Genomic DNA, 57671 nt, shown 5'->3' with positions numbered 1-57671 from the left:
CCGACCTGGGGATCCCGGCACTGGCGCTGTTCCCGGTGATCGATACCGCCTTGAAGAGCGAATTCGCCGAGGAAGCCTACAACGCCAGCGGCCTGGTCCAGCGCAGCGTGCGCGCGATCAAGGACGCCTGCCCGGAGCTGGGCATCATCACCGACGTGGCACTCGACCCCTACACCAGCCACGGCCAGGACGGCATCCTCGACGCGCAGGGCTACGTGCAGAACGACCGCACCGTCGAGACCCTGCTCAAGCAGGCGCTGTCCCACGCCGAGGCCGGTGCCGACGTGGTCGCGCCCTCGGACATGATGGACGGGCGGATCGGCGCGATCCGCGCGGTACTCGAACAGGAAGCGCTGCACAACGCACGGATCATGGCCTACTCCGCCAAGTACGCCTCGCGTTACTACGGGCCTTTCCGCGATGCAGTGGGGTCGGCGGGCAACCTGGGCAAGGCCGACAAGACCACCTATCAGATGGACCCGGCCAACAGCGACGAGGCCCTGCACGAGACCGCGCTGGACATCGCCGAGGGTGCCGACATGGTGATGATCAAGCCGGGCATGCCCTATCTCGACGTCCTGCACCGCATCAAGCAGGAACTCCGGGTGCCGACCTTCGCCTATCAGGTCAGCGGCGAGTACGCCATGCACATGGCGGCCTTCGAGAACGGCTGGCTCGATGCCGACGGCGTGATGCTCGAGTCGCTGATGTGCTTCAAACGGGCCGGCGCCGACGGCGTGCTGACCTACTTCGCCAAACGCGCCGCCCAGCTTCTCAATTCATGATCGAGGGGGCCGCGCGCCCTCTCGTCGCCAAGGAGTCTTGCGATGGAAGAGTCGCGCAGCCAACCGGTATCCGCCGCGCTGGACAGCCCCCAGGACACCTCCGCCAGCGAGGCGTCGGGCGAGGCGCCGCCGCTGCGGGTCAATCGCACCCGCACCGGCATCCACGCCAAGCCCACGCCCTCGCCGGAGGCCGACCTCGACGACCCGTCGCTGTACTTCAACCGCGAACTCTCCAACCTGCAGTTCAACATCCGGGTGCTCGAGCAGGCCCTCGACACCTCGCATCCGCTGCTCAACCGGATGATGTTCCTGCTGATCTTCTCGTCGAACCTCGACGAGTTCTTCGAGATCCGCGTCGCCGGCCTCAAGCATCAACTGATGCTCGGCAGCGAGGAGACCGGCGGCGACGGGCTCTCGCCGCGCCGCGTCCTGACCGAGATATCGCGCATCGCCCACGAGCAGGTCGAGCGCCAGTACCGCATCCTCAACGAGATACTGATCCCCGCGCTCGAGGAGCAGCGCATCCGCTACCGGCGCCGCGCGCAGTGGACGCAGCAACAGCGCGACTGGGTTCGCGAATACTTCGACGAAGAGATCATGCCGGTGATCAGCCCCATCGGGCTGGACCCGTCGCACCCCTTCCCGCGGCTGGTCAACAAGAGCCTCAACTTCATCGTCGAGCTCGAGGGCAAGGATGCCTTCGGCCGCGAGGGCGGCCTGGCGATCCTGCCCGCACCGCGTTCGCTGCCGCGGGTGATCCGCCTGCCGGAACACCTGGCCGAGGAGGGCTACACCGACTATGTGTTCCTGTCCTCGATGATCCATGCCCATGCCCAGGAGGTGTTCCCGGGCATGGAGGTGCGCGGCTGTTATCAGTTCCGCCTGACCCGCAACGCCGACCTGTCGGTGGACCCCGAGGAGGTCTCCGACCTGGCCTCGGCACTGCGCGGCGAGCTGCTCGCCCGGCGCTACGGCGACGGGGTACGCCTGGAGGTCGCCGACAACTGCCCCGATACGCTGTCGACGTTCCTGCTCAAGCAGTTCGAGCTCGACGAGCAGGATCTCTACCGGGTCAACGGCCCGGTCAACCTGACGCGCATGATGTCGGTGCTCGGCGATATCGACCGCCCCGATCTGCTCTACCGGTCGTTCACCCCGGGCCTGCCCAAGAACCTCAAGCCGGAGGGCAGTCTGTTCGAGGTGATCGACCAGGGCGACGTGCTGCTCCACCACCCCTTCCAGTCGTTCGCTCCGATCGAGGATCTGCTGCGCGAGGCGGCCCGGGACACCGCGGTGCTGGCGATCAAGCAGACCCTCTATCGCACCGGGGCCGACTCACCGATCGTCAGCGCGCTGGTCGAGGCGGCACGCAACGGCAAGGAAGTGACCGTGGTCATCGAACTGCGGGCACGCTTCGACGAGGCCGACAACCTGGCGCTGGCCTCACGGCTGCAGGAAGCCGGGGCGATCGTCATCTACGGCGTGATGGCCTACAAGACCCACGCCAAGATGCTGCACATCGTGCGCCGCGAGAAGGGCGAGCTGCGCTACTACGCCCATCTGGGCACCGGCAACTACCATTCCAAGACCGCCAAGCTCTACACCGACTACAGCCTGCTGACCGCCAACGAGACGCTCTGCGAGGACGTCCACATGGTCTTCCAGCAGCTCTCCGGCATGGGCAAGCCACGCAATATCCACACCCTGCTGCACGCGCCTTTCGTGCTCCACGATCGGCTGGTGGCGATGATCGACCGCGAGGCGAAGTTCGCCGAGAAGGGCAAGAAGGCGCACCTGATCATCAAGTGCAACTCGCTCACCGAGCCGCAACTGATTCGCGCGCTGTACCGCGCCTCGCGCGCCGGCGTGCAGTGCGACCTGATCATTCGCGGCATGTGCTGCCTGCGTCCCGGCGTGCCGGGCATCTCCGAGAACATCCGGGTCCGCTCGATCATCGGCCGCTTCCTCGAGCACACCCGGGTCTTCCATTTCCACAACGACGGCAAGAGCGAGATCTGGGCCTCGAGCGCCGACTTCATGGAACGCAACATGTTCCACCGCGTCGAGACCTGCTTCCCGATCCTCGACAAGAAGCTCGCCCAGCGCGTGCGCAAGGACCTGGAGACCTACCTGGTCGACAACTGTCAGAGCTGGGTGCTGCAGGAGGACGGCAGCTACCGCAAGCAGGAGCCCGGCGACGCGGCCCCGATCAGCGCCCAGGAGACGCTGCTCTACGCCTATGCCGCCAAGGCCTGAGAACCGCCTCGGCCCGTACCACCATTTGAGCCGGCGCCGAACATCCACTACGTTTTCTGAGTGTGGTAACACCATGTGACCCGCTAACCATCCGACCAGGGAATGGTCGGAATGACGTCATCGACCCCGGCAGAGCCTTCCGAAGGCTCGTGGTGTCGGATCGATGAAGGTGACATCCCCTCCAAACCGACAGGGACGTAGGGAGTCAGATCGTGACAGGAGGATCGTGCAACGCCGTGCAGCCGCGCAATGTGGGCCCCTTGGCACGTGCGTTTCTGGGACTGCTCGCCCTGCTTGTCGTGACCGGCTGCAGTCAGAACAACCTGAGCTTTCTCGACCCGCACGGACCGGTCGCCGCCGCCCAGCGCACCCACTTCTGGATCGTCGTCGCGCTGACGCTGGTGGTGGTGCTGCCGGTCATCGTGCTCACCCCGGTACTCGTCTGGAAATACCGCTACGGTGGCGAGTCGACCTATCGGCCGCGCTGGAGCTTCTCGAAGCGTCTGGAATACCTCATCTGGGGCGTGCCTTTCCTGATCGTGGCGATCCTGGGCTATTTCCTCTGGCAGCAGACCTACTCGCTGGACCCCTACAAGCCGCTGCCGTCGGATCAAAAGCCGCTGCACGTGCAGGTCGTGGGCTACGACTGGAAATGGCTGTTCATCTACCCCGAGCAGAACATCGCTACCGTCAATGAACTGGTCTTCCCCGCCGAACGTCCGCTCGAACTCGAGCTGACCTCCGATACCGTGATGCAGTCGTTCTTCGTCCCCGCGCTGGGCAGCCAGATCTACGCCATGCACGGCATGGTCACGCGCCTGCATCTTCTGGCCGATCACCCCGGAACCTATCGCGGCGAGAACACCCAGTACAACGGCGAGCGCTTTCACGAGCAGCACTTCACGGCCAAGGCGGTGACCGAGGCCGCGTTCGACGACTTCATCGCGGGCGCCCGCCGGCACGGCCATGCCCTCGACCGCCCGACCTATCAGGTGCTCGACGGCCGCAATACCGTCCGCGAACTGGCCAGGGCGCTGGGCGAGGACGGGCAGACCGAGGCGCTGCGCTTCTCGGCCACGCCGGACGACCTGTTCTCGGCGATCGTGGCGGGCACCCCGGGCGAGGCCCTCGCTCCCGGCCCGGTTTCCATAGCGGCGCAGCAGACACCGCTCGCGTTTCAACGCGTCACGACCGGCGTAGATGGCCCGGTCGCGGCCGCCGCCGCCCTGACACCGCTCCACGCAGCCGACGACGCCATGGTTTCCCTGCCACCGGCAGGATCACCGCGCCATCACCAGCAGGGGGAAACGCCGTGACGCTGACTCACTTCCTGGACATCGCGCTGGGACGCCTCGACTGGAATGCCCTGCCCTTCTGGGATGCGATCCAGACGCCCGACACCCTGCACATCGTCAACGCCGCCATCGTCACGGCCGCCGCCTCCCTGGTGGTGCTCGGGGCGCTGGCCGTGGTGGTACTGCTGACCCGGCACGGCAAGTGGAAGGTGCTGTGGTCGGAATGGCTGACCAGCGTCGACCACAAGCGCATCGGTATCATGTTCATCGTCATCGCCCTGGTCATGCTGGCTCGCGCGATCATCGAGGCGGTGTTCATGCGTACCCAGCAGGCATTCGGCCTGGACGGCGGCTTCCTGCTGGCCGAGCACTTCGGCGAGTTCTTCACCACCCACGGCACGATCATGATCTTCTTCATGGCGATGCCGTTCCTCACCGGGGTGATCAACTACGTGATGCCGCTGCAGATCGGCGCCCGGGACCTGTCCTTCCCGGTGATGAACTCGGTGAGCCTGGGCCTGACCGCGGCCGGCGCGGCCATCGTCATGGTCTCGCTGGTGCTCACGCCCTTTTCCACCGGCGGCTGGAGCGGCTATCCGCCCTTCACGGAGAGCTCCTTCAATCCCGGCGCCGGGGTCGACTACTGGATCTGGGCGGTGACCCTGTCGTCGATCGGCTCGACGATGACCGGCATCAACTTCGCGGTGACGATCTACAAGGAGCGGGCCCCGGGCATGCACCTGTTCCGCATGCCGCTGTTCTGCTGGACCGCGCTGTGCACCTCGATTCTGATGATCTTCGCCATGCCGCCGCTGACCGTGGCCACGGCCCTGCTGGCACTCGATCGCTACCTGGATTTCCATTTCTTCACCCAGGATCTCGGTGGCGACATGATGAACTACGTCAACATGTTCTGGCTGTTCGGCCACCCCGAGGTCTACATCCTGATCCTGCCCGCCTTCGGGGTGTTCTCGGAAGTGTTCTCGACCTTCTCGGGCAAGCGCCTGTACGGCTACACCGGTCTGGTGATCGCGACCATGGTCATCGCCGTGCTGTCGTTCACGGTCTGGCTGCATCACTTCTTCACCATGGGTCAGTCGCCCAACGTCAACGTGGTGTTCGGCATCGCCACCATGCTGATCGGCGTGCCCACCGGGGTGAAGGTCTACGACTGGATGCTGACCATGTTCCGCGGGCGGGTACGCGTGACGATCCCCATGGTCTATGCGCTGGGTTTCATCACCCTGTTCGTCCTCGGCGGACTGACGGGCATCCTGCTGGCCAACCCGTCGATCGACTACCAGGTCCACAACACGCTGTTCCTGGTCGCGCACTTTCACAACATGCTGGTGCCGGGGCTGCTGTTCGGCATGCTGGCCGCCTACAACATGTGGTTTCCCAAGGCCTTCGGCTTCCGTCTCGAGGAGCGCTGGGGCTACCGCGCCGCCTACGCCTGGATCGTCGGTTTCATCCTGGCCTTCTTCCCGCTCTACGCCCTGGGGCTGCTGGGCATGCCACGGCGCACCGTGAGCTTCGTCGAGCCGGCCTACCTGCCGTGGACGATCATCGCGGGCTTCGGCGCGCTGGTGATCCTCTTCGCCCTGTTCAGCCTGGCCATGCAACTCTGGCTGAGCCTGCGCCAGCGTCACGCCAACCGGGTGCCCGTGGGCGACCCCTGGGATGGCCGCAGCCTGGAGTGGGCCACTCCGGCCCCGGTGCCGGAATACAATTTCCCGGTGATCCCCGAGGTCTTCAGTCGCGACGCCTTCATGCGCGAGAAGGACCTCGGCCAGGCCTACCAGCGGCCTGCCGAATACCGCGATATCACGATGCCGGCCAACAGCGCCCTGGGGCCGATCCTCACCGCCACCGGCTTTCTGATGGCCTTCGGTCTGGTGTGGTACCTGTGGTGGCTGGTGCTCCTCGCCGGCGGCGTCTCGATCGCGGCGCTGATCGCGCGCAGCTTCGTGCGCAAGACCACCAGGATCATCAGCGCCGCGGAAGTCCGCGAGACCCACGAGGCCTGGCTGCGCCAGGTCGCCGAAACGCGGGCCGTCAAGCGTGACCAGGAACGAGACACCAGCAACCGGGGGCTGCCCGCCGCCCCCGTGTCGGGAGCCGTGCAATGACGACGCCATCCAGGCACCCGGGCCTCAACCTCGGTCGCGCGCATCCGGAAGCCCACCACGCCTGCGAAGGGCTGGTGTTCGGGTTCTGGGTCTTCATGATGAGCGACCTGATCATCTTCGGGCTGCTCTTCGCCAACTACGTAACCCAGCTCGATGCCCTGGCCGGCGGCCCCGGCCCCAAGGACCTCTTCGAGATGAAGAGCGCCTTCATCGAGACGATGCTGCTGCTGACCAGCAGTTTCACCTACGGCATGGCCGCCTACTGCCTCAAGTACCGCAACGGTCGGGGCGCCCTGCTGTTCTGGCTGGTGGTCACGCTGGCGCTGGGGCTGTCGTTCATCGGCTTCGAGCTGCACGACTTCCGGGTGACGATCGACAAGGGCGGTGCGCCGAGCCAAAGCGGTTTCGCGTCCGCCTTCTTCGGGCTGGTCCCGCTGCACGGGCTGCACGTCGCCACCGCCTGCCTCTGGATGATCGTGCTGATCGTCCAGATGCTGGTCTACGGGCTGGATACCGGCGTCAAGACGGGGCTGGTTCGCCTGGGGCTGTTGTGGCACTTCCTGGACATCGTCTGGATCGGCATCTTCTCCCTGGTCTATCTCGGAGGCTTGGCATGAGCGAGACGCAACGGCAATCCGGCGTGGTCGACGACAAGGAGCGCAGGCGCGAGCTGGGCAGCTACCTGTGGGGTTACGGCCTGGCGCTGGCCCTGACCCTGCCCCCCTTCGCGCTGGTGGCCTGGAGCGACTGGCCGCGGGTCACCCTGCTGTGGGCGATCGGTCTCTGCGCCCTGGTCCAGGTCGTGGTGCATTTCCGCTTCTTCCTGCACATCTCCCTGGCCAGGCAGAAGCGCGAGGACCTGCACTTGATCCTCTTTTCGACGCTGATCCTGATCCTCATGGCCGGCGGCACGCTGTGGATCATCTTCAACCTGTATGGGCGCATGGCACCGGCGATGCTGCCCTAGGTTTTGCCCGAAAAGTCGGCGAACGCGGGCAATCTTCGTATCAAGCCTAGAAAGAACCGCGCCTCCCATCCGGGAGGCGCAGTTTCCTCTGTCGGCCGTTCAGACGCGTGTCACACGCCGATCTCACCGCCGTCGCGCTTGCGGATCACCACGGTGGAGGCTCGCGGGCGAACCTCGCCCGAGGCGGCAACCGTGGCATCCTGCTCGTTGGCACCGGGGTCGGCCGGCCAGTTGCCCGGATGCTGGATATTGATGAACAGCGAGGTCTTGTCCGGCGTGGCGAAGATACCGGTCACCTCGCAGCCGTTGGGGCCGACGGCGAAACGCTTGAGCTGGGCCTGGTCGGCGGCATCGATCACCGCCTTGTCACCCGGGCCGCGGCTGACGTTGCCCGGCACCACCGCCAGCACCTGATCGTTGGTGTAATCGGTGACATTGTCGTAGCCGTTGTCGGTCTCGATCCACAGGATACCCTGGCCGTCGCCGCGGTCGTCATACCACAGGCCGTCGGGGCTGGCGAACTGGTTGAGTTCGGTGAGCCCCGAGAAGTTGTCGGCATCGCTCTCGGCGGCGCCGAACACGAACACTTCCCACTCGAAATCGGTGGCTGCCGGTGACGGCTCGCGCCAGCGAATGACCTGACCGCCCTCGTTGTCGGGCCGCGGGTTGGCGGCGTTGACCGGGGCCGTGGCGTAACCCGCGCCCAGCGCCTCGACGTCGCTGCCACCATTGGTGTAAGTGGCGGCGGTGCCCTCGGCGGTGCGCTTGGAGTTGTTGGTCAGGGTCATGTAGACCTCGCCCGAGGAGGGGTCGACGGTGCCCCACTCGGGACGATCCATCGGCGTCGCGCCCATGAAGTCGGCGGCGTCACAGGTGTTGATGATCACCCCGGCGAGATCGCGCGCGTTGGCCAGATTGAGCGCCTGCCACAGCGGCCGGCCGTCCTGGGTGGTGGCGTCCGGCGTCAGCGGCAGCCACTCGCCACTGCCATCGGCGTTGAAGCGCGCCACATAGAGGGTGCCTTCGTCCAGGTACTTGGAACCGATCGCCAGGCGATCGTAGTCCTGGCCCGGGCGATTGGCGTCCTTGGGATCCCACTTGGCCTTGGAGACGAACTTGTAGATGTACTCGTTGCGCGAGTCGTGGCCGGAGTAGAGCACCACCGGCTCGCCCTCGATCACCTTGCCCGGCCAGCAGCCCTCGTGGCGGAAGCGGCCGATATGGGTGCGCTTGAGCGCGGCGGTCTCGGTGCCCACGCTGGCGGTGTTGCCGTAGGGGTCGATCTCCACCACGTAGCCGAAGGTACGCGGCTCGTTGCGGTAGTCGCCGGACGCCGAGGCCGCGCTCGGCGTGGCATCGAAGCGCGCGAACTCGCCGTTCGACCCGCCCTGGGCGGTCTCCCAGCCATAGCGGGCACGGCCCGTGGGCACCCCGAGGCGGTCGTCGTCACGATAGCGATCGCTCGCCTTGGTGAAGACGTTGGGCCAGTTCTCCTCACAGGTGAGGTAGGTGCCCCACGGCGTAAAGCCGTTGGCGCAATTGTTGTTGGTGCCGCGGGTGCGGGTGCCGTTGGTGGAGTAGGCGGTGACCACGTAGTCGCTGCCGCGCACCGGGCCGGCGAGCTCGATCGGCGTGGCCGAGGTGATACGGCGGTTGTAGCGCGAGCCGCGCTCTTCACGCCACTGACCATCGCTGCCGAGCGACAACTTGACCAGGGTCACGCCATGGGCATTGATCTCGGTGCGCGCTTCGTCGGCCGGGCGGGCGCCGCTGTCGGCATTGGTCGGGCCGCCCTGGGGCGCCCACAGCGCGCCCTGATCGATGTACTCGTTGTTGAGCGCCATGATGAATTCGCGCGAGGCACTCTCGTCGCTCAGCGCGAAGTTGTGCATGCCGTCGTGGTTCATGCCCACGCTGGCCGCCTGGTAGTCGGGCGTCACGCTACGGTCCGCAGACCAGGCGCCAACGCTGTTGTCGAGCGGCGTCCCCCAGGGGATCAGCACCTGGGCGACGTAACCCTCGGGCACCACCACCGCATCGGTGCGCGAGCCGCGGATCGCGGCGAACGCCAGCGCCAGCGGGGTGGCTTCCGGCTTGTCGCCACCGGCGGAACCATTGTCGTCGTCGTCACCGTCACTGCTGCAGCCGGCCAGACCGAAACCGCCGAGCAGGCTCATGGCGGCCAGTCCGGCGCCCCCCTGCATGATGCCGCGGCGCGACAGCCGGCGAGACAGCACGGCCGAGAATGGCTCGTTGACGCTCTGGTTGAGAATGCGCTGATCCTCGATTTCCTTGCTCATGGGGTCCCCTCTCTGTTCTGTGAGTGATCCACTAATGACGGTCTGCCAGTCCACGGCGCCCGGGCCGGCGATGCGCGCCGCCGGCCACTCGGCGTCCCGGTGACTGCGGCCACCGGGCTGCGTTACCCGGAGGTAACCTAGAGCAGCAAAGTGACAACCCCATGACGACTTGGCGGCAGCGCCGCGCCCGCCGCGCGGTCACGAAACCGTCATCGCCCAGTCATTAGGATGACGAATCCGGCGGCGGCGAAGACCGTCCGCCGCGTTGGATCATTCGCGGGAGCCTCATGACGCCACCTCTTTCCACCGACGCCCGCGCCGCCACCGAGCGACGCTGCGATCCCACCCGCCGTCGCCTCGTCGGCGCCCTGGGTGGTGCGCTGCTCAGTACCGGCATGGGCGGCTGCGCCACGTCCTCGATCTCGACGCGCACTGCACGCGCACCGACCCCGGGACGCCAGGTCGATCTGCTCTATGTCGCCGATACCCTGGAGTGTCTCGGCCCCACGCGGATCGTCGCCCCCGCCACCTATCTCGGCCCGGCGGAGCTGCTCGGTGGCGCGCCCTGGGCCACCGCGGACGGCGTGACCACGCTGGCCGGCAGCGCTGGCGCCGAATGGGCCGACCTGTATACCCCACGCCGCGCCGCGCGGCGCCATACCGCCGGCTATGGCGGCCTGGCCGCCCAGCTCGCGCGGCTGCGCCGTGAACTCGGTGCCGAGCGCACCCTGACGCTGGAGAACGGCCAGTGCTGGAGCGGCAGCGGCCTGGGGCATCTCGCCAACGGCAGCGTCGGCGTCGCCGCCAGCCGTCTGCTCGCCAGCGATGCCCGGGTCAGCAGCGACGAGCGCGTGCTCTGGCCGCAGCGTGCCGCAGCACTCTACCGAGACTACGCGCGCCCGGTGCTGGGCAATCTGGCCGCGCCGCCCACCGGCGTCAGCACGGCGACCCGCTTCGAGCGCGACGGCGTACGGGTGGCGGTGGTCGGCGCCAGCGATCCCAACGCTCTGGATGAAACTCGTCCCCTCGACCAGTGGTACCAGGCCCTGGCCGAGAGCGTGGCCAAGGCCGCCGAGGACGCCGAGCTGGTGGTGCTATTGGCCGATACCGGCAGCGCCACCGCGCGCTGGCTGGCCGGACGCCTGCCGCGGGTCGACCTGGTGCTGGGCGCCCGCGGCCAGGATTTCTGGCCCACGCTGATCGCGGTGGACAACCCCCACGGCGCCCCGGTGCCGCTGTGTCTGCCCGGCAGCCACGCCAGCGGCTTCTTCCATCTCAGCTGTCGCAGCACCCGGAGCGGCTGGCAGATCCACGCCGAGTTCCAGCGCAACGACGTCACGCCGGACGCCGCGGCTGGCGAACTGCAGGCACGCTTCGACGCCCTGCGCGCCCCCTACGCCGGCTGGCTCGACCGCCCGCTGGGCAGTGCCCCCGGCTGGCTGTGGCGGCGCGACAGTGTCGGCGGCAGCTGGGATGGCCTGATCGCCGCCGCCCTCAGCGCGGATAGCGACGCCACCCGCGCGCTGCTCCCGGGGCTACGCCACGACACCCTGCTGGCCCCCGGCGAAACGATCACCCGCGACCATCTGTGGCGCCTGAGCGGCGGCCATCCGGCGCGGGTCGTCGACCTCACGCCGGACCCCGACGCGCTGAAGCGCCTGCTCGAACGCGCGCTGGACAGCAGTCTGGGCCTGCCGCTGATCCTCAATGACAGCCGCGACCTGCCGCGCCTCTCGGCAACCCGCTGGACGCTCGACTACGGCGCCGCCGCGGGGGCACGTGCGCATCTCGACACGCTGCCGGCAGGGCTCACCTGGCGCAGCTTCAGCGCCCGCCCCCAGGCCGGCGGCGAGCCGCTGTGGCAACGCCTGGAGCGCTATCTCGGCGACCACGACGGCACCCCGCCGGCTCCCACGCCGCCGAGCGTCGAGGCGCGCTACGTCGAGGGCCATCCCGGCTGGCATCCACAGGCGCGCCTGAGCGTATGACGCCCCCGGCCTGGCTGAGCGCCCCGGCACGGTGGCTGGCGCTGTGTCTGCTGGCGTGGCTGGCGGCCCAGGCGCTGAGCGGCACGGCGCGTCTGCTGGCCCCCGCCGCCCCCGTCGCGGCACCGACAACCTTCATCCTCGACCCCGCCGCGCTGCCACCGCTGCCCGCCGCATGGCAGCCGCAGGCCACCATGGCGGACCGGCGCATCCCGCTCACCGATCTGCCCTACCAAGTGGTCGGCCGGGCGCTGAGCCGGGGCGCGAACTCGCTGGTGGTGCTGGCGACCCCCGACGGCCAGAGCGCGCTGATGCCGGGGGATCGCATCGCCCCGGGCATCACCCTGGCGCGTATCGATGGCGAGGGCGTGGTGCTCTCGCGCGACGGACGTCTGGAGCGCCTGGCCTGGCCGGAGCCTGACGCCACGCCCCGCGGGGCCATCGTCCGCGTCGAGCCGGGCACGCCTGCCGCCGCTTCATCCACGCTTTCGGAGTCATCCCCATGAGGCCCCTGCCGTATCGACTGGTGGTCACACTGCTACTGGCCCTGCTGCTCCCGACCCCGGCCCTGGCCCAGTCACAGACCCAGCCCCCCGCGGATGACACCAGCGCCACGGCGGCGGACGCCACCCCGCGCTACGACGTCGACTTCCAGCAGACCAGCCTGCGCGAATTCATCGACAGCGTCGGTCGGATCACCGGCCACGCCTTCATCGTCGACCCGCGGGTGCAGGGCAACATCTCGTTGACCAGCCAGCGTCGGCTGAGCGCCGACGAGCTTTACCGTCTGTTCCAGAACGAACTGCAGATCAACGGCTACGCCACGGTACCGCTCGCCGACGGCCAGGTGCGCATCGTGCCGGCCCAGGCCTCGCGCACCCAGCCGCTGCCGCTCGGCGACGCCGCCCAGGGGGCCAATGTCGCCACCAGCGTGATCGCCACACGCAACCTCGACGCCGCCACCCTGGCCGGCGTGCTGCAACCGCTGGTCGACAGCCAGGTGGGTACGGTCACGCCGTGGCCGGAGAGCCACCTGGTGGTGGTCACCGACTGGCGCGACAATCTCCGCCGGCTGACCCAGCTGGCCGAACGCCTGGACCGCCAGCGCGATCTCCAGGCCGCGGTACTGCCGCTAAAGCACGCCTCCGCCGACGAGCTCGCCGGCACCCTGGACACGCTGATGCAGCGCGAGGGTGGCGGTCAGGTGAAGGTGGTGGCCAACCCCCGCGCCAACGCCCTGGTGGCCTACGGCGACCCTGCCGGGCTGGCCCGGGTGCGCCAGCTCGCCGCCTCGCTGGACAAGCCCCAGGCCGAGGCGCAGCAGCGCAACACCCGGGTGATCTATCTCGACAACGTCAGCGCCGAATCGGTGGTCTCGGTGCTCGGCGGGCTGACCGGCGAACGCCCGCAGAACGCGGGCGGTGCCAATCCCCAGAGTCAGGTGGAGCAGCTACTGCAGCGCGCCGGCGGCGGCGATAGCGCGCTGCAGGGCGGCAGCTTCGCCAGCGCGAGCAGCGGCATGGGTAGCCGCGGCGGGCTGCCTGCGCTACCGGACGCCACCAGCCGCAATGCCGCGCTCGCCGGCACCCTCGGCAGCGGCGACGACGCGGTCGGCTTCGCCGTCCACCCCTCGACCAACGCCCTGGTACTGATCGGCCCGCCGGCGCGGCTCGACGCCTACGCCAGCATCATCAAGAAGCTCGATATCCGCCGCGCCCAGGTAGCGGTGGAGGCGATCATCGCCGAGATCACCGAGTCGCGCGCCAAGCGCCTGGGCGTGCAGTGGCTGTTCGGCGATCTCTCCGGCAGCGGCACGGTGCCGGTGGGCGGCTTCAACTACGCCGCCGACGGCCAGCCGGGGATCAACGCCATCGCCGGCGCCGCCGCGCGCAACGACACCAGCCAGCTGGCGCGGCTGCTCGGCAGCATCACCGGGGCCAGCGCCGGGGTGGGCCGGATCAGCGACAGCGGGGTGAGCTTCGCCGCCCTGCTCGGCGCGCTGCAGAGCGACAGCGAGACCAATCTGCTGTCGACGCCCTCGCTGACCACCCTCGACAACGCCCAGGCCTATATCCTGGTGGGCCAGGAGGTGCCCTTCGTCACCGGCTCCACCACCTTCAACGAGAACCCCTACCAGATCATCCAGCGCGAGGACATCGGGGTCAGCCTGCGCATCCGCCCCTCGATCAGTTCCGACAACACCATCCGCATGGATATCGTTCAGGAGGTGTCGTCGATCGACCCCAACGTCCAGGCCTCCGACGTGGTCACCAACAAGCGCGAGATCGAGACCTCGGTGATCACCCGCGACGGCGGCATCGTGGTGCTCGGCGGGCTGATCAGCAACGCCGGCAACTCGACCTCGGCGCAGGTGCCGCTGCTGGGCGATATTCCGCTGCTCGGCAAGCTGTTCCAGTACAACCGCGACGAGCAGGAGAAGCGCAACCTGATGGTGTTCATCCGCGCCCGGGTGCTGCGCGACGCCACTCAGATGGACAGCGCCACCGCCGACAAGTACCGCTATATGCGCGCCCAGCAGCTGCTCGCCGGCTTCGACGACGACCAGGCGCTGGCGCCCTGGGAAGCGGCCACCACCGTAGCCGGCGGCACGGCGGCGTCCGGACCGGGGATGGCGATTGCAGCGCCGAGCGCACTGGGCCAGCCGCGCTGGAGCACCCTCTTCCCCGACCAGCGCAGCCGCCTGGGGAGCCTGGCGCCATGACCGCGACCGCCGCCTTCAGCGCCGGCGACGATCTCGCGCCGCTGCCCTACCGGCTGGCCAAGCGCGCCGGGGTGGCGCTGGCGCCGGGCAAGCACGGCTACCGCCTGCTGTGTCGCGACACGCCGTCGCCGCTGCAGCTCGAGGTACTCCAGGACATCCAGCGCCGCCTGGGCCGCGCCGAGGGCTGCGAGTGGCTCGACGGCGATACCTTCGAGGCGCGTCTGGCCGCACTGCACGACGGCGAGCGTGCCGACAACGCGGCGCTGCTGGAGGGGCTGGCCGAGCACGTCGACCTCGACAGCCTGATGCAGGAGCTTCCACGGGCCGAGGATCTGCTCGAAAGCGAGAACGAAGCGCCGGTGATCCGGCTGATCAACGGCGTCTTCTCCGAGGCCCTGCGCCTGGCCGCCTCGGACATCCACGTCGAGCCGTTCGAGCGCGAGCTGGTGATCCGCCTGCGGGTGGATGGCGCCATGCGCGAGGCGCTGCGGCCGCCGCGGGTGCTGGCGCCGGTGCTGATCTCGCGGATCAAGGTGATGGCGCGGCTCGACATCGCCGAGAAGCGCCAGCCCCAGGATGGCCGCATCACCGTGCGCGCCGCCGGGCGTGACGTCGACATCCGCGTCTCCACCCTGCCCGGCATCCACGGCGAGCGGGTGGTGATGCGTCTGCTCGACAAGCACGCCGCGCTGCTCGACCTCGACCGGCTGGGCATGCCGCCGGCGGTGCTCGAACGCTATCGCCGGGTGCTCCAGCAGCCCAACGGTATCCTGCTCAACACCGGGCCCACCGGTTCGGGCAAGACCACCACGCTCTACGCCAGCCTCAACGCGCTCAACGACCGCAGCCGCAATATCCTCACCGTCGAGGACCCGGTGGAGTACGCCATCCCGGGTATCGGCCAGACCCCGGTCAACCCCCACGCCGGGCTCACCTTCGCCCGCGGCCTGCGCGCCATTCTGCGCCAGGACCCGGACGTGATCATGATCGGTGAGATCCGCGACCTGGAGACCGCCGCCACCGCGGTGCAGTCTAGCCTGACCGGCCACCTGGTGCTCTCGACCTTGCACACCAACAGCGCGCTGGGGGCGATCGCGCGGCTGCGCGACATGGGCATCGAGCCGTTCCTGCTGGCGACCAGCCTCAAGGGGGTGATGGCGCAGCGTCTGGTGCGCCGGCTGTGCCCGGCGTGCAGTGAGTGGCGCCCGCGCCGTGCCGACGATGCCCAGTGGCTGCCCGGCCTCGAGACTTTACCGCGGCTGGCCGAGCCCCAGGGCTGCGAAAGCTGCGACCACAGCGGCTATCGCGGGCGCCTGGGCCTTTACGAGTTCATCCCTATCGACGCCCATCTGGCCGGCCTGATCCACGAACGCGCCCCCGAGGCGGCGCTGGCCGAGTACGCCTTCGGCCAGGCCGGCGCCCAGAGCCTGGCGCAGGCGGCGCTGGCGCGGCTGGCGGCGGGCGAGACCGCCCTCGACGAGGTACTGCGTGCGATCCACCGCTGAGCTTGCCCCCCGCGCTGACCTCAAACTGCCATCGTCCGGGCTGCAGACTATGGCGCCATCGATGCCCGTCATGACCGTCGCGATGCGTGACGGGCGCCATATCGACATCGCTACTGGGGAGAGTCGATGCCCACCTATCGCTATGTGGCCCTGAGCCCCGACGGCCGCCGCCAGCGCGACGTGCTGCAGGCCGAGAGCGAGCGCCAGGCGCGCCAGCTACTGCACGAACGCGGTCTGTTCCCGCGCCGCCTGGCGCTGGTGCGTGCCGCCGAGGCCCCGGGCCGCGGGCGCCTCGATACCACCAGCCTGGCGCTGCTCACGCGCCAACTGGCGACCCTGATCGATGCCGGCATTCCGCTCAGCGACGCCCTCGACGCCCTCACCCGCCAGGCCGAGCGCCAGCGCGAGCGCGCGGTGCTGCTGGCGGTGGGCAACCGGGTACGCGAGGGCCACTCGCTGGCCGACAGCCTGAAGCCCCACGCGAGCTTCGATCTGCTCTACCGCTCGCTGGTCGCCGCCGGCGAGCGCGCCGGGCGCCTGGCGCTGGTACTCGAACGCCTGGCCGACCACCTCGAACGGGTCCAGGCGCAGCGCCAGAAGGCGCGCACCGCGCTGGTCTATCCGCTGGTGCTGGCGGGAGTGTCGCTGGCGGTGGTGAGCGGGCTGATGACCTGGGTGGTGCCGCGCCTGGCGCAACAGTTCGAGCGCTCCGACATGGCGCTGCCGTGGCTGACCCGGCTGATGATCGGCCTCTCCCACCTGATGCTGAGCCTGGGTCCGTGGCTGCTCGCGCTGTTGCTGCTGGGCGTGCCGCTGGCGGCGCGGATACTGCGCCGCCCGGCGCCGCGGGCGCGGCTCGACGCCCTGCTGCTCGGCCTGCCGCGCCTGGGCGAGCTGATCCGGCTGCTCGATACCGGTCGCCTGACCCGCACCCTGGCGATCCTCACGCGCAGCGGTATCGCCCTGCTGGAAGCGCTGCGGGTGAGCCGCGACACCCTGGGCAACCACGGCATGCGCGAGGCGGTGGCGCTGATCGAGCAGCGCGTCGAGAGCGGGATCAGCCTGCACCGGGCGATGCAGGAGTCGGGGCGCTTCTCGCCCTCGCTGCTGCACATGGTCGCCAGCGGCGAGGCCAGCGGCACCCTGGACCGCATGCTCGAACGCATCGCCGACGCCCAGGAGAGCGCCTTCAACCGCCGCGTCGACATGGCCCTGGCGCTGTTCGAACCGCTGATGATCCTGGTCATGGGCGCGGTGGTGCTGACCGTGGTGCTGGCCATCCTGCTGCCGATCATGCAGCTCAACAGCAGCGTGGCGCTGTAGCGCCCCGGCAGGCCCGCAAGCCATGACGCAAACGACTGATACGACAACGACGAGAGAGGCAACGGCATGACACGCGCTCCCCGCCCCGGCCACCAGTCCGGTTTCACCCTGCTCGAGATCATGGTGGTGATCTTCATCATCGGTCTGCTGGTGGCGATCGTCGCCCCCAACGTGCTCAGCAACCAGGACGACGCCATGCAGCAGAAGGCGCGCGCCGATCTCTCGACCCTCGAGCAGGCGCTCGACATGTACCGTCTCGACAACTACCGCTACCCCACCACCCAGCAGGGGCTGGCGGCACTGGTCAGCCCCCCCAGCAGCGACCCGCAGCCGGACAACTACCGCGAAGGCGGCTATATCCGGCGCCTGCCCGAGGACCCCTGGGGCCACCCCTACCACTACGCCAGCCCCGGCCAGCACGGCCGGGTCGATCTCTACAGCCTGGGCGCCGACGACCAGCCCGGCGGCGAGGGCATCGATGCCGACATCGGCAACTGGATGCTGTGAGCGCGCGCGCTACCCGGGGCTTCTCGCTGATCGAGCTGCTGGTGGTGATCGTGATCATCGCCCTCGGCGCGAGCCTCGCCGTGGCCTGGCTGGCGGGCACCCGCCCCGGCGAGCGGCTCGACCGCGAGGCGCGCGACCTGGCCGGCGCCTTCCGCCTGGCCGCGGACGTCGCCCGCGCGCGCCAGCGGGTGATCGGCTGGCAGCCGCAGGGCGACGGCTATCGCTTCGTCAGCTGGCAGCCCGGCCACGGCTGGCAGGTCTTCGGCGAGCGCCTGGGGCTGGCGGCGCAGCGCTGGGACCCGCCGCTGCAGCCCAGCCGTCAGCCGCCGGCCGCCGACACCACCACGCCCTGGCTGGTGTGGCTGCCCGATGGCGAGGTGGTGGGTGCGCATATCCAACTGGCCAGCGACGGCGCCCGCCGCACCCTGGCGGTGGACGCGCTCGGAGTCAGCGTGACAGGCCGTGGGCGATGAGTGCCAGGCCCGGCTACCACGAGGCCCCATGCCAGCGCGGTTTCACCCTGCTCGAGGTGATGGTGGCGCTGTTCATCCTGGCGCTGATCGCGGCGATCGTCGCCCAGGGCGTGCAGCAGCGCGTACGCATCGCCGAGAGTGCGGCGCGCCGCGCGCCCATGCTGCTGTGCGCGCGGGAGTTCGAAAGCCGTGCGGCGCTCGACCACTACTGGCCGCGCCTGGGCACCCAGCAGGGCGAGCTGAGCCAGGCGGGGCACACCTGCTGGTGGCGGCTGACGGTGGGCGCCACGCCGATCCAGCGGCTGCGTCAGGGCCGCCTGGCGCTCTACGACACCCCGGCCCGCGCACATCCGGTGCTCACCTTCACGCTCTATCTGGCACCGCCATGAGAGGGCCGGCAACAACGACGCCGCACCAGCGCGGCTTCACCCTGCTCGAGGTGATGATCGCCATCGCCCTGACCGCGCTGGTCGGCATCGGCGTGGCGGCGCTGGTCGAGCAGTTGGTGAGTGCGCGCGAGCGCTTCGCCGAACCGGCGCCGCTGGACGCGGAGATCGATATCAGCCGCCTGCTCTCGCGGCGTCTGGAGGCGCTGGTGCAGCGCCCGATACACGCAGAGGGTCGTCGGCTCTTCAACCTGCCGCTGACCTATCGTGCCGACCTGGCACGGCTGGAGTGGGTCTCGCTGGGCGCGGTGGCGCTGCCGGTGGGTGATTTCTATACCCGTCTGCGCCGCCAGCGCCTGCAGTGGGATCGCGATAGCGCCACCCTGACGCTCGATTCCAGCGGGCTGCTCGATGCCGCCGGTGAGCCCGAGTGGCAGCGGGTGGCGGCACTCGACGGCGTCGACGCCGTGACTTTCACGTTCTTCGTCACCGGGCGTTGGCTCGCCGCGCCCCCGCCGAACGGCATCGCCCAGGGCGTACGCGTGCAGTGGCAGCGCCATGGGCGCCCGGTGACGCTGACCGTGGTCCTGCCGGAGCTGCTGCCATGAACGTGTCACCGCCAACCCGGCGTGAGCCCGCGTGGGCGCCGCGCCAGCGCGGGGCGGCGCTATTGATGGTACTGCTGGCGCTGGCGCTGGTGAGCGTCACGCTGAGCGCGCTGACGCTGCAGGGACGGCGCGAGCTGACCCGTCTCGAACTGCTGCAGCAGGAGACCCAGGCCGAGTTCTACGCCCGCGGCGCGGAGATCATCGCCCGCCGTGCGCTCACCGATGCCGCGGTGCGCCACGCCGACCTGTGGTGGCAGACCCTGGCCGGGCGGCCGCTGCGCTATCCCACCGACGCCGGCGAGCTGCGTCTGGTGGTGCACGACCTGCGCACCTGCTTTAACCTCAACGCCCTGGGCGGCAGCCAGGCGGCGCTGGCCCAGCAGCAGCTGCGCTACTGGGTGGCGACCTATGCCAGCGAGCGCCTCGCCGGGATGACGCCGGATACCTTCGTCGCCCGCCTCGCCGACTGGATCGATCCCGACAACATCGCCCGCCTCGGCGGCATGGATGGCGCCGACTATGCGCGCCTCGACCCGCCCCGGACGAGCGCCGACACCTGGCTGCGCGATCCCAGCGAGATCAACTGGCTGGCGCCGCTGGACAGCCGCCGCGCCGGGCGTTTCGACGAGCTCTGCACGCTGCCCGACGACGGCCCCTGGCGGCTCGATCTCAACGCCCTGGGCCCCGGCGATCTGCCGCTGCTGGATGCGCTGTTCGTCGGCCAGGTCGACCGCGGCGCCCTGGCCACGCTGCTGCGCGCCCGCCCGCCGGGGGGCTACACGGACCTCGACGCGGTGCGCCAGGCGCTGGGCGGCGATGCCCCCTGGCTCGAACGCTACGCCAACCGCCTGCGCCTGACCCCGGACTATGTGGCGCTGGATATCCGCATCCGCCTGGCGGATCGCCACTACGACTTCCAGCGCCTGCTGCTGGCCGAGGGCACCAGCGCCTTCTATCCCCGCCAGCCGGCGGCGCGGGTACGGGTGCTGAGCCGCCGCAGCGGCTACCCCAGCGCCCGCCTCGACGCTATTTCGACCGACGCTATGTCGACCGACGCTATCTCGACCAACGCCGCCGAGCCGGCGGCGGACAACGTCTTTACCCAGGAGTCACCCTGATGCGCCGATCCGCACGCCCGGCGCGCGCCGCTACCCGCCTGCTGGTCGCCCCGCGCCAGCGCCTCGCCCCGCTCATCGATGCCAGCGCCGACACAGAGACGGACGCCGACACCCGGCTCCGTGTCGACTGGTGCCTGGAGGGCGCCACGCCGCACACCCTGAGCGATGCCAGCCCTCCTGAGGCGTGGCAGGCGCTGACGCGGCTGGCCGCCAGCCACCCGGTCACCCTGCTGCTGGCGGCGGATGCGGTCAGCCACTTCCATCTCGCCGCGCCGCGCGGGCTCAAGCGCCGCGAATGGCCGCTGCTGCTGGAAACGGTGACCAGTGAAGCGGTCGACCAGCTCCACCTGCAGGCGCTGCAGCGCGGTCGCGGCCACCTGGAGCTGATCGCCCTTCCACGCGCCGAACTCGCCGCCTGGCACGCCTGGGCGCAGCGCCTCGGCCTGGCGCCGACGGGCTGGAGCTGCGCCTTCCTGGCGCTGCCACGGCCGGCGACGCCGGATCAGATCACCACCCTCGACGACGGCAGCCACCGGCTGTGCCTGGGGCTGGCCGCGCCCGTGGCGCCGGGCGCGCCGGAGGCTCGCCAGTGGCTGGCGTGGCCGCGCGACTGGCCGCTACCGCCGGCCTGGCGCGAACGTGACTGCCAGATAGTCGATGGCAATATCGATACCGGTCCCGATATCGATGCCCATGGCGACACCGGCCAGCCACGGCAGCGCGACGGCGAACGCGGCGATGGAGATGGCGATGGCGATGGCGATGGCGAAAGACACGATGACGAACGGCATGATGGCGGCGAAGCGGCCGCCGCGCAGGCCCGGCTCCGCAGCCTCACCTGGCTGTCGGCTCAGCCCCCCGCCGCGCTGCCGTTCGCCGATGACAGCGGCGCGCGCCGGCAAGGGATCACCTGGCAGCCGCAGCGACGTACGCTCTGGCTGGCGGGTGCCATCGCCCTGCTGGCGCTGCTCGACGCCTCGCTGTGGCTGGCCACGAGCTGGCGCGGGCACACCTCGGAGAACCAACGTCAAGCGGCGGCGCTGGCCGCGCGCTTCGTCGGCCCGCCACCGGCCGACGCCCGGGCGGCGCTGGTCAGACGCGCCGATGCCATCGACGCCCTGGCCCGGCGCAATCATCGGCTCAGCGAGGCCCTGGCAACGGCCACGGCACAGCTCGCCGCGACGCCCTGGCAGCTGTCACGGCTGGCAGTCAGCGGCAACCGGGCGACCCTGGCCTGGCGCTACCCCGAGCCGCCGGCGCCGGTGGTGGTGAACCGGGCCCGTCAGGTCCTCGCCACGCTGGGCGAGGCGCAGTGGCACGCACTGCCGGGCGAGCTGAGCCTGAACCTCCCCCTCGCCGCCGACACCCCGGAGCCCACGCCATGAGCCGATTCGCCCCCCGTCTGCCCGCTCGCTTGGCGCCGCTGTGGACGGCGCGCTCGGGACGGGAGAAAGGACTCCTGGTGCTGGCACTGGTCGGCGTGCTGGCCTACGCCGGCCACGCCACGCTCTCGTCTCTGCCCGCGGGTGGCGAGCCGTTCGCCGCGGCGAGGCCGGCGCCGAACCTGCAGCGGCTGCCGCCGATCACCCCGGTGGACGCCGCAACCTGGCGCAGCGCCGCGGTGGAACAGGGTCTGGCGCTGACCCGCATCGAGGTGACGGCGCGCGGCGTCACGACCCACGGCGAGGCGCCCTCGCCCGAGGCGTTCAGCGACTTCGCGCGCTGGGCGGCGCAGCACGGCTGGTGGGCGGTGGCGTGGCAGCTCGAACGCCGCGAGGGGCAGAGCCTGGCGCTAGTAGCGCACTGGCGTAGTCAGCTCGAAAGACCAGGGCCGGAAGCGGGATCAGAGCCGGGCGCGGGGTCAGGGTCGGCGCCGCTGGATACCACCGTGACCGCGATGGAGAGCCGCTGATGCGACGCGCAATCGGTGTGCTGGGCATGCTCGGCGCGGGGCTGACGGTGGCCCTCGTCTTCGTCTCGACGTTGGCCCTGACCTGGCCACTGACGACCCTCGGCCCGCGGGCGGCGGTGGCCCGGGACATCACCCTGGACGCCCCCTCGGGGACGCTGGCGGCGGGCCGCGTGGCGCGCATCGCCTGGCGCGCCGCTGGCTGGCCACTGGCCCTGGGCCCCCTCGACTGGCAGCTGGCCTGGCCCGGGCGGCTGACGCTCACCCTGGGTGAAGGCAGCGGCGCCTGGCATGCCCGCGGCGTCTGGCACGGCCTCGACACCCGCTGGACGCTCAGCGGCGGCGACCTCGACGCGCTCGATCTCTCACGCCTGCCGCTGGCGCTGGCGGCGCGCTGGGAGGGGCAGCTCGAGGTCACCCTGCGCGGCACCCGCTGTCTCGCCAGCCACGGCGCGCTGACGGCCTCCAGCGTGACCTTGCTCGCCCCGACCCGGGTCGAACTGGGTCACGCCAAGCTGCAGCTCACATGCCGTGGCGGCACCCCCGAGCTGCGGCTGAATCTGGAACAGGGTCAGGTCCTGGCGCTCGCGCTGACGCTCGACCCCGACAGCGGCCAGGGCGAGCTGCGCGGACGCATCGCCGATAGCCATCCGCTGGCCGAGTGGCGCCGGCGTCTCGACCCCGACGCCCGCGGCGAGCGCATCGAGCAGCGCTTCCGCTGGTAGCGGGTCAGCCGCGCAGACGCTCGGCGGCACGCATGAGCTGCTGCGCGGTCGTCTCCCAGCCCAGGCAGGCATCGGTGATCGAGACGCCGTAGCGCAGCGCGGCCGGGTTGAGCGGCTGCTTGCCCTCGAAGAGGTGGCTTTCGAGCATCACTCCCATCAGCGCGCGCTCACCGGCCAGGCGCTGGTCGACCACGCTGTGCAGCACCTCGGTCTGGCGGCGGTGATCCTTGCGCGAATTGGCGTGGCTGCAGTCGACCATCAGCCGCGGTGTCAGCCCGGCGGCCTCCAGCGCGCGGCGGCTGGCGGCGATGCTGGCGGCATCGTGGTTGGGTCCGTCCTGGCCCCCGCGCAGCACCAGATGGGTGAAGGGGTTGCCCGGGGTCTCGATCATCGCCGGCGTGCCCGCGGCGGTGACCCCGAAGTGGCGATGCGGATGCGCCGCCGACTGCATCGCCGCCACCGCCACGTCGACATTGCCCTGGGTGCCGTTCTTGAAGCCGACACAGGCGTCGAGCCCGCTGGCCAGCTCACGGTGGATCTGCGACTCGGTGGTGCGCGCGCCGATCGCCACCCAGCTCAAGAGATCGTCGAAATAGGCCGCGGCCATCGGCTGCAACAGCTCGGTGGCCACCGGCAGGCCCAGCGCGGCGACGTCGCGCATCAGCCGCCGGGCGCTGGCCAGCCCCGCCGCCATGTCATCGCTGCCGTCCAGGTGCGGGTCGTAGGCCAGCCCCTTCCAGCCCACCGTGGTGCGCGGCTTCTCGACGTAGACCCGCATCACCAGCAGCAAACGATCGGCCACGCTGGCCTGCAGCGCGGCCAGGCGTTCGGCGTACTCCAGCGCGGCGTCGGGATCATGGATCGAGCACGGGCCGACCACTACCAGCAGGCGCTCGTCGCGCCCGGCGAGGACATCGCGAATGGCCTGGCGCTGGTCGGCGAGGCGTGAGGCGAGTTCAGCGTCGACCGGCAGTTCGCGGCGCAGCTCGGCGGGGGTGGGCAGGGGACGATGGGTGGCCGACCGAGGGGAGTCGACGGCAGAGAGATCGAGGGTCATGGGTGCGTTCATGGCGATTCACTTCCTGGCGCGTCCGCGTCAATGGCGGATTCGGGGACATCGGGGCGTTCGTTGGCCACCCAGGGTCACCCGGCCAGAGGTGGCTGACTGCGCTGACCGGGCGTCGCTAAATCGCCAATAACCCTCGCCGCGATAGTCGGTGTCGAAGCCGTGATGGACGAAGGGCATGCGGGTCATGAGTCAGTCTCCTGGTCGTGAGCGTCCGGCACTCGCCGGTCATGCAATCGGTTGGTGCCCATGAAAAAACCCCCGCCGGGTTGCCGACGGGGGTTCTTTCGGGAGGCAACCCTGCGGTTCAGGGTGCGCTCCGGCTCGGGCTAGGTGGCCGAGCCGGCGGGCGCACCGCCGGTAAACCAATACCAATAGCCATGACCGAGGCACGCGCAGGCGTCCACCCGGAAGCGGGCGGCGCTGGCGATGTCGGCAAGGGCTTGGCGGGGCATGGGTCGTCTCCGTGAATCTCGCCTTTCATCCTACACGCTGGACGGGGTTTGGCAACCCCGGCGATCGGCCCGGCGCCCTGTCGGGGCCCGGTGCCGCTCACGCTTCCAGGCCGCCGTCCACCGGCAGCGTGATGCCGGTCGTGAAGCGGTTGTCGAGCAGATAGCGAACGCTCTGATAGATCACGCCCGGCCCGGGCACCAGGCCCATCGCCGAACGCCGGCGCACCGCCTCGGCGATGGCCTCGTCATCCTCGCCGCCGAGCATCACCGGCCCCGGGGCGATGGCGTTGACCTGGATACTCGGCGCATAGCGTCGGGCGAAGGAGCGCGTCAGGTTCTCGAGCCCCGCCTTGGTGGCGGCATAGGCGGCATGCTCGCTCATCCCGCCGCCGGCCAGGTGGTCGGTGATGTGGATGATGTCGCGCTGCGGCTCGCTGCATGCCTCGAGCAGGTCCCGGCAATGCCGGTTGATCAGGTACGGCGCCTGCATGTGGACACGAAACAGCCGCTCGAAGCGCGCGCCGTCCGGGTCGTCGTCGTCCGCCACCCAGGCCGCGGCGTTGTGGATGATCGCCCGCAGGGCGTCGGTCTCGTCGCGCAGACGGCGGATGAAATCGAGAATCCCGGCCGCCTCGGCGAAGTCCGCCTGCAGGGTCACCACGCCGCGCCGACGCAGCGCCTCGAGTTCGGGGCGCTCGCGGCGGTAGCTGACGATCACCGGATGCCCGTCGTCGACCAGCCGTTCGGCGCAGTGCCGGCCGATGCGCTGGCCGCCGCCGGTGATCAGAATCGGCGCGACGCTCACGACCGCGTCCCGTTCAGGTCGGGCGTGGTGTCATGCACGGAGGCCACCGGCTCGAGCGGCGGAAAGAGCGGGTCCCGCGGCGCATAGGCGAAGACGTCGGAATACACGCGAGCCGTGTCCAGGCCGCGCGGCGCCAGGGCGTCGACGCAGGCATAGACCATGCCCGGCGAGCCGGACAGGTAGACGTCGTAGCCCGAGACGTCGTCGACCGACTCGGCCAGCACGGCATCCACCCGCCCCTGGTGGGCGAAGACCCGTTCGGCCTCGAAGCCGGCCTCGAGCGGTTCCTCGGCGACGGCGTGGAAGCGGAAGTTGGGGTAACGCGCGGCCCAGTCGCGGGCCAGACTCTCGAGGTAGAAGTCGCGACGCTCGCGGACCGCCCACCAGAACTCGACCGGTAGCGCATCGTCGGCGGCGAAGGCCGCCTCGAGCAGCGCCTTCATCTGGGCGAAACCGGTACCGGCGGCGATCAGCAGCAGCGGCCGGTTGCTGTCGGCGTCGAGCACGCACTCGCCGCCCGGCAGGCGCACGGTGAGCCGGGCGAGATGCTGCATGAGCTCGCGCAGCCGCTGCGAATTGGCGCGCTCCGGCCAGTGCTGGATGTGCAGCTCGATGCTGCCGTCGCCCCGATGGGCGTTGGCGATCGAGAACGGCACCCAGGTCTGGTCATCGAGCTTGAGCTCGAGATACTGCCCCGGTGCATGAGTCACCGCCTCGGCGCGACCCTCGAGTCGCACGCGGAAGACGTCGGGAGTGAGATCCTCCACCGACGCCACCTGAAAGGTCAGGGTCCTTGCCGTCATGCTGTCCTCATGTCGATGGATGCGGGCGCTGGCATTCAGCGGTCCTCGTCGGGCAGCGGGATGCCCAGTTCATTCCAGCGCGCGTCGACGCGCGTCTTGACGCTCTCGTCCATGACGATCGGCTGGCCCCACTCGCGATCGGTCTCGCCCGGCCACTTGTTGGTCGCATCGAGGCCCATCTTCGAGCCCAGCCCGGCGACCGGCGAGGCAAAGTCGAGATAGTCGATGGGCGTGTTCTCGACCATCACCGTATCACGCACCGGATCCATGCGCGTGGTGATCGCCCAGATCACGTCCTCCCAGCGGCGCGCGTCGACGTCGTCGTCGAGCACGATCACGAACTTGGTGTACATGAACTGACGCAGGAAACTCCAAACGCCCATCATCACCCGCTTGGCGTGGCCGGGATACTGCTTCTTCATGGTCACCACCGCCATGCGGTAGGAACAGCCTTCCGGCGGCAGGTAGAAATCGACGATCTCCGGGAACTGCTTGCGCAGGATGGGGACGAACACCTCGTTGAGCGCCAGCCCCAGCACCGCCGGCTCGTCGGGCGGCCGGCCGGTATAGGTCGAGTGATAGATCGGCTCGCGGCGGTGGGTGATGCGCTCGACGGTGAACACCGGGAAGGTCTCGACCTCGTTGTAGTAGCCGGTGTGATCGCCGTAGGGACCCTCCTCGGCGACGTCGTCGGGGTGGATGAAGCCTTCCAGGACGATCTCGCTCGACGCCGGCACCTCGAGATCGGCGTGGCCGCACTTGACCAGCTCGGTGCGCGAGCCTCTGAGCAGCCCGGCGAAGGCGTACTCGGAGAGCGTATCCGGCACCGGGGTCACCGCGCCGAGGATGGTCGCCGGATCGGCGCCCAGCGCCACCGCCACCGGGAACGGCTCGCCGGGATGCGCCCGCTGGAATTCCTGGAAATCCAGCGCGCCGCCGCGGTGGCTCAACCAGCGCATGATCAGCCGGTTGCGCCCCAGCTTCTGCTGGCGGTAGATCCCCAGGTTCTGGCGCGTCTTGTGGGGCCCCTTGGTGACCACCAGCGCCCAGGTCACCAGCGGCGCGGCATCGCCCGGCCAGCAGTGCTGGATGGGAATGCGGTCGAGATCGACCGCCTCGCCCTCGTGCACCACCTCCTGCACCGGCGCCTTGCGCAGCGTCTTGGGCCCCATGCTCATCACCTGGCGGAACACCGGCAGCTTGTCGAGGGCGTCGCGAAAGCCCTTGGGCGGCTCCGGCTCCTTGAGGAAGGCCAGCAGCTCGCCGACCTCGCGCAGCGCCGTCACGCTGTCCTGTCCCATGCCCAGCGCCACCCGCCGCGGGGTGCCGAACAGGTTGCCGAGCACCGGCATGTCGTGGCCCTTGACGTTCTCGAACAACAGCGCCGGCCCGCCGGCGCGCAGCGTCCGGTCGCAGATCTCGGTGATCTCCAGGTAGGGGTCGACCTCGGCGGTGACACGATGCAGTTCGCCCTGCGTCTCGAGCGCCGCGATGAACTCGCGTAAATCCCTGTACTTCATGATAACGGTAACGCCACCCAGCGATTGATGGTCATGCAGAACCCCGGCGAATGTCGCGACGTCGCCCGTCAGCCTGCCACCACGGGCACCGGGCGCGGGGACGACAGCAGGCACTGGGCGGGATTCTACGCGCCCGAGTCATGACCAGCCAGCCAACGCCGAATGGAAATCACGACCGATCGCGCCGACCCGCCGCCCACAGCCTGCGTGGTGCCGTGCGCGATGCTCGGCCTGGGGTCCGGGTCGTTGGCGCGCCTCCCCGGCGCCAGCGTCGAAGCCCCTGCCGGATACGGGGTTGGTGTTTGCCTAAGCGCTGTCTTCGTTGAATACTGTACATGAATACAGTTACCGATACCGACGGGGAACCCCCATGTCACCGCCAACCCTCTACCGGCCGCAAAGACCGGCCAGCGCCCTCGGGCTGCCCTATCCGGAAACGCTCATCCGCGCCGGGCTGTCGGGCTTTCCCTCTCCGGCCCAGGACTACGAGGGCCGCCAGTTGGATCTCAACGAGCATCTGATCAAGCGCCCCAGCGCCACCTTCTTCATGCGCGTCACCGGGGACTCGATGGAAGCGTTCGACATGTACGCCGACGACCTGCTGATCATCGACCGTTCGCTGGACCCGCGCCCCGGACACATCGTCGCCGCCCTCGTCGACGGCGAGCTGATCGTCAAGCGCTACGAGATCCTCGACACGCGCCACTGCCTGACCTCCGGCAACCCACGCTATGCCCCGATCCCGCTGGATTCGTGCGACTGCCAGGTATGGGGCGTGATCCGCGCGGTCATCCACGAATACCCGGTGTGAGGCGTGCCATGATCGGCCTGATCGACTGCAACGACTTCTACGTGAGCTGCGAGCGGGTCTTCCGCCCGGACCTGGAAGGCGTCCCGGTCGGCGTGCTCTCCAACAACGACGGCTGCGTGATCGCCCGCTCCGCCGAGATCAAGGCGCTGGGTGTCGCGATGGGCGCCCCCGCCTTCCAGCTCCAGGGCATGGTGCGCAGCCACGGCCTGGTGCTGCTCTCCTCCAACTACGAGCTCTACGGCGACATGGCCTCGCGGGTGCAGGCCGTCCTCGAGGAACTCGCCCCCACGGTCGAGCCCTACTCGATCGACGAGATGTTCGTGCGTTTCGAGGGCTTCTCGTCCCCCGCCTTGGACGCGCACTGCCGCCGGCTGCGCAAGCGGGTGCGCCAGTACACCGGCATCCCCGTTTCGGTCGGTGTGGCGCCCACCCGCACGCTCGCCAAGCTCGCCAGCCGCGCCGCCAAGCAAGCGCCCGGCGACGCCGGCGTCTGCGTGCTCGCCGCCGCCGGCCCGGAGACCCGGGGGCTGCTCCAGCGCACCGCACTGGACGGCATCTGGGGGGTCGGCCGCCGGCTCGTCGAGCGCCTCCACCTGATGGGCATCCGCACCGCCTGGGACCTGCGCAACCAGGACCCCCGGCGCATCCGCCGCCGCTTCAGCGTGGTCCTCGAGCGCACCGTGCTCGAGCTCCAGGGCGTCCCGGCGATCGAGATGAACGACGTCGCCGAGTCCCGACAGCGGATCATGACCTCGCGCAGTTTCGGACGCCTCACCGAGGACCCGGGAGAGCTCCGCGAGGCCATCCGCGAACACGCCCAGCGCGGCGCCGAGAAGCTGCGCGAGCAGCACAGCCTGTGTCGCGCCGTGCTCGTCTTCCTCAAGACCAACCCGCACCGCCAGGACCTGCCCCAGTCTTCCCCCAGCCTGATCGTCGAACTGGATCGCCCCACCGACGACAGTCGCGACATCCTGCATGCCGCCCGGCTCGGACTCCAGCGCATCCAGCGCGACGGGCATCGCTACATGAAGGCCGGGGTCATGCTGCTGGATCTGGTCGACGCCCACCGTCAGCAGCTCTCGCTGCTCGATACGCCGCAGCGCGACGCCGACCGACAGCGCAGCGAGCGCCTGATGGCCACCCTCGACACGCTCAACAGGACGATGGGGCGCGGCACGGTGAAGTTCGGCATGCCCAGTCCCGATGCCGCCTGGCACCTGCGCTGCGCAAACCGCACGAACCGCTGGACAACACGCTGGGAGGAATTGCCACGCGTCAGGCTCCGCTGACCACCGGGCATCGACACGAAAAAAGCCCCACGGGGGGTGGGGCAACTTCTGGAGTGATGCGGCAGCAATGCTGCGACATCTTCAGCATAGTGACCGATGACCATGCCTTCATGTCAGCGCAAGACGTCACGCCGTGTAAGAGATTGCCGACAATACCCCGGTGAGGCGAGAACCCGCCTGCCCGAACGGCAGAAGGGGCGGCATTGGCAGGCCGCCCCTTCGCGTTCACCACCCGGGCTAGTGTGCTCGCCGGTGATGACGAGGCGGGTGCGGGTACAGCACAGCCGGCCGAAATCAGCGGCGCTTCATGGCCTCGAAGAACTCCAGGTTGGTCTTGGTGTCCTTGAGACGGTCGATCAAAAACTCGGTGGCGGCGGTATCGTCCATCGGGTTGAGCAGCTTGCGCAGGATCCACATGCGCTGCATCTCGTCCTCGGAGGCGATCAGGTCCTCGCGGCGGGTGCCCGAACGGCGGATGTTGAGCGCCGGGTAGACGCGCTTCTCGGCCAGCTTGCGGTCGAGGTGGGCTTCCATGTTGCCGGTGCCCTTGAACTCCTCGAAGATCACTTCGTCCATCTTCGAGCCGGTGTCGACCAGGGCGGTGGCGATGATCGTCAGGCTGCCGCCCTCCTCGATGTTGCGCGCCGCACCGAAGAAGCGCTTGGGCTTCTCCAGGGCGTGGGCGTCGACACCGCCGGTGAGCACCTTGCCGGAGGACGGCACCACGGTGTTGTAGGCACGCGCCAGGCGGGTGATGGAGTCGAGCAGGATCACCACGTCCTTCTTGTGCTCGACCAGGCGCTTGGCCTTCTCGATCACCATCTCGGCGACCTGCACGTGGCGGGCCGGCGGCTCGTCGAAGGTCGAGGCGACCACCTCGCCGCGCACCGTGCGCGACATCTCGGTCACTTCCTCCGGGCGCTCGTCGATCAGCAGCACGATCAGGTGGCACTCGGGATTGTTGCGGGTGATCGAGGTGGCGATGTTCTGCAGCATCAGCGTCTTACCCGCCTTGGGCGGCGAGACGAGCAGACCGCGCTGGCCCTTGCCGATGGGGGCGGTGAGGTCGATGATGCGGGCGGTGAGGTCCTCGGTGGAGCCGTTGCCGATCTCCATGACCAGCCGTTCCTGGGGGAACAGCGGCGTGAGGTTCTCGAAGAGGATCTTGTGCTTGGCGTTTTCGGGCTTGTCGAGGTTGATCTGGTTGACCTTCAACAGCGCGAAATAGCGTTCGCCTTCCTTGGGGGGTCGAATCTTGCCCGAGATCGAGTCGCCCTTGCGCAGGTTGAAGCGGCGAATCTGCGACGGCGAGACATAGATGTCGTCGGGCCCGGCCAGATAGGAGCTATCGGCGCTGCGCAGGAAGCCGAAACCGTCCTGAAGGATTTCCAGGACGCCATCGCCGTAGATGTCCTCGCCGCTCTTGGCGTGCTTCTTGAGGATGGCGAAGATGATGTCCTGCTTGCGGGAGCGGGCGAGGTTGTCGATGCCCATCTGCTGGGCGATCTCCAGCAGCTCCGGAACGGTCTTTTGCTTGAGTTCGGTTAGATTCATCGTTTGTTCAGAAATAGCTCTTGTCAGCGTGGCGGCTTGCGGGCCGATAGGACAGGAGGCGGTGACGGTACGCCGCGCGGTGCGTTCAGAGCCCGGTGTGAGCCTCTCGCCGGATATGGCTGTCGCATGGCGGCTCGCGGCGAGGCCATGGGCACTATCGGAATCGAGGGAGGCGCTGTTCCTTTCGCCTGACGTTACTTTCCTTACAACTGGAATCTGCCAAAAACGGTGGCAGGGTGAACAGCGGGCTAACTGACGACTTGACGATGACCGCGTCGGTGGCACCGCGCGACGGTCGGGAAGCTTTCGGAACAGGCGAACGTCTCGATGTTAGTTAAGCCCGGCGGCAAACGCAAGCCCCGGCGCAACGCGGCTCACTTGTCCAGGGTGGCGGTCACGAACTGCTCGAGCTGGTCGTCGTCGAGGGCCCCGACCCGGGTCGCCTCGAGATCGCCGTCCTCGAACAGTTCCAGCGTGGGCATGCCACGCACCCCGTACTTCTGCGCCAGGTCGGGCTCACGGTCGACATCCACCAGATAGCAGCGAAAGCGCCCCTCATGGCGTGCGGCCAGGCGTTCCAGCCGCGGCACCAACGTCTGGCAGGGTTCGCACCACTCGGCGACGAACGCCACCAGCAGCGTCTCGTGCGATTCGAGATCCGCCTCGAGGCGTGCCCCGGAAATCCTTTCGATGGCGCTGTCGGCCATGCTGCCCCCTCGCGTCTCGTTGATGACATGCGCAACGTTCCATTGGACGACGATGACGGCCGATTGACAAGCCATCGGAGCGCCAGCAACCTTGCGCTAATTGCCATCGACAGGGAATGCCCCATGAGCAGGACGCCTGCCCCTCAACAACCGCGCCGGCTGGCGGCCATCGACCTGGGCTCCAACAGTTTCCATCTACTGGTGGCCAATCAGGTCGACGACGACCTGCAGGTGGTCGCCAAGCAGGGCGAGAAGGTCCAGCTGGCCGCCGGCCTCGACGACGACGATACCCTCAATGAAGCCGCCATGCAGCGTGCCCTGGCCTGCCTGGAACGCTTCGCGCCCTTCGTCGAAGGCATCCCGTCCCACGCCATGCGCGTGGTGGGCACCAATGCCCTGCGCGCGGCGACCAACAGCCGCGACTTCATCGAGCGTGCCGAAGCCCTGCTCGGTCACGAGATCGAGGTGATCGGCGGTCGCGAGGAGGCCCGACTGATCTATCTGGGCGCCGCCCACGCCCTGGCCGACGTGCACGGCAAGCGGCTGATCGTCGACATCGGCGGCGGCTCCACCGAATTCATCATCGGCGAGCACTTCGTGCCCGAGGCGCTGGAAAGCCTGCACATGGGGTGCGTGGCCTATACCCGGCGCTTCTTCGACGACGGCGAGATCAACGAAAAGCGCTTCCGCCAGGCCGAACTCGCCGCCCTCTCCGAACTGGCCAACATCCGTCGTCACTATCTGTCCCTGGGCTGGTCGGACCCCATCGGTTCGAGCGGCACCATCAAGGCAGCCGCCGCGGTGATCGCCGGGGCCGGCGACGCGCCCGAAGGCACCATCACCCGCGAGGGGCTCTGGCAGCTACGCAAGCGGCTGATCAAGTGCAAGCAGCTCGACAAGGTCGCCATGGATGGCCTCAAGGCCGATCGCGCGCGGGTGTTCCCGGCCGGGGTCGCGATTCTCTGGGCGGTGTTCGAGGCCTTCGGGCTCGAGCACATGCGCTATGCCGACGGCGCCCTGCGCGAAGGCGTGCTCTACGACCTGATCGGGCGCAACAGCGCCGAGGACCCGCGCCTGCAGACCCTCGCCGGGCAGGCGCGACGTTATGCCACCGACACCCGCCAGGCGACCAACGTCGCCGCCACGGCGACCGCCGCCTTCGATCAGGTGCGTGACGCCTGGCAGCTCAGCGACGAGATTCGTCCCTTCCTGGCCTGGGCCGCCGAGCTGCACGAGATCGGCCTGGCCGTGTCGCACAGCCAGTTCCACCGGCATGGCGCCTACCTGCTGGAGAATGGTGACCTGCCCGGCTTCTCGCGTCCCGAGCAGCAGTTGCTGGCGTTTCTGGTACGCGCCCACCGGCGCAAGTTCGCCGTCAAGGAACTCGAGGCCCTGCCGTCGCCGGCGCAGCCCCGCGCGGCACGGCTGGCACGGCTGCTGCGCCTGGCCGTGGTGCTCAATCACTCGCGTCCCGAGCAGCCGATCACCGACTTCCAGCTGAGCGCCGACGGCGACGACCTGCTGCTGGTGCTGCCCGAGGCCCTGGCCGACCAGTCGCTGCTGCTCAACGACCTGCAGCAGGAGATCGACTACCAGCGCGCCGCCGGCTACAAACTGGCGGTCGACCCGGTGACGGTCGAGATCTAACCGCTCGCCGTCGGACAGTAAGCCTGGCACCACCCCTCGGCCACGGCGACGCCCAGCACCGCGACCAGCGTCTCGCCCTGCCAGGCGAGCAGACAGCTGCCGCGCCGCCAGGGCGGGATGCCGGCCTCCTGCAACAGCCGCTTGACGTCGCGCCGGCCGCGGCCGGCGACACGCAGCATCTCGCCGCCGCGCCGCCCGGTGAGACGCAGTTCCCCGACACCCCCCGATTCCTGCGTCAACCGCCAGTCGACGCGCACCCCGGGGTCCGCCGCGGTTGCGCCCACCCGCCCCGGCTGGCCATTCCAAGGCGCACGCCAGCCCACGGGCAGTGGCTCGGCGGGCGCCTGAAGATAGAGACGCCCGCGCCAGCGCCGCCCTTCGCCCCCCGGCCAGACCACGTGCACCTCGGCATCCTCGCGTGCCGCGAGCTGATCGAGCAGTGCTTCGAGGCGTGCCGCCGGCGGCGTGGGCAGGCCCAGCCGCTGGCAGGCATGACGCACCAGCAGGCGTTGCCGGGGACGTGACAGATCGGTCAGGGCGGCGACGCCGAGCCGCGCCGGATCGCCGCCGGCCCCGCGCAGGTCGATGGCGGCGAATTCGTCGAGCAACCCGTCGGCCTCGGCGGCGCGGCGGGCCGACTCGCCCAGCGAGCGCGCCACCTGCGGCCAGCGCTCGGCCAGCCGGGGCAGCACAGCGTGGCGCAGGTAGTTGCGATCGAGGCGCGTGTCGGCATTGCTCGGGTCCTCGCACCAGCTCAGGCCCAGGTCGGCGGCGACCGCGGCGAGCCGGGAGCGATCGAGCCCCAGCAACGGCCTCGCCAGGTCTCGTCCTCGCCAGTCGCGACGCTCGGGCATCGCCGCCAGTCCGCGCACGCCGCTGCCGCGCAGCGCGGCGAGCAGGAAGGTCTCCGCCTGGTCGTCGGCGTGCTGGGCCAGCCACAGGGCCTCGCCCGGGGCCACGCGTCGCGCGAAGGCCGCGTAACGCGCCTCGCGGGCCGCCGCCTCCAGCCCCTCGCCGGCGAGCTCGACGCTGACGCGCTCGACGAACAGCGGTACGCCCAGCCGCGAACAGAGCCGGCGGCAGTGACGCTCGAAATCGGCGGCGGCGGACTGCAGGCCGTGGTCGACGTGCAGGGCGTGGATGGGTCGCGGATGACGCCGCGCGGCTTCGGCGACGAGCGCCAGCAGCAGGCAGGAGTCGAGACCGCCGGACAGCGCTACCCAGACGACGCGCCCCGGCGCTGTCTCGGCCAGGGCGCGATCAATGGTAGCTTGCAGGAACATTGAGAACCTTCTGCTCCAGAGGGGCGATTCGCGACCACCGGGCTTCAAGCGTCATCGCAATGACTGTTCGGTACCCGAGCGTAGCAGAGGCCTCTTCGAGCGACGATCAGGCCAGGCGGAGAAGACCGAAGCCGCGGAGTTTACTTGCGGCTAAATGAGCAGGATGAGGTCTTCTCCAACGCCGCCTGATCGAGCGCAGAAAGGCCCGGTATCAAGCAGGGGCGCCGTAGGACATCAACCGCTCATACCGCCGCGCCAGCAGCGCCTCGGTGTCCAGGCTGCCCAGCCGGTCGAGGCTCGCCAGCAGCGAGGTCTTGAGCCGGTCGGCGGTGGTCTGCGGATGACGGTGCGCGCCACCCAGCGGCTCCTCGATCAGGCTGTCGACGAAGCCGAGTTCCTTGAGGCGCTCGGCAGTGATGCCCATCGCCTGGGCCGCCTCGGAGGCCTTCTCGGCACTCTTCCAGAGGATCGAGGCGCAGCCTTCGGGGGAGATCACCGAGTAGGTGGAATACTGCAGCATGGTCAGTTCGTCGCACACGCCGATCGCCAGCGCGCCGCCGGAGCCGCCCTCGCCGACCACGGTGGCGACGATCGGCGTCTCGAGCCGCGACATCACCGCCAGGTTGTAGGCGATCGCCTCGCTCTGACCGCGCTCCTCGGCGTCGATGCCGGGGTAGGCCCCGGGCGTGTCGATGAAGGTCAGGATCGGCATCCGGAAACGCTCGGCCATCTCCATCAGGCGGCAGGCCTTGCGGTAGCCCTCGGGACGCGGCATGCCGAAGTTGCGGCGCACCTTCTCCTTGACGTCGCGGCCCTTCTGGTGGCCGATGACCATCACCGGCTTGTCGTCGAGCCGGGCGATGCCGCCGACGATCGCCGCGTCGTCGGCGAAGTGGCGATCGCCGTGCAGTTCGTCGAAGTCGCCGAAGATCATCTCGAGGTAGTCGAGCGTGTAGGGGCGCTGGGGGTGACGCGACAGCTGCGAGACCTGCCAGGCGGACAGGTCGCGAAAGATCGACTCGGTGAGCTTCTTGCTCTTCTCCTCGAGCTTGGCGATCTCGTCGCTGATGTTGATCTTGCTGTCGTTGCCGACCAGCCGCAGCTCCTCGATCTTGGCCTGCAACTCGGCAATCGGCTGTTCGAAGTCCAGATAATTGGGATTCATAGGCTTCTGCTGTTTGAAATAGGCACAATCGGCCTGAGGCCACGGCTATCTTGCAGCGCCGTCCCGATAGGCGCGCGGTAACCGCGCATTATCGCAGCTTGGCGGCCTCACGCAAGACAACGGCTCAGCCACGGTACTTGAGGCGAATGCCGTCCTGCCCCTCGACGTCGCGCAGCGCGGCGAGCAGTTCGTCGGCCGGGGCGACCTTCCAGTCGCTGCCCAGCTCCAGCCAGCCGCTGGCCGCGTCGTTGCGATAGCGCACGCGCACCGGCAGGCCGGTCTCGTTGCGCCAGGGGGTGAGACTGGCGCGCAGGCTCGACACGAAGCGGCCGTTGCAGCGCGCGCCATCCACCGACAGCTCGACCGCCTCGCCAAAACGGGTGCGCGCGTCGACCATCGGCGTGACCGTCTTGCCGCGCAGGCGCAGCCCGCCGGAGTAGTCGTCGCTGGAGACCTCGCCCTCGACGATCAGCACCTGGTCGGTATCGAGCTGGCCGCGCACCTGATCGAACAGCTCGCCGAACAGCGACGCCTCGATGCGCCCAGTGCGGTCGTCGAGGGTGACGAAGGCCATGGTGTCGCCGCGCTTGGATTTCATGGTGCGCATGGCCACCACCAGGCCGGCGACCCGCTGGGGTTCGCGGGACGGCTTCAGATCGCTGATCCGCGTCGACACGAAGCGCGCGAGCTCCTGCTCGTACTCGTCGATCGGGTGGCCGGTCAGGTACAGCCCCAGGGTGTCCTTCTCGCCGGCCAGGCGCTCCTTGTCGCTCCATTCACGGGCCTGGCGGTAATCGGCATAGGCGTCGCCGGCCTCGGGCTCGCTGAACGCCTCGCCGAACATGTCCATCATGCCCAGGTTGGCGTTGGCGGTGCTCTGCTGCGCCGCCTTGAGGGCGTCGTCGAGCGCGGCGGCCAGCACCGCCCGCGACGGCCCCAGGGTATCCAGGGCGCCGGAGCGGATCAGCGCCTCAAGGGTGCGCTTGTTCATGCGCTTGGCGTCGACCCGGCGGCAGAAATCGAACAGGTCGCTGAAGGCCCCCCCGTCGGCGCGGGCCTCGACGATCGCACCGATCGGGCCCTCGCCGACCCCGCGGATCGCACCCAGGCCATAGACCACCCGCCCCTGCTCGTCGACGGTGAACTTGAAGCCGCCGACGTTGACGTCGGGCGGCGTCACCGTCAGCCCCAGGTTGCGGCACTCCTCGATCAGCGGCACCACCTTGTCGAGGTTGTCCATGTCGGTGGACAGCACCGCGGCCATGAAGGGGCCGGGGTAATGGGCCTTGAGCCAGGCGGTCTGGTAGGAGACCAGGCCATAGGCCGCCGAGTGGGACTTGTTGAAGCCGTAACCGGCGAACTTCTCCACCAGGTCGAACAGGTTGCCCGCCAGGTCCTTGTCGATGCCGTTGGCGGCACAGCCCTCCATGAAGCCGGCGCGCTGCTTGGCCATCTCCTCGGGCTTCTTCTTGCCCATGGCGCGGCGCAGCATGTCGGCCTGCCCCAGGCTGTAGCCGGCCAGCACCTGGGCGATCTGCATGACCTGCTCCTGGTAGAGGATCACGCCATAGGTGGGCTCGAGCACCGGCTTGAGCAGCTCGTGCTGGTAGTCGGGGTGCGGGAAGGCCAGCTCGGCACGGCCGTGCTTGCGGTTGATGAAGTCGTCGACCATCCCCGACTGCAGGGGCCCCGGGCGGAACAGCGCGACCAGGGCGATCATGTCCTCCAGCGAGTCGGGCTGGAGACGCTTGATCAGCTCCTTCATGCCGCGGGATTCGAGCTGGAACACCGCGGTGGTCTCGGCCTTCTTGAGCATGTCGAAGGTCGGCACGTCGTCGAGCGGGATGGTGTCCAGATCGAGCGGTCCCTGCCCCTGGCGCGCGCGCACGGTGTCGACCATCTCCAGCGCCCAGTCGATGATGGTCAGGGTGCGCAGACCGAGGAAGTCGAACTTGACCAGCCCGGCGTCCTCGATGTCGTTCTTGTCGAACTGCACCACCAGACCGCTGCCGTCCGGCTCGCAGAGCAGCGGCGAGAAGTCGGTGAGCTTGGTGGGGGCGATCACCACCCCGCCGGCGTGCTTGCCGGTGCCGCGGGTGATGCCCTCGAGCTTGACCGCCATGTCCCAGATTTCCTGGGCCTCCTCGTCGTTGGCGAGGTGGTCGCGCAGCGCCTCTTCCTGCTCGTGGGCCTTGGCCAGGGTCATGCCGACCTCGAAGGGGATCAGCTTGGAGAGCTTGTCGCCCAGCGAGTAGGGCTTGCCCTGGGCACGCGCCACGTCGCGCACCACCGCCTTGGCGGCCATGGTGCCGAAGGTGACGATCTGCGAGACGGCGTCGCGGCCGTAGCGCTCGGCGACGTAGTCGATCACCCGGTCGCGCTTCTCCATGCAGAAGTCGACGTCGAAGTCGGGCATCGAGACGCGTTCCGGGTTGAGGAAGCGTTCGAACAGCAGGTCGTATTCCAGCGGGTCGAGATCGGTGATCTTGAGCGCGTAGGCGACCAGCGAGCCGGCCCCGGAGCCACGCCCCGGGCCCACCGGGATGTCGTTGTCCTTGGCCCACTGGATGAAGTCCATCACGATCAGGAAGTAGCCGGGGAAGCCCATCTTGATGATGATGTCGAGCTCGAAGTCGAGCCGCTCGCGGTAGGCCGCCTCGTGGTCGGCACGGTGGCGATCCGGGTAGATGGCGTCGTCGCCCTCGAAGAGCTGCACCAGGCGATCGCTGAGGCCGTCGTGGGACACCTTGCGGAAGAACTCGTCGAGGGTCATGCCCTCGGGGATCGGGAACTCGGGCAGGAATATCTCGCCCAGGCGCACGTCGACGCTGCAGCGCGCGGCGATCATCACCGTGTTCTCGAGCGCCTCGGGGATGTCGGCGAACAGCTCGGCCATCTCCTGGGGGCTCTTGAGGTACTGCTCCTCGCTGTACTTGCGCTCGCGGCGCGGGTCGTCGAGCGCCTTGCCCTCGCCGATCGACACCCGGGTCTCGTGGGCCCAGAAGTCCTCGCGGGTCAGAAAGCGCACGTCGTTGGTGGCCACCACCGGCGTGCCGGTCTCGGCGGCGAGCGCCACCGACTGGTGCACGCACTCCTCGTCGTACTGACGCCCGGTGCGCTGCAGCTCGAGGTAGAAACGCCCCGGGAAGTGGCGCTCCCACTCGGCGAGCAGCTCGCGGGCCTCGCCCGGGTGATCGGCGAGCAGGAAGCGCCCGATCTCGCCCTCCCGGGCCCCGGACAGCGCGATCAGGCCCTCGCTCTGGGCGAAGATCCAGGCCTTCTTGAGCAGCGCGCTGCCCTGCTGCTGCCCCTCCTGCCAACCCCGCGAGATCAGTTCGGTGAGGTTGCGATAGCCGGTATCGTTCATCGCCAGCAGTGTCAGCCGGTAGGGATGACTCTCGTCGAAGGGGTTCTCGAGCCACAGATCGGCGCCGATGATCGGCTTGAGGCCAGCGCCCAGCGCGGCCTTGTAGCCCTTGACCAGACCGAACAGGTTGGCCTCGTCGGTCACTGCCAGGGCCGGCATGCCAGCCTCGGCGGTGGCGCTCACCAGAGGCTTGAGGCGTACCAGGCCGTCGACGAGGGAATATTCGCTGTGCACGCGCAGGTGAACGAAAGGGGGCGTCATAACGGACTCGCGATGTTGAATATCGGGCGGGCCGCCCGCTAGAAAAGATCGAGTTGCTTCTTCACCGGGGCGAAGGAGCGGCGATGCTCGGCCAGCGGGCCCAGACGCTCCAGCGCCGCCAGGTGTTGCGGTGTCGGATAGCCCTTGTGACGGGCGAATCCGTAGTCGGGAAAGCGCGCGTCGAGGGCGACCATCTGGGCATCGCGGGCCACCTTGGCGAGAATCGACGCGGCGCCGATGGCCGGATGACGGGCATCGCCCTTGACCACCGCCTGGCCGGGAACATGATGCCCGGGCAGACGATTGCCGTCCACCAGCAGGTATTCGGCGGCCACGCTCAGGGCGTCGACCGCCCGGCGCATGGCCAGGTGGGTGGCATGATAGATGTTGAGCGTGTCGATCTCGTCCGGCGACGCCTCGCCGATGGCAAAGGCCAGCGCCTGCTCGCGGATCGCGGCGTCCAGCGCCAAACGACGTTTCTCGCTGAGCGCCTTGGAGTCGCCCAGGCCATCGATCGGCCGCCGCGGGTCGAGGATCACCGCGGCGGCGACCACCGACCCCACCAGTGGACCGCGACCGACCTCGTCGACCCCGGCGAGACGCTCGCCGGTGTAGTCGAGGACGATCTCGGCGCCGCCCCGATAGCCGGCGATGACGTGGCGACATGGCGGCAACGACAGCGGCCGATTCATGCGCCCGCCTCGACGCGCTGGGCCTCGTCGTCCGGCAACGCCCTGCCTGCCGCCACCGCCAATACGGACTCGGCGGCACGGGCGCTGGCGCCGCGCTGCAGTTCGGCGTGCATGGCGGCGAAGCGCGACTCCATGGCGGCTCGTGCCTTGGCGTCGTTCAACCAGGGGCGCAAGTGTTCGACGATCGCCGTGGGCGTGGCGGCATCCTGGATCAGCTCGGGCACCAGCGACTCGCGGGCGATCAGGTTGGGCAGCGAGATCCACGGGGTCTTGACCAGATGCCGGGCCAGCCAGTGGGTCGCCGGCGCCATGCGGTAGGCGACCACCATCGGCCGATGACAGAGCATCGCCTCCAGCGCCGCCGTCCCGGAGGTCAGCAGCACCGCGTCGCTGGCGACCATCGCCTCGCGGGCGCGGCCGTCGAGCAATCGCGTGCGCGCCTGCAACCCGGGGCGCGTCGCGAGCAGCGCCTCGAGTTCCTGGCGTCGCTGCGGCGAGGCGGCGGGGATTACCAGTTGCAGGGCCTCGGTCTCGGCGCTCAGGCGCTCGGCGACATCGAGGAAGGTCGCCCCCAGAAAGCGGATCTCGTTGCCGCGCGAGCCGGGCAACAGCGCCAGCACCGGCGACTCGGCGTCGAGCCCCAGTTCACGGCGCGCGGCGAGGCGATCGTTGGTCAATGGCAGTTCGTCGGCGAGCGGGTGACCGACGAAGGCCACCGGCACGGCGTGGCGGCGGTAGAAGGCGGCCTCGAAGGGCAGGAAGGTGAGCATGGCATCCACCGCGCGACGGATGCCCGCGACCCGCCCCTGTCGCCAGGCCCACACCGAGGGACTGACGTAGTGCACGGTGGGCACGCCCGCCTCGCGCAACTGGCGCTCCAGCCCCAGGTTGAAGTCGGGCGCATCGATGCCGATCATCACGTCGGGCCGCCAGGCCAGGGCGTCACGCTTCAGGTGACGCCGGACCTTCACCAGCCCGGGCAGGTGCTTGAGCACCTCGACCAGCCCCATCACCGACAGCGTCTCCAGCGGATAGAGACTCTCCAGGCCCGCGGCGATCATCCGCGGTCCGCCGATGCCGCGAAACTCGACATCCGGATGGCGCGCCCTGAGCGAGCGCATCAGCCCCACGCCCAGGTTGTCCCCCGAAAGCTCGCCGGCCACCAGATAGACACGCATCGCAGTGGCGCCGCTCAGCGGATGATGCCGCGGGTCGAGGCCCTGAGCGAGGCGATGAAGGTCGCGACCGCGTCCTGGCCGGCATAGCGGGCGGTCAGCTCGTCCAGCGCCTGCTCGAGGGTCAGCCCCTGGCGGTAGACGACCCGATAGGCCTCCGACAGGGCCTTGAGCGCCTCCCGGGAGAAGCCGCGACGCTTGAGCCCCACCAGGTTGAGCCCATGCGCCTGGCCCGGATTGCCGTTGACCATCAGGTAGGCGGGGATGTCCTTGGTGACGATGGAGCCACCCCCGCACATGGCATGCTCGCCGATGTGGCAGAACTGATGGATCGCGGTCAGACCGCCGAGGATCACGAAGTCGCCGAGGGTGACGTGGCCGCCCAGCGTGGCCTGATTGGCGAGAATGCAGTCGTCGCCGATCACGCAGTCGTGGCCGACGTGGGCATAGGCCATGAACAGGTTGCGGCTGCCGATGGTGGTCTCGCCACGATCCTGAACGGTGCCGCGGTGCAGGGTCGCGCCCTCGCGCACCACGTTGTCGTCGCCCATCACCAGGCGCGTGGGCTCACCGGCGTACTTCTTGTCCTGGCAGTCCTCGCCGACGGAAGCGAACTGGAAGATACGGTTGCGCTCGCCCAGCCGGGTCGGCCCCTTGAGCACCACATGGGGGCCGATCCGACTCCCGGCGCCGATCTCCACGTCGGCGCCGATGACGGTGAACGGTCCCACCTCGACGTCGTCGGCCAGACGTGCGGCGGGGTCGACGATGGCGGTTGGATGAATCAAGCGACCTTCCTCTCGGCACAGATGATGTCGGCCTCGCAGACCAGTTCATTGTCGACGGTCGCGCGACAGGCGAATTTCCAGATACTGCGCTTGGCGAAGATCACCCGCGCTTCCAGGCGCAACTGATCGCCGGGCATTACCGGGCGCTTGAGGCGGACGTTGTCGCTGCCCACGTAATAATAGACGTAGCCGTCGCGCGGCAGCTTGTTGACGGTCTTGAAGCCGAGGATACCGGCGGCCTGGGCCAGCGCCTCGATGATCAGCACGCCGGGCATGATCGGATGGTGGGGGAAGTGGCCGTTGAAGAACGGCTCGTTGATGCTGACGTTCTTGCGGGCAACGATGGATTCGCCGAGTTCGAGTTCCACCACCCGATCGACCAGAAGAAACGGATACCGGTGCGGCAGATACTCACGAATTTCGTTGATGTCCATTACCATCGATGCGACCTCTGAATGTGCGGGATGCCTGCTCGCAGGGCAGGCATTGCCGGGCGGGACCTCCCCCGCCGCGTTGATTTTGACGCCGGATTATAGCGTCGCCGACACGGGCTGGCAGCCGCCGTCACGGGCGGCTGTCACGCTCCAGCCGTGTCAGGCGCTTGGCGATGTCGTCGAGCTGCTTGAAACGCACGGCATTCTTGCGCCACAGCGCGTTGTGCATGGCACCGGTGCCCGAGGAGTAGACACCCGGCTCGGTGATCGAGTTGGTGACCAGGCTCATGCCGGTGACCTGCACGCCGTCGCAGATCGTCAGATGACCGGAGAGCCCCACGCCACCGCCGAGCATGCAGTGGCGGCCGACCTTGGTGGATCCGGCGATGCCCACGCAGCCGGCCAGCGCGCTGTGATCGCCGATCCGGACGTTGTGGGCGATCTGCACCTGGCTGTCGATCTTGACGTCGTTGCCGATCACGGTGTCGCCCAGCGCCCCGCGATCGATGCTCGAGCAACTGCCGATCTCGACGTCATCGCCGAGCACCACGCCGCCGAGCTGGGCGATCTTGTGCCAGCCGGCACCGTCGTGGGCGAAACCGAAACCATCGCCGCCGATCACGCAACCACTGTGGAGAATCGCCCGCTCGCCGATCACCACGCCGTGATAGACGGTGACGTTGGCGTAGAGGCGTGATCCCGCACCGATCACCGAGTCGGCCCCCACCACGCTGCCCGGGCCGACCACCACGTCGTCACCCAGTTCGGCGCCGCTCTCGATCACCGCCTGCGCCTCGACGCTCACGTTGCGCCCCAGGGTGACGCCGTCGGCGACCACCGCCGAGGGGTGGATGCCGCTGACCGGCCGCGCCGCCATGGGGTCGAACAGCCGCGAGAGTTCGGCGTAGGCCAGATAGGGATTGTCGAGCTCGAGCCGCGGCACCGGGCACTCCGCGGCATGCGCCGGATGAATCAGTACCGCGGCGGCCCGGGTCCGGGGCAGGTATTTCAGATAGGCCTTGTTGGCCAGAAAGCTGATGTCCTCCGGGCCGGCATCGCTGAGCGTGGCGAGACCGCTGACGCGGCGCTCGCCGTCGCCGACGAGGGTCGCTCCCAGACGCTGGGCCAGATCGGCGAGGGAGCTGGAAAAAGGCTTGGCTGTCTTCATGTCATCGGCGAGACGGGCGGCGAGCGCCCGGCGTATCAGTTGGCATTGAGGATGCGGGTCACTTCCTGAGTGAGATCCAGGCTGTCGTCGCGGTAGACCACGGCATCGCGGTCGAGCACCACCTTGACGTGGTGCTCGTCGACCACCTTCTGGATCGCCTTGTCGAGCCGCGGCTTGGCGGACTGCAGGAAGGCCTGCTGCTTCTCCTGCTGGGTCTGCTGGATCTGTGCACGCAACTGCTGGAAGCGTTGCCCTTTCTCGCTCAGCTCCTGCCGGACCGTCTGGCGCTCGTTGTCGGACATCACCGCGCCGTCCTTCTGCAGCTTCTGCTGGAGCTGCTGGAGCTCCTTGCCGAGGTCGTCGGCCTGCTGGCGCTGGGCGCTGGTCTGGTTACGCAACTCGTTCATCGAGCGCTGGGCGGCGTCGGACTGCATCAGCGCCTCGCGCCAGTCGAGCACGGCGACGTCACTCGCGTGGGCGGGCACCGCCGCCAGGGCGCCGAGCAGGCACAGGGCCCCGGTCAGTTTGCGCATGCTTTTCTCCTTGTTGGGTCTCACCGCCTCAGAAGGTCTGGCCGAGGGAGAACTGGAAGACCTGGGTATCGTCACCGCTCTTCTCGTTGAGCGGCTTGGCCACGCTGAAGGTCAACGGCCCCACCGGCGTCAGCCAGGACAGGCCGAGACCGACGCTGTAGCGCAGCTCGTCGAGGTGGACCCCGCTTTCGCAGTTGGAACTCTCCCCGTCGGGCACGTCATAGCACTCGGTGAGGAAGGTGTTGCCGGTATCGAGGAACACGCTGGTCTGCAGCGAGCGATGATCGTCGACGAACGGGAACGGATAGATCAGTTCGACGGACCCTTCCAGCAGCACGTTGCCGCCGAGGGTATCGTCGTCGCCGTCGTTGCGCTTGGTGGTCCTCGGCCCCAGGGTGTTGCCGGAGAAGCCGCGCACCGAGCCCAGACCGCCGGCGTAGAAGTTCTCGTAGAACGGATAGGGATCGTTGCCGATGGTGTCGGCGTAACCCAGCGTCGAGGCGAACTTCAGCGACCAGTCGGGCGAGAGCTCGAACAGCTTCTGACCGCGATAGCGCAGCTTGTAGTACTGGGCATCGGAGCCGGGCACCGCCGTCTCCAGCGAGACGCGCTGATAGCTGCCGTCGGTGGGCAGGATGCCGCGGTTGAGGTTGTTGCGCGTCCAGCTGCTGGTCAGCTTGTAGCTGACGGCGTCCTTGCCCTGGCTGTCGACGTATTCGACGATCTCATAGGGCGTGTCGTTATAGGTCTTGATCGACAGATTCTCGAGGCCCACCCCGAAATTCAGACGGGTGATATCGTTGATCGGATAACCGAAGTTGATGTCGCCGCCGAAGGTATCGGTGGAATAGGTCGAGATATCGGAATCTTCGTAGTCGGTCTCGCGGTAGTAGACGTTGAAGCCGCGCGAGATGCCGTCCAGCGTCCAGTACGGATCGGTGAACCCGAAGTTGAGACTGGTGTAGGTGTCGCTGCGCTGGGCGCCGATATCCACCTGATTGCCGGTCCCGAGGAAGTTCTTCTGCGACAGCGAGGCGCCATAGATCACCCCGGCGGTCTGCGAGAAGCCGACGCTCGCCGAGATCGAGCCGGACGGCTGTTCCTGGACGTTGTAGGTGACGTCGACCTGATCGGGCTCGCCGGGCACCGGGCGGGTCTCGACATCGACCTGCTTGAAGAAGCCCAGCCGCTCGAGGCGCTGCTTGGACTGGCTGATCTTGTCGGTGGACGCCGGCGCGCCCTCCAGCTGAATCATCTCGCGGCGCAGCACTTCATCCTGGGTGGTGGTGTTGCCCTCGAAATTGATGCGCCGCACGTAGGCCCGGTCACCCGGCTCGACCAGGAAGGTCACGTCGACGGTGTCGCCGTCCTTGTCCACCTCGGGCACGCTCTCGACATTGGCGAAGGCGAAGCCCTCGGCGCCGAGTTTCTGCCGCAGCGCCTCGGCCGAGGCGGTCAGCGTGCTGCGCGAATAGACGTCGCCGGATTTCGCGGTGATCAGCTCGCGCGCCTTGGCTTCGGAAATCTTCAAGTCACCGGCGAACTTGATCTGGTCGATGCGGTAACGCTTGCCCTCGTTGACGTTGATGGTCACGAAGATCTTCGACTTGTCGGGGCTGATCGCCACCTGGGTGGAGGTGATGGCGAAGTTCACGTAGCCGCGATCGAGGTACCAGGAGCGCAGCGACTCCAGATCGCCGGACAGTTTCTCGCGGGAATACTCATCGTCGGAGAACCAGCCGAAGAACCAGCCGGGACGATCCTCGAGCTGCAACTGGTCACGCAGGGTCGCGTCGGAGAAGGCCTGGTTGCCGACGATGTTGATCTGGCGGATCTTGGCCACCGCCCCTTCGTTGACCTTGATGTCCACCTGCACGCGGTTGCGGCTCACCGGCTCCACCTCGGTGTCGATGGTGGCGCTGTAGCGTCCCTGGGCATGATAGAGCTGCTCGAGCTGACGCTGGACCTCGTCGAGCGTGGCGCGCTGCAGGACCTGGCCCTCGGCGAGCCCGGTGTCCTTCATGCCCTTGCGCAGGTCATCGTCGGAGATCTGCGAGTTGCCCTCGATGTCGATCTCCGAGATCGAGGGGCGTTCGACGACGTGGACGATCAGCACGTCGCCGTCGCGGGCCAGACGGACGTCCTCGAACAGCCCGGTATCGAAGAGCTGCTTGGCTGCGTCGGCCAATTCACGGTCATCGACGCGCTCGCTGGCGGCGATCGGGAACGCGTTGAAGACGGACGCGGCGGAAACGCGCTGCAGCCCCTCCACGCGAATGTCCGACACGGTGAACGATTCCGCCAGGGCCGTCTGGGTGCTGCAGAGCAGTAGTGCCGCCAATCCGATGATCTTGAGTTTCATGCAATCGCTTCGCTCGAGTTGTTCCGCCAGCTCGCTGAACAGGCACCTTATACATTTACTTGGGCCGCTGACAAGGTTGGCCACGACGCGTGTCTCTTGTCGCGGCGCAGCGACGCCAAGCGCTTCATGACGGCGCTAGGCTTTATCTGAAAAGTCGACGAGCGAAGGCCAGACAAGGCAAAAATCGGCGAAAGAGCGGAGTTTACGGGGGTGTAAATGAGCATCTTGAGCCGATTTTTAACGCCGTATGGGCGAGCGCAGTACTTTTCAGGCATTGCCTAGAGCCGCATCAGGTCGAAATACAACGCCATCAGCATCAGGGTCCCGACCAGCGCCATGCCGATACGCAGCCCCGCCGCCTGGGCCCGCTCCGACACCGGGCGTCCGCGCACCGCCTCGATCAGGTAATAGACCAGATGGCCGCCGTCGAGCACCGGGATCGGCAGCAGATTCAGCACGCCCAGGCTGATCGACAGGTAGGCCATGAACCCGATGAAGCTCTCCAGACCGCTGCGCGCGGTGTCGCCGGCGATTCGCGCGATGGTGATCGGCCCCGACAGATTGCTCGGCGAGATCAGCCCCTGCAGCATCTTGCGGATCGAATCCAGCGTCAGCCAGGTCATCTCCCCGGTCTTGTTCAGCGCCTGACCGACCGCCGCCAGCGGGCCGTAGCGAATCTCGCGGCGGTAGGCCTCGGGCCAGCTCACCGGCGCCACGCCGGCACCGATGTAACCGATGGTTTCCCCGTCCTGCGCGTGGCTCGCCGGGATCAGCGTCACCTGACGGTGGTGACCGTCACGCTCGACATCCAGCGTCAGCGAGTCGCCGGGATGGGCACGGACCGTCTCGACGAAGGCCATCCAGTCGGCGACCGGCCGGCCGTCGATGGCCACGATGCGGTCGCCGGCCTGGAGTCCGGCCCGGGCCGCCGCGCCCTCATCGAGAATCCGCCCGAGCACCGCCGGCGTATCGGGGCGCCACGGGGTGACCCCCAGGCTCGACAGCGGCTGCGGTGGGTCCTGGCCCACCAGGTAGTGACTGACCGGTACCCGATGCAGGCGCGGCTCGCCGCCGGCGTCGGCATCGCGCACCGCGATGTCGAGCGGGCGGTCGGTGCCGATGGCGGCCAGCAGCTCGAGGTTGACCGCCTCCCAGGTGGGGGTGGCATCGCCCTCGACCGACACGATCTCCTGACCGCCGGCCAGGCCGCCGCGTGCCGCCGGCGAGTCCGGCGCCACCTCGCCGATCACCGGCGCCACGGCGCTGGTGCCCATGATGAACAGCAGCCAGTAGACGGCAACCGCCAGCAGGAAGTTGGCCAGCGGTCCGGCCACCACGATGGCGATGCGCTTCCAGACACGCTGGCGGTTGAAGGCCCGGTGCCGCTCGCCGGCATCGACCGGCCCCTCGCGCTCGTCGAGCATCTTGACGTAGCCGCCCAGCGGGATCGCGGCGATCGCGTATTCCGTCCCCTGGCGGTCGAGCCGCGACCACAGCGGCTTGCCGAAGCCCACCGAGAAGCGCAGTACCTTCACCCCGCAACGCCGGGCGACCCAGAAATGGCCGAACTCGTGGAAGGTGATCAACAGGCCCAGTACCACGATGGCCGCCAGGATGTTCTGAATCGCGTCCATCCGTTTCTCCTCGCGTTAACGCGCCATCGCCAGCGACGCGATGCGCTGGCCGGCAAGCCGCCGGGCGCGGGCGTCCTCGGCGAGAATCCGCTCCAGTTCGTCGGCGGGCTGTACGTGGCTCGCCTCGAGCACCGACTCGACGACCTCGGCGATGCCGGCAAACCCCAGCCGTCCGTCGAGGAACGCGGCCACGGCGACCTCGTTGGCGGCGTTGAGTACCGCCGGGGCCGTGCCGCCGGCAGCCATCGCCTCGCGGGCCAGCCGCAGGCACGGAAAGGCACCCTCGTCGGGCGGCTCGAAGTCGAGCCGGGCGATCTGGAACAGATCGAGACGCTCGACGCCGGCGGCGATACGCTCGGGCCAGGCCAGCCCGTAGGCGATCGGCGTGCGCATGTCGGGATTGCCCAGCTGGGCGATCACCGAGCCGTCGCTGTAGGCCGCCATGGAGTGGATCACGCTCTGCGGGTGAACCACCACCTGAATCTGCTCGGGGCGCGCGGCGAACAGCCAGCAGGCCTCGATCAGTTCGAGGCCCTTGTTCATCAGCGTGGCACTGTCCACCGAGATCTTGCGGCCCATCGACCAGTTGGGGTGCGCGCAGGCCTGTTCGGGGGTGACGGCGCGCAGCGCCTGTGCCGTCCAGCCACGAAACGGCCCCCCCGAGGCGGTCAGCAGCAACTGGGTCACGCCCACGCCCCCCAGGCTCGTCCGGGCGTCGGGGGGCGGCAGGCACTGGTAGATGGCGTTGTGTTCCGAGTCGATCGGCAGCAGCCGGGCACCGCAGCGGGCGACCTCGTCCATGAACAGGGCACCGGACATCACCAGCGCCTCCTTGTTGGCGAGCAGCACACGCTTGCCGGCGCGCACCGCCGCCAGCGTCGGCAACAGCCCCGCCGCACCGACGATCGCCGCCATCACCACATCGACCTCGCCGGCCTCGGCCACCTCGACCAGAGCCGGCTCACCGGCACGCACCTCGATCGCCAGACGCGCCTCGGCGAGGCGTTCGCGCAACCAGGCGGCATCCACCTCGCGGGAGAGGACGGCCACCGCCGGGCGATGACGACGGCACTGCTCGAGAAGCACCTCGCGTCGGGTGCCGGCGGTCAGGGCATGAATGCGATAACGCTCGGGATGGCGGGCAATGACGTCCAGGGTGCTGGCGCCGATCGAGCCCGTGGCCCCAAGCACGGTGACCGTCTGCGGGCCCCGCGCGGTGGAAAGCTCACTCATCGGGGTCTCCTCAATGCCACAGCCGGAGCAGGGCGAACAGCGGTACCGCCGCGGTGAGGCTGTCGATACGATCGAGTATGCCACCATGGCCCGGCAACAGCCGCCCGGAATCCTTGATGCCCCGCCAGCGCTTGAACATGCTCTCGAGCAGATCGCCGAGTACCGATACCAGGGTGACCCCCACGGTGGTCACCACCAGCCACAGGCCGTCGCCCGGCGACAGCGAGAACCCCAGGGTATAGCCCAGGGCCAGCAGCGCGGTGACCGCCATGCCGCCGTAGACTCCCTCCCAGGACTTGCCGGGGCTCACCCGGGGAGCGAGCTTGCGACGCCCGAAGCGACGGCCGGCGAAGTAGGCGCCGATGTCCGCCAGCCAGACCAGCAGCAGCACATAGAGCAGCCACTGGGCGCCGCTGTCGCGCAGCTGTACGAAACCGGCCCAGCAGGGCAGCAGCACCCACAGCCCGATCGTCAGTCGGGCCGTCACGCTGCGCCACTGGCGCCCGCGGTCCGGATAGCCGGCGACCCAGTAGACGCTCACCAACCAGCCCGCACAGGCCACCCACAGCGGCCAGGCGGCATTCACGGCGTCCGAGTACCAGCCCGCCAGCATCAGCAGCGCCAGCAGGGCAACATAGCCGAGCCGCCCGGCGACACCGGCGACCCCGGCAAGATTGGTCCACTCCCAGCCGGCGAGCAGGATCACGGCGGCGGTGAACACGGCGAAGGCACCGCCGGAAAGGCCGAACAGCCCGGCCAGCACCAGCGGCGCCAGAATCACGGCGGTAATGATGCGCTGTCTAAGCACCCTGAGCCTCGATCTGTTCCTGGGTCATGCCGAAACGACGCTGGCGGCGACGGAAGTCGTCGAGCGCCTCGTCGAAGGCATCACCCCCGAAATCGGGCCACAGTAACGACGAGAAGTGGAATTCGGAGTAGGCCAGCTGCCAGAGCAGGAAATTGGACACCCGCAATTCGCCGCTGGTGCGGATGCACAGGTCGACCGGCGGCGCGCTGGCGCGACCGATCTCGGCGTCGAGCGAGGCTTCGTCGATCTGCTCGGCCGTCATCTCGCCGGCCTCGACGCGCCGGGCCAGGCGCTGCGCGGCCAGCGCGATGTCGCGCTGGCCACCGTAGTTGGCGGCGACGATCAGATGCAGGCCGGTGTTGTCGCGGGTCAACGACTCGGCCCGGGCGATGTACTGCTGGATGGTCTCGGAGAACCGCTCACGCTCGCCGATCACCGACAGCCGGATGCCGTTGTCGTGCAGCTTCCTGACCTCGCGCTTGAGCACCATCAGGAACAGCTCCATCAGCGCGCGAACCTCGGCGGGTGGCCGCTTCCAGTTCTCGCTGGAGAAGGCGAACAGGGTCAGGGTCTCGATGCCCCGTTCGGCCGCCCGGCGAATCACCGCACGCACGGCCTCGACGCCGGCCCGATGACCACGCACGCCCGACAGCCCGTGCGCACGGGCCCAGCGATTGTTGCCGTCCATGATGATCGCCACATGGCGTGGCAGGTTTTGCGACTGCTGTGAACTCATGGTATCTCGCGCGTGGCACCATCCCTGCCCGAGCGACGCGCCGCCGCCCGGGCGCGCATCAGACCTGCAGCAGGTCGTGCTCCTTGCCTTCCAGCAGCTTGTCGATCTCGGCGACGTACTTGTCGGTCAGCTTCTGGATCGCCTCCTCGCCCTGATGCTCGTCGTCCTCGGTGATGGCCTTTTCCTTGAGCAGCGCCTTGATGTCGCTGTTGGCGTCGCGACGCACGTTGCGCACCGCAACGCGGGCATTCTCGGCCTCACTGCGCGCCTGCTTGATATAGCCGCGACGGGTTTCCTCGGTCAGCGCCGGCATCGGCACGCGGATCACCGAACCGGCGGTGGCCGGGTTGAGTCCCAGATCGGAGGTCATGATCGCCTTCTCGACCTTGGGCACCATCGACTTCTCCCAGGGCACCACGGCGAGCGTGCGGGCATCCTCGACGTTGACGCTGGCCACCTGATTGATCGGCATCTGCGAGCCGTAGTACTCCACGGTCACCGCATCGAGGATGCTCGGGTGGGCGCGCCCGGTGCGGATCTTGTGGAAGTTGGCCTGCAGCGACTCCAGGCTCTTCTTCATGCGGACTTCCGCATCCTTCTTGATCTCGTTGATCACGGTTTCAACCTCTGTCTATCAGCGTTCCTTCCTTACCACCCACGACCAGGTTGAGCAACGCTCCGGGCTTGGTCATGTCGAACACGCGGACCGGCATGTCATGGTCCCGTACCAGGCAGATGGCGGTCAAATCCATCACCCCGAGCTTGCGGTCGAGGACTTCGTCGTAGCCGAGCTTGTCGTACTTGACGGCGTCGGCGTGATGGACCGGATCCTTGTCGTAGACACCGTCGACCTTGGTGGCCTTGACCACCACGTCGGCATCGATCTCGATCCCCCGCAGACAGGCCGCGGAATCGGTGGTGAAGAACGGATTGCCGGTGCCGGCGGAGAAGATCACCACATCGCCCGAGGTCAGATAGCGGATCGCCGTGCGCCGGTCGTAATGCTCGACCACCCCGCTCATGGGGATCGCCGACATCACCCGCGAGCGGATGTTCGAGCGCTCCAGCGCATCGCGCATGGCCAGGGCGTTCATCACCGTGGCCAGCATGCCCATGTGGTCGCCGGTCACGCGCTCCATGCCCGCGGCATGCAGCGCCGCGCCGCGAAACAGGTTGCCCCCGCCGACCACGATTCCCACCTGAACGCCGATACCGACCAGCTGGCCGATCTCCAGCGCCATGCGGTCGAGCACCTTGGGATCGATGCCGAACTCACCGTCGCCCATCAACGCTTCGCCGGACAACTTGAGCAGAATACGCTTGTACTTCGACTTGTCGCTACGCTCCGGTGACTTGGCATTGCGGTCGGGAATGGCAGGCATGCGGGATTCTCCTGGTAACGGCGGGATGTGACTGCCGGTGACTGACCACCGGCCGGATACACGATGGCGTGCGCCCTAAGCGCACGCCATGCGACAACCAGAAGCTAGGACCTCAGCTGCGGCGAGCCTGTTCCATCACTTCCTTGGCAAAATCGACTTCTTCCTTCTCGATGCCTTCGCCGACCTCGTAGCGGGTGAAGCCGACCACTTCGCCACCCTGCGACTTGACGTAGTCGGCGACGCTGGTGTTCGGATCCTTGACGAAGGGCTGCTCGGTCAGGCTGTTCTCGGCGAGGTACTTCTTGAGACGGCCCTGGACCATCTTCTCGGCAATGTTCTCCGGCTTGCCGGCCATGTCGGGCTGGGCCAGGATGATCGCCTTTTCCTTGTCGAGCTCTTCCTGCGGCATGTTCTCGGGATGCGCCACCGACGGGTTGATCGCCGCGACGTGCATGGCGACGTCCTTGGCCGCCTCGGCGTTGCCGCCCTTGAGGGTGGTCAGCACGCCGATCCGGCCGCCGTGGACATAGGCGCCGACCACGCCGTCGGCCGGGGCCTCGACGACCACCGCGCGACGCACGCTGATGTTCTCGCCGATCTTCTGGACCAACTGCTCGCGGGCGGTCTCGAGCTCGCCGTCCATCAGGCTGGCGACGTCCTCGCTCTTGGTCTCGAAGACCTTGGCCAGGACCTGGTCGGCAAATGCCTTGAAGTTGTCGTCGCGGGCGACGAAGTCGGTCTCGGAGTTGACCTCGAGCATCACGCCGTAGGTGCCGTCTTCGGCGACGCGAGTGACGATCGCGCCTTCGGCGGCGGTACGACCGGCCTTCTTGGCGGCCTTGAGGCCGGAGTTCTTGCGCAGGTCCTCGATCGCCTGCTCGATGTCACCGCCCGCCTCGGTGAGTGCCTTCTTGCACTCCATCATGCCGAGACCGGTGCGTTCACGCAGTTCCTTGACCAGCGATGCGCTGATAGCTGCCATAGTGGTAAACCTCTGAAAATTCGACGTCGGATAAACGAAAGGCAGAGTCCTCTGCCAGGTATCGAAACACGAGTGGGTTGCGCGACGAAGGGGGCCTCGGCCCCCTTCGCGTACCCCGACCGATCGCGGCGCCAGACTAGCCGGCGAAGATGACAGTCAGGATAGGCGCGACACGCTCACTCGGCGACTTCGTTGTTCTCGGTCACTTCGACGAACTCGTCGGGACGCCCTTCCTTCGCCTTGGCGCTGGCGTCGGCGATCGCCTGGACGTAGATCTGGATGGCACGAATCGAGTCGTCGTTGCCCGGGATGACGTAGTCGACGCCGTCCGGATCGGAGTTGGTGTCGACGACACCGATGACCGGAATGCCCAGCTTGTTGGCTTCGTTGATGGCGATGCGCTCATGGTCGACGTCGACCACGAACATCGCATCCGGCAGGCCGCCCATGTCCTTGATACCGCCGATGGCGCGCTCGAGCTTGTCCTGCTCGCGGGTCGCCATCAGGACTTCCTTCTTGGTCAGCTTCTCGAAGGTGCCGTCCTCGCGCATCGCTTCCAGCTCACGCAGGCGCTTGATCGAGACACGGATGGTCTTGTAGTTGGTCAGCATGCCGCCCAGCCAGCGATGGTTGACGAACGGCTGACCGGCGCGGGACGCCTCTTCCTTGATGATCTTGCTGGCGGCACGCTTGGTGCCGACGAACAGGATCTTGTTGTTGGCGGCAGCCATCTTCTCGACCACGGCGGCGGCGTCGTTGAGCGCCGGCAGGGTGTGTTCGAGGTTGATGATGTGGATCTTGTTGCGCGCACCGAAGATGAACTTGCTCATCTTCGGGTTCCAGTACTTGGTCTGGTGGCCGAAATGGGCGCCTGCCTTGAGCAGGTCACGCATGTTGACTTGCGCCATGGGGATGTCTCCTGATGAATCGGGTTAGGCCTCCATGCACCCCATGGATCCGACCGCGGCACGCCTGTCGGCGTCGACCTCGGCACCCGGGACCATGTGACGGTGCATGTGTGTTTTCAAGGCGTTGATGATATCGCCGCCTGCCGCTCGCGCTGCCCGACCGGGCCGTGAGCGCATTGCAGTCAAGCGCGCGGCTTTATACCATAGAATGATGCTCAGATGAAGCCGCCGGTGCCTTGCCCGGCGGCTCTCGCCCCATTTCCCGACCCGAGATTCCATGAACGTCCCGATCAATACCCCCGACGATATCGAGAAGCTGAAGATAGCCGGACGCTGCGCCGCCCAGGTGCTCGAGATGATCGCCGAACATGTCCGCCCGGGCATCTCGACCGGCGAGATCGACAAGCTGTGCCAGGACTACCTGGAGCAGGAGCTGGGCTGCGTATCGGCCACCATCGGCTACCACGGTTACCAGCACGCCACCTGCATCTCGCTCAACCATGTGGTGTGCCACGGCATACCCGATTTCAGCAAGGTGCTGAAGAAGGGCGACATCTTCAATATCGACGTCACCGTGATCAAGGATGGCTACTATGGTGACACCAGCCGCATGTTCGTGGTCGGCGAGAACATCAAGGGCGAGCGGCTCTCCCAGGTGACCCAGGAGTGCCTGTACAAGTCGCTCGCCATCGTCAAGGAAGGCACCCGCCTGTCCGACATCGGCAAGACGATCCAGGCCCACGCCGAAGACAACGGCTACAGCGTGGTGCGCGACTTCTGTGGCCACGGCATCGGCAAGAATTTCCACGAGGAACCGCAGGTATTGCATTATGACGGTTACGAGCCGCACAACGACCTGGTCCTCAAGGAAGGCATGTGCCTCACCATCGAGCCGATGATCAATGCCGGCAAGCACCAGACCAAGGTGCTCAAGGATGGCTGGACGGCGGTCACGCGCGACAAGTCCCTTTCGGCCCAGTGGGAGCATACGCTGGTGGTCACCAAGGGCGGCTGCATCGTCACCACGGCGCGTCACGACGAGGACCTGGCGTTTCTCGACGGCTGACACGCCGCCCGGGCTGCGCCCGCCCCACCGGCCACGCCCCATCCTCGGAGAGCCATCGCGCATGCTGCTGCACCACTACCGCTTCGTCCCCGACGAGACCCTGTTCGACGTCGACGCCTTTCGCGCCGAACTCGACACCAGCCGTGCGCCGATCCCCGTGTACAAGCAGGCGCTGCGCGAGCTTCAGGAGCGCCTCGATGCGCGCTTTCGCGCCGGCACCGACATCCGCGACCTGATCCACGGCCGCGCCTGGTGCCTGGACCGGCTGCTGGCGATCGCCTGGGAGCGTCACGCCTGGCCGGACGACGGCGTCGCCCTGCTCGCGGTGGGTGGCTACGGGCGCGGCGAGCTGCACCCGCACTCCGACGTCGATCTGCTGCTGCTGCTCGAGCACGATGACGACACGCCCTACCGCGAACCGCTGACCGCCTTCATCACCTTTCTCTGGGACATCGGTCTGGAGATCGGCCACAGCGTGCGTTCGCTGGCCGACTGCGAGCGCGAGGCACGGGGCGACGTCACGGTGATCACCAACCTGCTCGAGACGCGCACCCTGGCCGGTCCCGAGCCGCTGCGCGCGGCGATGACCGAACGCCTGTCGAGCCAGCACATGTGGCCGCCGGCGCAGTTCTTCGAGGCCAAGTGGCAGGAGCAGATCACCCGCCACTACAAGCACAACAACTCCGAGTACCAGCTCGAGCCCAACATCAAGAGCTCGCCCGGCGGGCTGCGCGACATCCAGATGATCGGCTGGGTGGCCAAGCGCTACTTCGGCCCGCTGCGCTACGAGGAAGTGGTCGCCCAGGGCTTCATGAACGATGCCGAGCTGCAGATTCTCAGCCAGGGGCAGGCCTTTCTCTGGCAGGTGCGCTACGCGCTGCACATGCTCACCGGCCGCGCCGAGGATCGCCTGCTGTTCGACCACCAGCGCGCCGTCGCCGAGCTGTTCGGCTATCGCGACTCGCCGGAACGCCTGGGCGTCGAGCAGTTCATGAAGCGCTACTACCGTCACGTCACCGCCCTGGCCGGGCTCAACGACATGCTGCTGCAGCATTTCGACGAGATGATCCTGCGCGCCGACGAGGCGCTCGAGACCCGCCCGCTCAACGCCCGCTTCGAGATCAAGGGCGGCTACATCCAGGCCCGCCACCCGCGGGTCTTCCGGCGCCGGCCCGGGGCGCTGCTCGAGCTGTTCCTGCTGATGGCCCAGCACCCCGAGATCGAGGGCGTGCGCGCCGAGACCATTCGCCTGATCCGCGATCACCGCCATCTCATCGACGCGGGCTTCCGCGACGACCTGCGCCACCAGAGCCTGTTCATGGAACTGCTGCGCAGCGGCGGCAACGTGCCCCGCCAGCTCCGCCGCATGAACCGCTACGGCATCCTCGGCAAGTACCTGCCCGAATTCGGTCAGGCGGTGGGGCTGATGCAGCACGACCTGTTCCACCTCTACACGGTCGACGCTCACACCCTGCGACTGCTCAAGTTCATCCAGCGCTTCTCGGCGCCCAGTACGTCACCGAGTTCGGCGAACGCCACGGCCTCACCCAGCGCGACACCCGGCTGGTCGCCTGGCTGGTGGAGCATCACCTGCTGATGTCCAAGACCGCCCAGAAGCGCGACATCTCGGACCCCGACGTGATCCGCGAGTTCGCCCGCCAGATGCGCGACGAGGTCCATCTCGACTACCTCTACGTCCTCACCGTCGCCGACATCACCGCCACCAACCCCTCGCTGTGGAACGGCTGGCGGGCGGCGCTGCTGCGCCAGTTGCACAGCGAGACCAAGCGCGCTTTGCGCCGCGGCCTGGAGAACCCCATCGACCGCGACGACTGGATCCGCGAGACCCGCACCGAGGCGCTCGCCCTGCTGCGCACCCTGGGCGCCGACGAGGCCGAGGTCGAGACACTCTGGGACACCCTCGGCGACGACTACTTCGTCCAGTACACGCCCAGCGAGATCGTCTGGCACACCCAGGGCATCCTCGCCCACGCCGGCTCGCCGCTGCCCATGATCCTGGTCAGTGCCCCCGCCGAGGACACCA

48 protein-coding genes and 1 pseudogene (1 of these 49 running past the window's edge) are annotated in these 57671 nt (G+C 68.4%); 24 read left to right on the top strand and 25 right to left on the bottom strand.

The window, feature by feature from the left end:
- The 6 genes from hemB to D0901_RS10400 form a co-directional block, all read left to right on the top strand.
- On the top strand, nt 1-785 hold the 3' portion of the coding sequence (gene hemB / locus D0901_RS10425; protein WP_425256172.1) for a porphobilinogen synthase. 262 nt of this gene lie to the left of the window's left edge; the window shows 785 of its 1047 coding nt (coding positions 263-1047); its start codon lies off the left edge, out of view; it ends in the stop codon at nt 783-785.
- A gap of 42 nt (nt 786-827) precedes the next feature.
- Nucleotides 828-3041: a polyphosphate kinase 1 gene (ppk1, locus tag D0901_RS10420; protein ID WP_129140242.1), complete on the top strand. Its 2214-nt coding sequence runs from the start codon at nt 828-830 to the stop codon at nt 3039-3041.
- A 260-nt stretch (nt 3042-3301) separates the two neighbouring features.
- Nucleotides 3302-4357, top strand: coding sequence for a cytochrome ubiquinol oxidase subunit II family protein (locus D0901_RS21100; RefSeq protein WP_203234852.1), 1056 nt, complete (start codon nt 3302-3304; stop codon nt 4355-4357).
- Nucleotides 4354-6465 carry a cbb3-type cytochrome c oxidase subunit I gene (locus D0901_RS10410; protein WP_129140241.1) on the top strand — a complete coding sequence of 704 codons (2112 nt, stop codon included), beginning with the start codon at nt 4354-4356 and terminating at the stop codon, nt 6463-6465. Before D0901_RS21100 ends, D0901_RS10410 begins: the two co-directional genes overlap by 4 nt.
- Nucleotides 6462-7082, top strand: a complete 621-nt coding sequence (locus D0901_RS10405) for a cytochrome c oxidase subunit 3 (protein ID WP_129140240.1) — start codon at nt 6462-6464, stop codon at nt 7080-7082. Before D0901_RS10410 ends, D0901_RS10405 begins: the two co-directional genes overlap by 4 nt.
- Entirely contained in the window at nt 7079-7432 is a 354-nt protein-coding gene (locus D0901_RS10400) for a cytochrome o ubiquinol oxidase subunit IV (protein WP_129140239.1), read from the top strand. The genes D0901_RS10405 and D0901_RS10400 overlap by 4 nt, the downstream gene beginning before the upstream one ends.
- Nucleotides 7433-7542: 110 nt before the next feature.
- Here the strand turns inward: D0901_RS10400 and D0901_RS10395 are convergent, their stop codons facing one another.
- Nucleotides 7543-9732 carry a PhoX family protein gene (locus D0901_RS10395; RefSeq protein ID WP_129140238.1) on the bottom strand — a complete coding sequence of 730 codons (2190 nt, stop codon included), beginning with the start codon at nt 9730-9732 and terminating at the stop codon, nt 7543-7545.
- 287 nt (nt 9733-10019) lie between these two features.
- Between D0901_RS10395 and D0901_RS10390 the strand changes: the two genes are divergently transcribed.
- The 13 genes from D0901_RS10390 (at nt 10020) to D0901_RS10330 (ending at nt 22993) form a co-directional block, all read left to right on the top strand.
- Entirely contained in the window at nt 10020-11720 is a 1701-nt protein-coding gene (locus D0901_RS10390; protein ID WP_129140237.1) for a bifunctional UDP-sugar hydrolase/5'-nucleotidase, read from the top strand.
- Nucleotides 11717-12223, top strand: coding sequence for a hypothetical protein (locus D0901_RS10385; RefSeq protein WP_129140236.1), 507 nt, complete (start codon nt 11717-11719; stop codon nt 12221-12223). Before D0901_RS10390 ends, D0901_RS10385 begins: the two co-directional genes overlap by 4 nt.
- The gene (gene gspD / locus D0901_RS10380) at nt 12220-14439 is read left to right on the top strand and encodes a type II secretion system secretin GspD (RefSeq protein ID WP_129140235.1); all 2220 of its coding nucleotides are present in this window, start codon (nt 12220-12222) and stop codon (nt 14437-14439) included. Before D0901_RS10385 ends, gspD begins: the two co-directional genes overlap by 4 nt.
- On the top strand, nt 14436-15944 hold the full coding sequence (locus D0901_RS10375; RefSeq protein WP_129140234.1) for a GspE/PulE family protein: 1509 nt from the start codon (nt 14436-14438) through the stop codon (nt 15942-15944). Before gspD ends, D0901_RS10375 begins: the two co-directional genes overlap by 4 nt.
- 126 nt (nt 15945-16070) lie before the next feature.
- A complete protein-coding gene (gspF, locus tag D0901_RS10370) occupies nt 16071-17267 on the top strand; it encodes a type II secretion system inner membrane protein GspF (protein WP_129140233.1) in 1197 nt (398 codons plus the stop codon).
- 66 nt (nt 17268-17333) lie between these two features.
- A complete protein-coding gene (gene gspG / locus D0901_RS10365) occupies nt 17334-17774 on the top strand; it encodes a type II secretion system major pseudopilin GspG (protein ID WP_129140232.1) in 441 nt (146 codons plus the stop codon).
- Nucleotides 17771-18247 carry a GspH/FimT family pseudopilin gene (locus D0901_RS10360; RefSeq protein ID WP_162500854.1) on the top strand — a complete coding sequence of 159 codons (477 nt, stop codon included), beginning with the start codon at nt 17771-17773 and terminating at the stop codon, nt 18245-18247. The genes gspG and D0901_RS10360 overlap by 4 nt, the downstream gene beginning before the upstream one ends.
- Complete coding sequence (locus tag D0901_RS10355) at nt 18244-18636, top strand: type II secretion system protein (protein WP_129140230.1); 393 nt, start codon at nt 18244-18246, stop codon at nt 18634-18636. The genes D0901_RS10360 and D0901_RS10355 overlap by 4 nt, the downstream gene beginning before the upstream one ends.
- Nucleotides 18633-19241, top strand: coding sequence for a PulJ/GspJ family protein (locus D0901_RS10350; protein WP_129140229.1), 609 nt, complete (start codon nt 18633-18635; stop codon nt 19239-19241). The genes D0901_RS10355 and D0901_RS10350 overlap by 4 nt, the downstream gene beginning before the upstream one ends.
- Entirely contained in the window at nt 19238-20359 is a 1122-nt protein-coding gene (gene gspK / locus D0901_RS10345) for a type II secretion system minor pseudopilin GspK (protein ID WP_129140228.1), read from the top strand. Before D0901_RS10350 ends, gspK begins: the two co-directional genes overlap by 4 nt.
- Nucleotides 20359-21744, top strand: coding sequence for a type II secretion system protein GspL (locus D0901_RS10340; RefSeq protein ID WP_129140227.1), 1386 nt, complete (start codon nt 20359-20361; stop codon nt 21742-21744). Before gspK ends, D0901_RS10340 begins: the two co-directional genes overlap by 1 nt.
- Nucleotides 21741-22271 carry a hypothetical protein gene (locus tag D0901_RS10335; RefSeq protein WP_129140226.1) on the top strand — a complete coding sequence of 177 codons (531 nt, stop codon included), beginning with the start codon at nt 21741-21743 and terminating at the stop codon, nt 22269-22271. The genes D0901_RS10340 and D0901_RS10335 overlap by 4 nt, the downstream gene beginning before the upstream one ends.
- Complete coding sequence (locus tag D0901_RS10330) at nt 22271-22993, top strand: hypothetical protein (protein WP_129140225.1); 723 nt, start codon at nt 22271-22273, stop codon at nt 22991-22993. The genes D0901_RS10335 and D0901_RS10330 overlap by 1 nt, the downstream gene beginning before the upstream one ends.
- Before the next feature lie 4 nt (nt 22994-22997).
- Here the strand turns inward: D0901_RS10330 and D0901_RS10325 are convergent, their stop codons facing one another.
- The 4 genes from D0901_RS10325 to ubiD all read right to left on the bottom strand — a co-directional run bounded on the left by D0901_RS10325 (nt 22998) and on the right by ubiD (nt 27642).
- Nucleotides 22998-24062: a 3-deoxy-7-phosphoheptulonate synthase gene (locus D0901_RS10325; RefSeq protein ID WP_129140224.1), complete on the bottom strand. Its 1065-nt coding sequence runs from the start codon at nt 24060-24062 to the stop codon at nt 22998-23000.
- Nucleotides 24063-24611: 549 nt separating this feature from the next.
- Nucleotides 24612-25319, bottom strand: a complete 708-nt coding sequence (gene folM, locus D0901_RS10320) for a dihydromonapterin reductase (protein WP_129140223.1) — start codon at nt 25317-25319, stop codon at nt 24612-24614.
- Nucleotides 25316-26122, bottom strand: a complete 807-nt coding sequence (locus D0901_RS10315; protein WP_129140222.1) for an NAD(P)H-flavin reductase — start codon at nt 26120-26122, stop codon at nt 25316-25318. Before D0901_RS10315 ends, folM begins: the two co-directional genes overlap by 4 nt.
- A 35-nt stretch (nt 26123-26157) precedes the next feature.
- Nucleotides 26158-27642: a 4-hydroxy-3-polyprenylbenzoate decarboxylase gene (ubiD, locus tag D0901_RS10310; protein WP_129140221.1), complete on the bottom strand. Its 1485-nt coding sequence runs from the start codon at nt 27640-27642 to the stop codon at nt 26158-26160.
- Between the two features lie 370 nt (nt 27643-28012).
- Here ubiD and D0901_RS10305 point away from each other — a divergent pair, with 370 nt between their 5' ends.
- Together D0901_RS10305 and D0901_RS10300 are read left to right on the top strand one after the other, a co-directional pair.
- Entirely contained in the window at nt 28013-28453 is a 441-nt protein-coding gene (locus D0901_RS10305; protein WP_129140220.1) for a LexA family protein, read from the top strand.
- Nucleotides 28454-28461: 8 nt separating this feature from the next.
- The gene (locus D0901_RS10300; RefSeq protein ID WP_129140219.1) at nt 28462-29742 is read left to right on the top strand and encodes a Y-family DNA polymerase; all 1281 of its coding nucleotides are present in this window, start codon (nt 28462-28464) and stop codon (nt 29740-29742) included.
- Nucleotides 29743-30036: 294 nt separating this feature from the next.
- Here D0901_RS10300 and rho read toward each other — a convergent pair whose 3' ends face one another.
- On the bottom strand, nt 30037-31296 hold the full coding sequence (gene rho / locus D0901_RS10295; RefSeq protein ID WP_129140218.1) for a transcription termination factor Rho: 1260 nt from the start codon (nt 31294-31296) through the stop codon (nt 30037-30039).
- A gap of 374 nt (nt 31297-31670) precedes the next feature.
- Entirely contained in the window at nt 31671-32003 is a 333-nt protein-coding gene (locus D0901_RS10290) for a thioredoxin family protein (protein ID WP_162500853.1), read from the bottom strand.
- A gap of 123 nt (nt 32004-32126) precedes the next feature.
- Here D0901_RS10290 and ppx point away from each other — a divergent pair, with 123 nt between their 5' ends.
- On the top strand, nt 32127-33650 hold the full coding sequence (gene ppx / locus D0901_RS10285) for an exopolyphosphatase (protein ID WP_129140216.1): 1524 nt from the start codon (nt 32127-32129) through the stop codon (nt 33648-33650).
- On the opposite strand, the gene tilS is transcribed toward ppx, so the two are convergent.
- The 18 genes from tilS to rpsB form a co-directional block, all read right to left on the bottom strand.
- Nucleotides 33647-34933, bottom strand: a complete 1287-nt coding sequence (gene tilS, locus D0901_RS10280; RefSeq protein WP_129140215.1) for a tRNA lysidine(34) synthetase TilS — start codon at nt 34931-34933, stop codon at nt 33647-33649. The two genes, ppx and tilS, sit on opposite strands and share 4 nt — an antisense overlap.
- Before the next feature lie 211 nt (nt 34934-35144).
- Nucleotides 35145-36098 carry an acetyl-CoA carboxylase carboxyl transferase subunit alpha gene (gene accA, locus D0901_RS10275; protein ID WP_129140214.1) on the bottom strand — a complete coding sequence of 318 codons (954 nt, stop codon included), beginning with the start codon at nt 36096-36098 and terminating at the stop codon, nt 35145-35147.
- Nucleotides 36099-36222: 124 nt separating this feature from the next.
- The gene (gene dnaE, locus D0901_RS10270; protein WP_129140213.1) at nt 36223-39726 is read right to left on the bottom strand and encodes a DNA polymerase III subunit alpha; all 3504 of its coding nucleotides are present in this window, start codon (nt 39724-39726) and stop codon (nt 36223-36225) included.
- A gap of 38 nt (nt 39727-39764) precedes the next feature.
- Nucleotides 39765-40418, bottom strand: a complete 654-nt coding sequence (rnhB, locus tag D0901_RS10265) for a ribonuclease HII (protein ID WP_129140212.1) — start codon at nt 40416-40418, stop codon at nt 39765-39767.
- A complete protein-coding gene (gene lpxB, locus D0901_RS10260) occupies nt 40415-41596 on the bottom strand; it encodes a lipid-A-disaccharide synthase (protein ID WP_129140211.1) in 1182 nt (393 codons plus the stop codon). The genes rnhB and lpxB overlap by 4 nt, the downstream gene beginning before the upstream one ends.
- Nucleotides 41597-41610: 14 nt before the next feature.
- Nucleotides 41611-42381, bottom strand: a complete 771-nt coding sequence (gene lpxA, locus D0901_RS10255; protein ID WP_129140210.1) for an acyl-ACP--UDP-N-acetylglucosamine O-acyltransferase — start codon at nt 42379-42381, stop codon at nt 41611-41613.
- Nucleotides 42378-42821, bottom strand: a complete 444-nt coding sequence (fabZ, locus tag D0901_RS10250) for a 3-hydroxyacyl-ACP dehydratase FabZ (RefSeq protein WP_129140209.1) — start codon at nt 42819-42821, stop codon at nt 42378-42380. Before fabZ ends, lpxA begins: the two co-directional genes overlap by 4 nt.
- Nucleotides 42822-42945: 124 nt before the next feature.
- Nucleotides 42946-43983: a UDP-3-O-(3-hydroxymyristoyl)glucosamine N-acyltransferase gene (gene lpxD / locus D0901_RS10245; protein ID WP_129140208.1), complete on the bottom strand. Its 1038-nt coding sequence runs from the start codon at nt 43981-43983 to the stop codon at nt 42946-42948.
- Between the two features lie 35 nt (nt 43984-44018).
- Nucleotides 44019-44516, bottom strand: coding sequence for an OmpH/Skp family outer membrane protein (locus D0901_RS10240; protein ID WP_129140207.1), 498 nt, complete (start codon nt 44514-44516; stop codon nt 44019-44021).
- Nucleotides 44517-44544: 28 nt separating this feature from the next.
- A complete protein-coding gene (gene bamA, locus D0901_RS10235; protein WP_203234851.1) occupies nt 44545-46878 on the bottom strand; it encodes an outer membrane protein assembly factor BamA in 2334 nt (777 codons plus the stop codon).
- A 278-nt stretch (nt 46879-47156) separates the two neighbouring features.
- The gene (gene rseP / locus D0901_RS10230) at nt 47157-48512 is read right to left on the bottom strand and encodes a sigma E protease regulator RseP (protein ID WP_129140206.1); all 1356 of its coding nucleotides are present in this window, start codon (nt 48510-48512) and stop codon (nt 47157-47159) included.
- Nucleotides 48513-48527: 15 nt separating this feature from the next.
- Nucleotides 48528-49745: a 1-deoxy-D-xylulose-5-phosphate reductoisomerase gene (ispC, locus tag D0901_RS10225; protein WP_129140205.1), complete on the bottom strand. Its 1218-nt coding sequence runs from the start codon at nt 49743-49745 to the stop codon at nt 48528-48530.
- 10 nt (nt 49746-49755) lie between these two features.
- Nucleotides 49756-50553 carry a phosphatidate cytidylyltransferase gene (locus D0901_RS10220; RefSeq protein ID WP_129140204.1) on the bottom strand — a complete coding sequence of 266 codons (798 nt, stop codon included), beginning with the start codon at nt 50551-50553 and terminating at the stop codon, nt 49756-49758.
- Entirely contained in the window at nt 50546-51289 is a 744-nt protein-coding gene (gene uppS / locus D0901_RS10215; RefSeq protein WP_129140203.1) for a polyprenyl diphosphate synthase, read from the bottom strand. The genes D0901_RS10220 and uppS overlap by 8 nt, the downstream gene beginning before the upstream one ends.
- Before the next feature lie 58 nt (nt 51290-51347).
- Complete coding sequence (gene frr / locus D0901_RS10210) at nt 51348-51905, bottom strand: ribosome recycling factor (protein ID WP_129140202.1); 558 nt, start codon at nt 51903-51905, stop codon at nt 51348-51350.
- Between the two features lie 4 nt (nt 51906-51909).
- Entirely contained in the window at nt 51910-52671 is a 762-nt protein-coding gene (pyrH, locus tag D0901_RS10205) for a UMP kinase (protein ID WP_129140201.1), read from the bottom strand.
- A gap of 112 nt (nt 52672-52783) precedes the next feature.
- Nucleotides 52784-53653: a translation elongation factor Ts gene (gene tsf, locus D0901_RS10200; protein ID WP_129140200.1), complete on the bottom strand. Its 870-nt coding sequence runs from the start codon at nt 53651-53653 to the stop codon at nt 52784-52786.
- Nucleotides 53654-53829: 176 nt separating this feature from the next.
- Complete coding sequence (gene rpsB, locus D0901_RS10195) at nt 53830-54561, bottom strand: 30S ribosomal protein S2 (RefSeq protein ID WP_129140199.1); 732 nt, start codon at nt 54559-54561, stop codon at nt 53830-53832.
- Nucleotides 54562-54838: 277 nt separating this feature from the next.
- Here rpsB and map point away from each other — a divergent pair, with 277 nt between their 5' ends.
- Both map and D0901_RS10185 read left to right on the top strand, forming a co-directional pair.
- A complete protein-coding gene (map, locus tag D0901_RS10190; RefSeq protein ID WP_129140198.1) occupies nt 54839-55627 on the top strand; it encodes a type I methionyl aminopeptidase in 789 nt (262 codons plus the stop codon).
- 61 nt (nt 55628-55688) lie between these two features.
- Nucleotides 55689-57671: pseudogene (locus D0901_RS10185) on the top strand ([protein-PII] uridylyltransferase family protein); the annotation flags it as partial.

Origin of the sequence: Modicisalibacter coralii (assembly GCF_004117855.1) — a bacterium.
Taxonomy (GTDB): domain Bacteria; phylum Pseudomonadota; class Gammaproteobacteria; order Pseudomonadales; family Halomonadaceae; genus Modicisalibacter; species Modicisalibacter coralii.
The sequence above is the reverse complement of the archived record's forward strand: the minus strand, read 5'-3'. Positions and strand labels throughout refer to the sequence as shown.

What these genes read in the sequence shown, in the direction of transcription:
- D0901_RS10240 (WP_129140207.1), bottom strand. Translation starts at nt 44,516, where the DNA reads ATGCGCAAACTGACCGGGGCCCTGTGCCTGCTCGGCGCCCTGGCGGCG.
- bamA (WP_203234851.1), bottom strand. Translation starts at nt 46,878, where the DNA reads ATGAAACTCAAGATCATCGGATTGGCGGCACTACTGCTCTGCAGCACC.
- pyrH (WP_129140201.1), bottom strand. Translation starts at nt 52,671, where the DNA reads ATGCCTGCCATTCCCGACCGCAATGCCAAGTCACCGGAGCGTAGCGAC.
- dnaE (WP_129140213.1), bottom strand. Translation starts at nt 39,726, where the DNA reads ATGACGCCCCCTTTCGTTCACCTGCGCGTGCACAGCGAATATTCCCTC.
- D0901_RS10355 (WP_129140230.1), top strand. Translation starts at nt 18,244, where the DNA reads ATGAGTGCCAGGCCCGGCTACCACGAGGCCCCATGCCAGCGCGGTTTC.
- D0901_RS10350 (WP_129140229.1), top strand. Translation starts at nt 18,633, where the DNA reads ATGAGAGGGCCGGCAACAACGACGCCGCACCAGCGCGGCTTCACCCTG.
- lpxB (WP_129140211.1), bottom strand. Translation starts at nt 41,596, where the DNA reads ATGCGTGTCTATCTGGTGGCCGGCGAGCTTTCGGGGGACAACCTGGGC.
- D0901_RS10315 (WP_129140222.1), bottom strand. Translation starts at nt 26,122, where the DNA reads ATGACGGCAAGGACCCTGACCTTTCAGGTGGCGTCGGTGGAGGATCTC.
- D0901_RS10400 (WP_129140239.1), top strand. Translation starts at nt 7,079, where the DNA reads ATGAGCGAGACGCAACGGCAATCCGGCGTGGTCGACGACAAGGAGCGC.
- D0901_RS10335 (WP_129140226.1), top strand. Translation starts at nt 21,741, where the DNA reads ATGAGCCGATTCGCCCCCCGTCTGCCCGCTCGCTTGGCGCCGCTGTGG.
- ispC (WP_129140205.1), bottom strand. Translation starts at nt 49,745, where the DNA reads ATGAGTGAGCTTTCCACCGCGCGGGGCCCGCAGACGGTCACCGTGCTT.
- D0901_RS10305 (WP_129140220.1), top strand. Translation starts at nt 28,013, where the DNA reads ATGTCACCGCCAACCCTCTACCGGCCGCAAAGACCGGCCAGCGCCCTC.
- uppS (WP_129140203.1), bottom strand. Translation starts at nt 51,289, where the DNA reads ATGAGTTCACAGCAGTCGCAAAACCTGCCACGCCATGTGGCGATCATC.
- rho (WP_129140218.1), bottom strand. Translation starts at nt 31,296, where the DNA reads ATGAATCTAACCGAACTCAAGCAAAAGACCGTTCCGGAGCTGCTGGAG.
- D0901_RS10300 (WP_129140219.1), top strand. Translation starts at nt 28,462, where the DNA reads ATGATCGGCCTGATCGACTGCAACGACTTCTACGTGAGCTGCGAGCGG.
- D0901_RS10395 (WP_129140238.1), bottom strand. Translation starts at nt 9,732, where the DNA reads ATGAGCAAGGAAATCGAGGATCAGCGCATTCTCAACCAGAGCGTCAAC.
- rseP (WP_129140206.1), bottom strand. Translation starts at nt 48,512, where the DNA reads ATGGACGCGATTCAGAACATCCTGGCGGCCATCGTGGTACTGGGCCTG.
- D0901_RS10405 (WP_129140240.1), top strand. Translation starts at nt 6,462, where the DNA reads ATGACGACGCCATCCAGGCACCCGGGCCTCAACCTCGGTCGCGCGCAT.
- gspK (WP_129140228.1), top strand. Translation starts at nt 19,238, where the DNA reads ATGAACGTGTCACCGCCAACCCGGCGTGAGCCCGCGTGGGCGCCGCGC.
- D0901_RS10385 (WP_129140236.1), top strand. Translation starts at nt 11,717, where the DNA reads ATGACGCCCCCGGCCTGGCTGAGCGCCCCGGCACGGTGGCTGGCGCTG.
- ppk1 (WP_129140242.1), top strand. Translation starts at nt 828, where the DNA reads ATGGAAGAGTCGCGCAGCCAACCGGTATCCGCCGCGCTGGACAGCCCC.
- D0901_RS10390 (WP_129140237.1), top strand. Translation starts at nt 10,020, where the DNA reads ATGACGCCACCTCTTTCCACCGACGCCCGCGCCGCCACCGAGCGACGC.
- D0901_RS10340 (WP_129140227.1), top strand. Translation starts at nt 20,359, where the DNA reads ATGCGCCGATCCGCACGCCCGGCGCGCGCCGCTACCCGCCTGCTGGTC.
- gspD (WP_129140235.1), top strand. Translation starts at nt 12,220, where the DNA reads ATGAGGCCCCTGCCGTATCGACTGGTGGTCACACTGCTACTGGCCCTG.
- D0901_RS10330 (WP_129140225.1), top strand. Translation starts at nt 22,271, where the DNA reads ATGCGACGCGCAATCGGTGTGCTGGGCATGCTCGGCGCGGGGCTGACG.
- rpsB (WP_129140199.1), bottom strand. Translation starts at nt 54,561, where the DNA reads ATGGCGCAAGTCAACATGCGTGACCTGCTCAAGGCAGGCGCCCATTTC.
- lpxD (WP_129140208.1), bottom strand. Translation starts at nt 43,983, where the DNA reads ATGAAGACAGCCAAGCCTTTTTCCAGCTCCCTCGCCGATCTGGCCCAG.
- accA (WP_129140214.1), bottom strand. Translation starts at nt 36,098, where the DNA reads ATGAATCCCAATTATCTGGACTTCGAACAGCCGATTGCCGAGTTGCAG.
- D0901_RS10290 (WP_162500853.1), bottom strand. Translation starts at nt 32,003, where the DNA reads ATGGCCGACAGCGCCATCGAAAGGATTTCCGGGGCACGCCTCGAGGCG.
- ppx (WP_129140216.1), top strand. Translation starts at nt 32,127, where the DNA reads ATGAGCAGGACGCCTGCCCCTCAACAACCGCGCCGGCTGGCGGCCATC.
- ubiD (WP_129140221.1), bottom strand. Translation starts at nt 27,642, where the DNA reads ATGAAGTACAGGGATTTACGCGAGTTCATCGCGGCGCTCGAGACGCAG.
- fabZ (WP_129140209.1), bottom strand. Translation starts at nt 42,821, where the DNA reads ATGGTAATGGACATCAACGAAATTCGTGAGTATCTGCCGCACCGGTAT.
- gspF (WP_129140233.1), top strand. Translation starts at nt 16,071, where the DNA reads ATGCCCACCTATCGCTATGTGGCCCTGAGCCCCGACGGCCGCCGCCAG.
- rnhB (WP_129140212.1), bottom strand. Translation starts at nt 40,418, where the DNA reads ATGAATCGGCCGCTGTCGTTGCCGCCATGTCGCCACGTCATCGCCGGC.
- map (WP_129140198.1), top strand. Translation starts at nt 54,839, where the DNA reads ATGAACGTCCCGATCAATACCCCCGACGATATCGAGAAGCTGAAGATA.
- tilS (WP_129140215.1), bottom strand. Translation starts at nt 34,933, where the DNA reads ATGTTCCTGCAAGCTACCATTGATCGCGCCCTGGCCGAGACAGCGCCG.
- gspG (WP_129140232.1), top strand. Translation starts at nt 17,334, where the DNA reads ATGACACGCGCTCCCCGCCCCGGCCACCAGTCCGGTTTCACCCTGCTC.
- D0901_RS10325 (WP_129140224.1), bottom strand. Translation starts at nt 24,062, where the DNA reads ATGAACGCACCCATGACCCTCGATCTCTCTGCCGTCGACTCCCCTCGG.
- D0901_RS10375 (WP_129140234.1), top strand. Translation starts at nt 14,436, where the DNA reads ATGACCGCGACCGCCGCCTTCAGCGCCGGCGACGATCTCGCGCCGCTG.
- tsf (WP_129140200.1), bottom strand. Translation starts at nt 53,653, where the DNA reads ATGGCAGCTATCAGCGCATCGCTGGTCAAGGAACTGCGTGAACGCACC.